Here is a 55,728-nt window from a genome sequence, read left to right on the forward strand (position 1 = left end):
ATTCCCGTCAAGTCGTTACTATAAACGGGGGTAGTCACCATGGGTTAGCCAGGACATTCGACGCCAACCAACGAAAAATCCCACCAACGTGGAATCTATTCGTAGCGCACGTCACCACGTGCAACGTCCTTGCGCCCATGAACAATGAAGTAGACCACAGAAGCAACCAGCATCAAAGCCGCCAGCATCCAATACATGGCGGAATATCCCGTCGCGGAGATAATCTGCCCCAGCAGAATCGGACCGAAGCCGATGCCTAGATCCAGCAGCAAGAAGAAGGTCGAGATGCCCGCACCCATCTCGTGCATCGGCACCAGGCGCACAGCGATAGCCTGACCCGCCGGCAGGATCGAGCCATATCCGATACCCACCAAGACCCCCGCAGCAACAATCTGCCAATCAGCACCAGCCGAAGCCAGGACAGCCAGACCAGCAATAAAGAAGACGAGCGAGGAGTAGATGATGATGTTGTCACCGCGACGATCCTGCAGCTTGCCCAGCACGAAACGCAGGATGAGGCTCACTACCGCATAGGCCAAGAAGAAATAGCTAGCCCCCTTCTCCAGACCGGCGTGAGAGGAGTAACCATTCAGGAAGGTAATGATGCCTGTATAAGCAACACCGACCAAAAGGATGAAAACTCCAAATGGCGCCACCGACGGGTGCACAATATTCCCCAAGGAGAAGGTCACACTGCGACGCTCCTCCGCCGGTGCCTTGACGACGAGCCCCAAGCCCATGGCCACTACCGTCAGCGTCAGCGCCACCAGAAACACGGTGTTATAGCCAGCATTGTGGACAATCGCAAGACCTGCCGCCGGACCAAAAGCGGTAGCCAGCGTCGTCCCCAAGGCGAAGTAGCCGGTTCCCTCAGCGCGGCGATGGTCAGGAATCACCGATTGCGCCACGGCCATCACAGCCGTCGAGGCAACCGCATAACCAAAGCCATGCAAGATACGGACAGCGAACAACAGTGGCAGAGACTGAGCTGGGAAATACAGCGCCATCGCCACAGTGACCACGATGAGGGAGACAACCAGCGAGCGCTTCCGCCCAACAGCATCCACGATGTAGCCCGAAAAGAGGCGAGCAATCGTCGCCCCCACCACGAAGGCACTTGAGGCAAACCCGCCCGCCGTGTCCGAAGCTTGGAACTGCTCGACGGCATAGAGCGCCATGATGGTCACAAGCAGATAGAAGACCGTAAATTGGGCGAAATTCACCAACCACGCAAACACGAATGTCGGCGTAATGAGGGACTGGGATTCAGAGGACGTTTGAGACACCTTCTTCAGCAGTGTTATGGAATTAAGACTTCCACAAGCTACCAAAGATCAGAGATACTTTCGAATCCTACTTTCGTAATGTGCTGCGCTTGACGACGCCCCTATCCGAACAGTTTCCGCAGGTAGGACGAACCGAATTTCCACTCCGGATCCATCTTTTCGCGCAGCTCGCAGAACTCATCAAATCTTGTATAAAGTTGAGCAAAGTCGTTCCGGGACAGGGAGTTCATCTTGCCCCAGTGCGGGCGCCCACCCGCTGCCCGAAGAATGGGCTCGAGCTTCGGCATATAATCCTGCGGGTTGAGCGCACGTGGAATGTGGAAGGCAATGTACATCGATTCGCGGCCCGATGCTGTCGACAGCGCAACGTCATCCGCGGCCGTCGTGCGCAGCTCCATCGGAAACCCGATGCGCCAATCCTGCTCGTCGATGAAGCGGCGGATCTCGCGGACGGTGGCGGGGCCGTCGGCAAGCGGCACCGCATACTCCATCTCGTGGAAGCGAACCCGGCGTGGGCTGACGAACACGTCGTGGGCGGCGGAACGGTAGCGGTTATGAGAGATAACCGAGGTGGCGAACTTGTTGAGCGTCGGAATCGTCCCCGGAATAAGACGCCCTAGAGCCAGGGCTGCGGCGAAGGCGCCATTGCCGATGAGCTCATCGTCGATAAGCGCCTTAAGGCGTGAGCGGCGCTCCCCGTTCGGTTCGAGGCGCGTGTTGGCCTTGACCATCGCGCGGTCAGTGTGCGGGAACCAGTAGGACTCGAAGTGGTCGACGCCCCGAGAGAGCTCCTCCCAATTATCCATCAACTCATCGAAGGCAATGCCAGATTCTTCCGCCAGCAGGTCGAAGGCATCCACGCACTGCATTTCGACTTCGACAACCACACCGAGCGCACCGACGCTGACGACCACGAGACGAAGGAGTTCTGGGTCTTCGTCGATGGAATAGGTGCGGGTGTTGCCGTCGGCGTCGATAAGCGTCAGCCCAGTGACCGTGCCCGCAAAGCCCGTGTAATTGATGCCGGTGCCGTGAGTCGATGTCGAAATTGCGCCCGCCAGCGATTGTGGGTCCACATCACCCTGGTTAGCCAGGGCAAGCCCGAAGGGGCGCAGAAGGGCTGGGACATCACGTAACCGAGTGCCCGCCAGGAAACGGACGCGCTTGCGCTGCTTATCGACGCTCACCAGCCCACTCACGTGATCGAGATTGAGCATCGTCTCCTCCCCCGCCGCAATGGGAGTGAAAGAGTGACCAGCGCCCACAGCACGCACGCTGCGAGAGCGGCTAATAATTCCAGGGATCTCGTCTATGCGGGAGGGCTGTACAAACTCCTGCGGTTTCGTGGTGACCGATCCTGCCCAATTGCTAAATGTGGTTGTCATCGGAGTGTCCATCCTTGTCCTCTATAGGTATCCCATACATCAACGCCGTCTTCTCCAACGGCCACTAGGCGGTCGACGTTTTCTGTCATTTCGCCGGCCTTGGCGTGACGGAACCACACCAAGTCCTCGACATTCATATCCATGCCTCGGAGAGGCGTCTGCACCTCACCGGCACCCTCCGTGCTGGAATAGCTCAGCCCTGCCGGCCACACCGGAACCGGAACGCGATCCTTCGCGGGTGGTCCGGAGGCAATCCAGCCTCCGGAGTTGACCGTGGCCCAGCCCGGCGCGGGAACGCGGGAGACCTGACAAACGAAGAACGCTGCTGCCTTGTGGTTGATGCCGGTGAAGTCATCAAAAATCGCCGGCGTGTAGAAACCGGAGCCAGCGGCCAGCTCGGTCAAGGTTCCTTCGGCCGCGGATTCTTGGAGACTGCCCGTGCCCCCGCCGTTGACGAATTCGATGTCCGCTATCTCCCGCGCGGCCTCCACACAAGCACGGCGCCGCGGGGCCAGGTCCGCCATGGACTTGGTGCGCAGCCAGCGCTTGACTGCCCCCACCGGCCCCGGCAGGCCATCCGCGACGGATGCCACTTGACCCTCATAGGCCATAAGTCCGACAAGCCGGTGCCCGCGCCGAAGAATCTCGCGCGCCAATACTGACACCTGTTCCGGCGTGCGCACAGGTGAGCGCCGCGGGCCGATGACCGCCCCCGGCACGTGGAGGGTGCAGTCAATATCGATGGCCACGCGCAGAGATCCCTCAAGCAGGCCTAAGAGCTCGACACTATCCACCATGACGGTGATGGACTCGCGCGCGGTGTCAGACGCTGCGAGCTCACGCAGGGCCTTACGGTTGACGCTCGGATAAGCCACCACGATGTCGCGGAAGCCCTCTCCCACCAGATGGAGCGCTTCTGGAACGGAATAGGCGAGGATGCCACGGTAGCCCCCGTGCTCGAGGGCACGACGAAGTGCTGCCACGCTGCGGATCGACTTCGAGGCCACGCGGATGGGTAGTCCCCCGGCACGAGTCGGCATCTGTGCAGCGTTGTAGTCGAACGCGGCGAGGTCAATAACGCCTACGGGCGCTGGGCTTTCTCCAGATCTGACGAGCGGCTCAACGGCCGCGCGGACCTGGGCCTGTGGAGTAGTCGCGAGGATTGGCATAGCGTCATCCTAACCACGATTAATTTAGTTTGTGAGACAAATCTCGAAAAATCTATAGCGCCATCGCATATTTTTGGGACAATAGACCGCATGAAGACGTTCACTCAGACCCGTCTGCCCCAGCGAGTGCTCAATTTCTTAGACACGGACCCCGCCCGCGATGTTCGCGGCACGGGTGAGCAGCACCAGGCTCACGCGCCTTTTAGCGGTGAGGATCTCTTTAGCTTCCCCGTCGCCACCGCCGGGGACGTCGAGAAGGCCGTCAACTATGCGCGCGCCGGCGTTGGCCAAGGTGACCGCGCCGCCATCCTGCTACGCCTGCACGACCTCGTTCAGGAGAACGAGGAGCTCATCCTCGACCTCATCCAGGCAGAAAACGGCAAGTCCCGCTCCCATGCCTATGACGAGCTGATGGATCTGTATAACTGCGCGCGCTTCTACGCCGTGAACATCCGCAAAGCTTTCGGCGCTGACCGCCACCCCGGCGCGCTTCCCGTGCTGACTAAGACCCGCACCCAGCATTACCCGCTGGGCGTGGTGGGGCTTATCTCTCCGTGGAACTATCCCCTGTCCCTCGGTGTAGGCGATGTTCTGGCAGCCCTCTCGGCTGGTAATGCCGTGGTGCACAAACCGGATTCTCAGACCACGCTGACGGCGATTCTGCTGCGACGCCTAGCCATCGAGGCGGGCCTGCCGGAGGCGGCCTGGCAGCTGGTTCCCGGCCGCGGTGCGGAGGTGGGCGATGCCCTCGTGCCGCTGGTGGATGGCCTCTCCTTTACCGGTTCCACCAAGGCCGGCAAGTCCATCGCTACCCAGGCAGCCGGACGCCTCATCCCCACCATGCTGGAGCTGGGTGGAAAGAACCCGATGCTGGTGCTTGACGACGCCCCTCTTAAGTCCACCGCCCAAGGTGCGGTGCGCACTGCATTTTCTTCCTCCGGCCAGCTGTGCATGTCCGCCGAGCGCGCCTATGTGCACGAGAGCGTCTTTGAGGAGTTCCTCGTCGAACTCGCGAACGCCCTAGACCAGCAGGTTTTGGGCGCGGCTTTCTCCGATGCCGCCACCATCGGCTCGCTGACCTCGCAACGCCAGCTCGATGCCGTTAAAGCCCACGTGGAGGATGCCGTGTCCAAGGGCGCCACCGTGGTCTACGGCGGAAAGGCCCGGCCGGACCTTGGGCCCTACTTCTATGAACCCACCGTGTTGACTGGTGTGACCCCAGAGATGGATCTCTATGCCACCGAAACCTTCGGCCCAGTGCTCGCGGTGTATGCGGTGAGTTCCGACGCCGAGGCCATTCAGCTCGCCAACGACACCACCTACGGCCTATCCGCATCGGTGTGGTCCGGGAATTCCCGCCGCGCATGGAAGGTGGCCTCCCAGCTGGAAGCCGGCATGGTCAACATCAACGAAGGCTTCGCCGCCGCGTATGGTTCCATCGCCGCACCCGGTGGCGGCGTCAAGGAGTCTGGCCTCAATCACCGCCACGGCATTACCGGCATGCGCCTGTGGGCCAATGAGCGCACCGTGGCCGAGCAACGCCTACACCCGCTTGCGCCCTCGGAGTACATCTCCCCGGAGCGCTTCCGTCAGCTGGTGTCCACCGGCATGCAGCTGATGAAGACCTTCCGACTCTAACCTAAACAGCCATGAAGGAACTTACCCGCGATGAGCTTCTCGCTCGTCGGCTCATTGCTCAAGGCCTTGCACCATCGGCGGCGCGGCCGACTCTGGCGTCGGCCCTCGATGTTGCCGAGCATCTGCTCGCCCTCCAGGGCCAGACCTACGATGCCGGTATCAGAGCACTTGCTCTTCGCGCCGGCTGCGATGAGCAAAAGGTACTCGAAGACGTAGCACGCTTTCGCGTGGTGCGCTGTTGGCCGCAGCGCGGCACGCTGCACTTCATGCCGGCTGCCGACGTCCGCTGGATGTCCCGCCTCCTCTATCCACGAATGGCTTCCAGCCAGAAATCTCGGCGGCCGAGTTTGGGGCTGAGCGAAGACATGGTGGCAGCTGCCTCGGAAGCGCTTCACAGCGCTGCGACCGAACCCCTGAGCCGCACGGAAGTCTACGAGATTTTCGCTGAAGCTGGTGTTGATCCCACTGAAGGCAGGGGCTCCCACCTACTCCGCGCCTTTGGTGGTGCCGGTGACCTCGTGCAGGGCCCGAAAGCTGGCAACCAAGAGACTTTCCTCCACGTAGACGCGCTACCTACCGTCCAGCGCGAGCCGGAGGAACCGCTTGCTGAGCTGGCCCAGCGCTATGTCGAAGGGCACGGGCCAGTATCCGCAGCCGACCTCCAAGCATGGTCCAAGCTCAGTAAATCTCAGGCCACCAAGGCCCTGACATCGACGGTTGCTCAACCTGTGTGCCACGAAGGTCAGGACTTCTGGATGGCCACTTGGCAGGAGGATGTCACGTCTAGCGAGATCGAGAAGGCCCTAAAAATTCGCCTCGAGCTCCCCGCCTTTGATGAGTACCTTCTGGGGTATGCACACAAGGAATGGATCGTTCCCGATGAGATCCGCAATGATGTCCTGACCAGGAACGGCCTCAGCTGGCCGTGGGTCATGGAGGGCGGACGCGGCGTGGCCAGCTTGCGTTAGCTGCAAGCGTTACGGCATTCGCAAAATGCGGCGATGAACCGTGCCGGCAGGTTCAACGTGGATGAATACCTCGGCGCCAGGGAAAAGCTCGTCAATGGCGTCTTCGATGCGGTCGGCGATGGTGTGCGAGTGCAGCACCGTCCACTCGCCGGGTACGTCCATGGTGAGATAGACAAGGCGCTGGCGACCCGCTGCCACTGTGCGGCGCGAGGTAAAGGAGACCTGGTGGTGGTCCTCCAGCTCATTGAGAAGCGCATCCAGCTGCCCGTGTTCTTTCTTCGGCAAGGACTCCGACAACAGGGAGCTCAACGATTCTTTGAGCAACTTGTAGCCAGTCCACAAAATATTGAGGCCCACGGCAAACGCGATGATGGGGTCCAGCCACAGCCAGCCTGTCAACGTCACTGCCCCAATACCGACGATGACGCCGACGGAGGTCCAGACGTCGGTAAGCAAGTGCTTTCCATCCGCCTGCAAGGTGGCCGAACGGTGTTGTTTACCCGCGCGCACAAGCAGAAAACCGACGCCCAGGTTCAGCAGGGATGCCACGAGCGATAGTAAGAGTCCGAGCCCTGGCTGCTCCAGTGGCTGCGGATCCAGAAGCCGGCGAATGGCCGTGTAGATAATCATCGCCGCAGCGACGAAGATCATTGCACCCTCCACCAGCGCGGAAACATATTCGGCCTTGCCGTGGCCGAACTGGTGGTTTGCGTCCGCTGGCTTTGCCGCAATCTTAATAGCCACAAAACCTACAACGGCGGCGACGAGGTTCACACCAGATTCGAGGGCGTCAGAAAGAAAGCCCACCGATCCCGTCACCGCAGCAGCGACAATCTTGAGCGCGATCGTGGCCACTGCAGTAGCGATGGAGAGCTTCATAAAGCGTTCGAGCAGCAACTGCTCGGTGGGAAGAGACATAATGTCGGCCTTCGAGAAGAGATTTCTACAGCCCCTTAGACTACCAAAGCCGGATGTGCACGCACTGTTCACTGAATGTTTACCGCGTGCGGTCGCGAAGTACATAAACCGCCGTTAGTTTGTACTTTATGTCCACAGACATAACTCGCCCAGTCCTTCTCTTCGATTTTGATGGGACCGTCAGCCTTGGCCACGGCCCCGTTCTGGCCTATGCGCGCCTCATTGCAGAGAAAGCCGGGCACCCATCCATTGCTCAAGACGCCGAAGCGCTGCTGAACTCCGATAACGTCGGCTCAGCACGCGACGGCTACCACCTCGTCCGCACTCTCGCCGCCGAACTCGACGTGCCGGAAGAGACCTGCCAGGAGGCATATATGGCTTCCCGGGAGAACCTCGCCGACACCGGCATCACCGCCCCTGAGGGGCTTGCCGAATTCCTTGCCTCCTACCCCGGCAGCGCCATTCTGGCGACGAACTCTCCAGAGATTGGTCTTAGCGCTGCCCTTCACACACTGGGCCTCGACAGGTCCTTCGACACCGTCTACACCAGGGTGGGCAAACCCGAAGGACTGACCCGCATCCTGAACACCGATCTCGCCGACACGGATCCGACTCACCTCATCGCCTTCGGCGATATTTGGGAGTTCGACCTCGCACCCGTGGCCGCCGTAGGCGGACGCACCGTGCTCGTTGACTCCCCCTTCGCAACCTCCCCTGAGGCTGACCCGACGTGGCGCGTCACCCGCGTCACCGACATCTTTCCCGAACTGACCTCCGCTCTTTAACCCACACGCACAGAAAGACATTCATTATGCGCCGTTTCACCGCTCTTGCCGCCACCGCACTTACCTTGTCCCTCTCCCTCACCGCCTGCTCTTCCGACTCCGATAACGGTTCCGATTCTGCCAAGGGATCCGATGACAAGCTCACCCTCGCGCTCATCCCAAACGAGAAGGTCAACGATCTCGTCACCACCGCCAAGCCGCTGACCGATTACCTCTCTGAGGAGCTCGGCGTGGAGGTTGAGGGTGTCGTGACCAAGGATTACCAGGCCGCCGTCGAGGCCATCGGCTCCGGCCAGGCTGACATCGCCATCGCCTCCGCCGCACAGCTGGCCTCCGCTGAAGACATGTACGACGCCCACGCTGTGCTGCAGGACGAGCGCTTCGGCGCGGATTCCTACGCCGGCCAGTTCGTCACCAACAACCCCGACAAGTACTGCGAAGACGAGCCAGTCAAGTCCACCTACGCTGCCAGCGGCGCCGAGTACCTCTACTGCAACGGCACCGCCACCGCAGACGAGAACAAGGGCCAGGGCCCGAAAGGCCTCGAGGCGCTGAAGAAGATCGATGGTAAGACCACTGTCGCTATGCTCGGTGCTACCTCCCCGGCCGGCTACCAGCTGCCCGTCATGGCGATGGAGTCCCAGGGTATCGACGTCGATAGCCTCAAGAAGGTCCCGGTAACCTCCAACGATGCTTCCATCATGGCCGTCTACAACGGCGACGCTGAGGTGGGCTTTAGCTTCTGGGACGCACGCTCCACCATCGACTCGTCCGAGGCTCCTGACTTGGCTGAGAAGCTCGTCGTCTTCGGGTACACCGAGATGTACCCCAACGGCGGCGTCGTCATTTCGGACGATGTCCCAGAAGAGCGCCGCAAGGAAATCACCGACCTCATGGATGGCTTCTCCGAGGTTGACCCGGACACCATGTCCGCCATCTTCGACATCACCGACTGGGTTCCGGCTAAGAAGGAATCCATTGACATGGCGCGCAAGGTCAACGAGCGCTTCGCACAGTAGGTCCGCGCTCCTCCACTGCCCAGTTCCCACTCAGAAAGGTTCCCCATGACGGAGGAGAAAGCGTGGGGCATTCGGTTCGAGAATGTCTCGGTGCGCTACCCCAACGGAACGCTGGCGCTTGACGACGTCTCCGTGGACATCGCTCCCGGCGAATTCGTCGCCATCGTCGGCCTGTCCGGCTCTGGCAAATCCACGTTCATCCGCAGCATCAACGGCCTCGTGCAACCGACATCCGGCAAGATTTTCGTCGGCGACCACGAGATTTCTGCGGCGAAGGGAGCGCAGCTGCGGAAGCTGCGCGGCCGCATCGGCATGATCTTCCAGGAGTTCAACCTGGCGGACCGCGCGAGCGTCTTCTCCAATGTCCTCGTCGGGCGCTTTTCTCACAATCCCAGCTGGCGCACCCTGTTGGGAATCTCTACCGCCGAGGACAAAGCAATCATCGCCGAGGCCCTCGACTCCGTAGGGATCCTCGACAAGGCGTGGAATAAGGCCGGCGCCTTATCGGGCGGCCAGAAGCAGCGCGTGGCCATCGCTCGCGCCCTGTCCCAGAAGCCGGCGATCATGCTGGCCGATGAACCCGTCGCCTCCCTCGACCCGCCCACTGCCCACTCCGTGATGAAGGATCTGCGCCGCATCAATACCGAGCGGGACCTGACCACCCTGGTGAACTTGCACCTGGTGGATCTGGCGCAAGACTACGCCACACGCATCATCGGCATTCGCCACGGCAAGATAGTTTTCGATGGGCCCGCCGCAGGCTCCACCGTGGAGGATTTCGAAGCCATCTACGGCCGGCGCATCCGCGAGGAAGACCAGCTGGGAAGTCAGGAGAGCCGGGCATGACGGCGGTACTTCCCCCACGGCAGCGCAACTGGCCCGGCATCCTTGGCGGGCTGGCTGCTTTTCTCGCGCTCACCATCGCCACCTGCGTCCCCGCCTGGGGCGGAATCGAGATCGACTTTGGGCAGATCGCTCGCAACTGGCGCAACGGCGCCGACCGCTTGGCCCTGATGTTCAGCCCCGACTGGTCCATCCTCCCGCGCACGTGGGAGCCGATGCTTGAAACCCTCGCCATGGCCGTCGTCGGTGCCGCCATCTCTGCGGTCATCGCTCTGCCCCTATCCCTGTGGGCGGCGCGGCCCACCAACCCATCGACACCGTGGCGCTCGCTAGTGCGCGGCATCGTCAACGTTGTCCGCGCGGTGCCCGACTTGGTCTACGCCACCATCCTCGTGGCCATGCTCGGCGTCGGTGCCCTGCCCGGCATCATCACGCTGGTGCTCTTCGACGTCGGCATCGTGGTCAAGCTCGTCTCCGAAGCCATCGACTCCGCGGATGATTCTTACATGGAGGCCGGCCGCGCCGCCGGCGGCACGCAAACCCAGATCAACCGGGTTACTGCCCTGCCGCAGACCTGGCCGGTCTTTGCCAGCCAGGTGATCTACTCCCTCGAGCTCAACGTCCGCATCTCCGCGGTCCTCGGCCTCGTGGGCGCTGGTGGCATTGGCCTGCTTATCGACGAAGTCCGTGGTTTCTACCGCTATGACGCGCTCTCCGCCATCGTGCTCGAGCTGCTCGTCGTGGTCATCGCTCTGGAGATCGTGTCCGTCAACCTGCGAAAGAGGCTGCGATGAGCACTGCACATGTACTTCCCTCCCGCTCCCGCAGCTGGGGAGTCTTCGCTGCGTGGGCCGGAATCCTTATGATCTTGGCGCTGTCCTTTGGCTACATTCGCGTTGATCTGACGGCTCTTAAAGATTTGCCCTCGAACATCTGGCACTACCTCGTGCTCATGTTCTCCAACCCGGACTGGTCCAAGCTGGGTGAGGCCCTCCTGCAGACCTGGCGCTCCGTGGCCATGGCCTGGATCGGCGCGCTGCTCGGCGTGTTCCTCTCCACCATCCTCGGTGTCCTGGCTGCCAATACGGTCTCCCCGGGCTGGGTGTGTCTGCCACTGCGTGCGCTCTTTGCCATCATCCGCGCGGTACCGGAGATCATCATCGCCATCATTATCCTCACCGTCACCGGGTTGACCCCGTTTACGGGCGCGCTGGCTCTGGCCATCGGCGGCATCGGTACGCATGCGAAGTGGACCTATGAGGCCATTGAAACCGCGCCGACTGGCCCAGCCGAAGCAGTCAAGGCAGCCGGCGGCAGCCTGGCAGAAATGGTGCGCTGGGGAACCTGGCCCATTGTCCAACCGGAGCTGGCTTCGCTCGCGCTCTACCGTTTTGAGATCAACGTGCGCACCTCCGCGGTCCTCGGCCTCATCGGCGTGGGAGGCATCGGTGACATGCTCACCGGCTATACGCAGTACCGCCAGTGGGACGTCGTCGGCGTCCTGCTCATCGTGGTCATCGTCATCACCATGTCCATCGACGCCATCTCCGGCGCTATCCGCCGCCGCATCGTGGCTGCCAAATTCACCTGATAGTTAGCCCTATGACTGATTCCGCCCCACTCTCCGCGCACATCACCACGCGCATGCCGAGCCTGCAGCCCATCGAACAACGCGTGGCCCAGGCAATCCTCGAAGACATGGACTTCGTCCTGCACGCCACTGCGGACCAGCTGGCGGCCAAGGTAGGCACGTCCCGTACCTCCGTCATCCGCACCGCGAAAGCGCTGGGCTACGACGGGTACCAGCAGTTGCGTGTGGCGCTCACGCAGGAGATTGCGCAGCGCCCCACCCCGCCGGCGGGTGCCGATTCCACCCACGTCGGCCGCATGAGTGCCGAGATTGCCTCCTTCAGCAACTACCTGCATGGGCTTACTGTCCTGCTCAACGAGGATGAGCTAGCCGCGACAGTGGAGGCAGTAGCGCAGGCCAAGCGTGTTCTCCTCGTGGGCAATGGCCTCTCTGCTCCCTTGGCGCAGACCATGGCGCTGCGCCTCACAAGCATCGGGCGCCCAGCCGAGTTCGTGGCGGAGGCCATGGGCCAGCACATCGCGGCGACGCAACTAGACGCAGAGTGCGTGTGCCTCGTCGTTTCCGGTTCAGGGTCGACCACGCTCACGCTCAAAGCCGCGACAGCAGCCTTCGAGGCGGGCGCGAAGCTCATCGCGCTGACCTCGTTTACCTCCTCGCCCTTGGCGGAGCTCGCCTCCTACACACTGGTCATCCCCTCCCCGGATGGGACATTTCGTGCAGAGCTGCAGGATGCCTCGCGCGTTGCTTTTCTGCTGGTGCTTGAAGCACTCGTGACGCTGGTGGATTCCCACCTCGATGATTCCGCGGCACGGCGCACGGTGCTCTCTGTGCTGCAATCGGCGATGGAAGATTAATTTTCCAGGTAGGCGTAGGCCGCGGCGATGAGAGCCTGCGTCGCCGTGGTAAGAGTCGGCTGCAGCTCCGGAGCAAAGCGCGGGTTGTGGTTGGGGATTGACGCACCGTCGGTACGCCCGCCGAAGCCCCAGAAACAATAGGGAGCGCCGAAGGCATCGGGGATACGAGAGAAATCCTCCGAGGCGGTCCACGGCTCCATGTCGAGGACGTTGTCGCTACCAAGGACGTCGATAAGCTGCGCGCGCACCTTGTCGGTCACGTCGTCATCGTTGACGGTGAGGGGGTAATTATCACTCTGCACAAACTCCGGCTCGCGCGGGGACATCGCTGCCCAGCACTCCGCCTTAACAATGCGGTGAATCGCCTCGACGATCTGAGCCCGGACGTCTTCGTCATAGGCACGGATGTTGATGCGTAAGGTCGCCGAATCCGGAATGATATTGGCCTTCGAACCCGCCTGCAGTGCGCCAACGGTCAATACGGCGAAGTGGTGCGGATCGACTTCACGGGAGACAACTGTTTGCAGCCGCAGCACGATGGAGCTGGCGAGCACCACCGGATCAACGCTGAGGTGCGGCATCGAGCCATGAGAACCGTGACCATAGACGGTGACGGTGAGTGAGGTCGCCGTGGACAAGACCGGGCCGGGCGCGATGAGTACGCTGCCAGCGGGGGCATCCTTATCAATGAAGATGTGCTGGCCAAAGGCCACATCAGGCGTGGGGACTTTTTCGGTGAGTCCCGCGTCCACCATGGACTGCGCGCCCTCGGCGGTTTCCTCGCCCGGCTGGAAAAGGGCGATGAAGGTACCGGACCACGAATCGGTTGCCTTGGCCAGTGCCTCAGTGGCGCCGAGCAACCCGGTCACGTGGGCATCGTGCCCACAGGCGTGCATTGCCTCACCCGTAGCGGAGTAGTCCAGGCCGGTGTCCTCTGTAATGGGCAGGCCGTCGAAATCGGCGCGCTCCAAGACGGTCGAGCCTTCGCCGTTGCGAAGGATGCCGACGACTCCCCCGCCGAATTCCAGCACCTCAACTCCTGGAAATTCCTGGAGCTTATCCGCGATAACACCGCGGGTGCGCTCCTCCTCCATGCTGAGCTCAGGATGCTGGTGCAGATCCTTGTAAAGGGACTCCTGCCACTGCGTGGCCTCTGCTGCGCGTTCGAGGATGTGGGCGATACTCATGCCCACAGCCTACGCGCTATGAGCGCACGAGTTAGCCGCCGATCTTGAAATCGCAGACGTCGCCGTCCTGCATGATGTACTCCTTGCCCTCCTGGCGCACCTTGCCAGCATTGCGGGCTTCCGCCATGGAGCCAGCGGCGTCCAGGTCATCGAAGGAGACGATCTCGGCCTTGATGAACTTCTTCTCAAAGTCGGTGTGAATTACACCCGCGGCCTGCGGTGCTGCGGAGCCCTGCTTGATGGTCCACGCGCGAGCTTCCTTCGGGCCTGCGGTCAGGTAGGTCTGCAGGCCGAGGGTGGCGAAGCCGGCCTTGGCCAACGTCGCCAAGCCGGGTTCTTCCTGGCCCACCGACTCGAGCAATTCGAGTGCCTCCGCCTCATCGAGCTCAAGGAGGTCGGTTTCGGTCTGGGCATCGAGGAAGACGCATTCCGCAGGGGCGACGAGCTGGCGCAGCTCCTCCTTCTTGGCGTCATCGGTAAGCACGGCCTCATCCGAGTTGAAGACATAAAGGAAGGGCTTCGCGGTCATGAGGTGCAGCTCGCGCAGGAGGGAGAGGTCGATCTCGTTGCTCTTGGAAGCGGCGAAGAGGGTGCGGTCATCTTCCAAGATGGCCTGGGCCTTCTTGGTCTCTTCCACGGTCTCTGCCAGGTCCTTGTTCTTGCGGGCTTCCTTTTCCAGACGAGGCAGGGCCTTCTCAATGGTTTGGAGGTCCGCGAGGATGAGCTCGGTATTAATAACGGAGATGTCGTGCGCCGGGTTGACCTCACCGTCAACGTGGATCACGTTCTCATCGGCGAAGGCTCGCACCACCTGGCAGATGGCGTCAGCTTCACGGATGTTGGCGAGGAAGGCGTTGCCCATGCCTTCACCCTTGGAAGCGCCTTCGACAATGCCGGCGATGTCCACGAAGGACACGGTGGCCGGGAGGATGCGCTCGGAGCTGAAGATTTCCGCTAGGCGGTTCAGGCGGGAATCGGGGAGCTCAACGAGGCCGACATTCGGCTCAATGGTGGCAAACGGGTAGTTCGCCGCCAAGATGTCGGAACGGGTCAGGGCATTAAACAAAGTGGACTTGCCCACGTTGGGCAGGCCGACGATTCCAAGTGTAAGACTCACGGGGCCAATCCTAACGCACCCCGGATCTTTTAAGGCAAGATGGTGGGGTGAGTTCTGATCAGCCATCCCCCACTGCATCCTCGCCTGAGCTTGCCGCAGCAGAGGCAGCACTTGGCGGGCGCTTCGATGACTCCGTCGATGCTGCCTCGCTGAACGCTGTCTCCGCACACCCGCCAGGCAACCAAGTGGATCGCTCCGTGGTGGTCGGCGAGGTCATCAAGTCCGCATCACTGTGGGCACTGCGCCTGACCATCATTGGCGTCTTTCTTTATGCCTCCTTCCGCATGCTGGGCAACTTCTGGCGCGGCATCCTGCCCGTCCTCATCGCGCTGATTATTTGCACCGTGCTGGCCCCCATTGCGAGCGCCATGCGGCGCAAGGGACTGCCGTCAGCCCTCGCTGCCGCGGTGACCATTCTGGTGTCTTTTACTGCGGTGGGCACCCTCTTCATGTTCATTGCACCGGACTTCGCACGGCAGTCCCAAACTCTGTATCTGCAGACTGTCGAGGGAATTCAACGCTTACAGCTATGGGCACAGGGCCCGCCGCTCAACCTCGACGCGAATGAGATCGGCGGCTACATCGATGAAATCGCCCTGTGGTTGCAGCGCCAGGCGGGTTCCATTGCGGGCTCCGTGTTCACCGGAATCGGCACGGCCACCTCCATCGTGGTCACGCTCTTCATCATCGTGGTGCTGACCTTCTTCTTCCTCAAGGACGGACACAACTTCCTGCCGTGGCTGCGCCAAGCGACGGGCCGCCGCACCGGCTGGCACTTGACTGAGCTGCTAACCCGTGTGTGGACCACGCTGGGTGGTTTCGTGCGTGCACAGGCTGTTGTCTCGCTTGTCGACGCCGTCTTTATCGGCCTCGGCCTCGCCCTCATCGGTGTGCCTTTGGCCATGGCCCTCGCCATCATCACGTTCATCGCCGGCTTCATCCCCTTTGTCGGCGCAATTGTGGCCGGCGCACTGTCCGTGACCATCGCGCTGGTGTCTTTGGGCTTCACCAAGGCGCTTCTGGTGCTTGGCTTGGTCCTGATGGTCCAGCAGCTCGAGGGCAACGTGCTCTCCCCGTGGCTGCAGTCGAAGGCGATGAACCTGCACCCGGTTATCGTGCTGATTTCCGTGACCGTCGGCTCCGCGCTCTTTGGCCTCATCGGCGGTTTCCTCGCCGTGCCGGTTGCCGCCACCATCGCGGTGGTCTACCGCTACTTCCAAGACATGGTGATGCTCCAATCCGGCGAGAGAACCGCCGAGGAGTTGGAGTTTTCTACCGTGGCAGGCTTCCTCATCGGGCGCTATACCCAACAGCAGGGTGACCACAAACGCGAGCAATGGCTGTCCGTCCCGGACCACGCTGCACCGGAAGGCGCGGCGGAAGACGTCGCCAGCGATGGCACGAGCCCGCTGGACCGCAAGGTCGATGTTGACGCGGAACTCAGCGAGCGCGATAGCGGCGCCCGCGCGGGAATCAAGCGCGCCATCGGCGCTCTCGAACAGATGTTGCAGTCGAAGGACAAGAACTAGCGGGGCGTGTCCGGGGCGCATGTCATGATGACAGGCATGACGTCTACCCTTCCCGTGTTGCTCCTCTTCCTCGGCCTCATCATTGGCGCCGCCCTCGGTTGGCTGGCCCGCGCCTATTCCGCGCAGTCTTCCCAGCCCTCCGAAGAACACCGCGCGCTGCAAGAATCCCAACGCCGCCAAGCCGAGCTTGCCCCGCTGGAAAAGGCCATGGACCGCTTGGGCCTGCAATTGCAGGAAATTGAGGAGGATCGCGCGACATCGCTCGCCGCGCTCAGCAGCCAAGTTCAAGCGGTAACGCGCACCTCGACTCGGCTCTCCGATCGCACCGACAAGTTGGTCGGCGCGCTGCGCTCGCCAAACGTCCGCGGGCGCTGGGGTGAGGTACAGCTGGAACGCGTGGTCGAGCTCGGCGGCATGCGCAAACATGTGGACTTCGACTCCCAAGTCAGCGCTCGCATCAACGGTTCGGTAGTCCGCCCTGACCTCGTCGTTCACCTGGCGGGTGGGCGCAGCATTGTGGTCGACGCCAAGGTTCCACTCAGCGCCTACCTCGACGCCATGGAGACTGAGGATCCGGAAGAAAGGGCAGGGTATCTCCGGCGCCACGCGCACCTGATGCGCTCACATGTCCAAGCACTGGCTTCTAAGGACTATATCGAGGCTTTCTCCCCCACGCCGCAGTTTGTGATCCTCTTCGTTCCCGCGGATACCTTCGTCGACGCCGCGCTCTCCATCGATGCCGAGCTGCTCGAGTTCGCATTCGAGCGCAACATCGTCATCGCCACGCCGAGCACCCTCTTCGCCCTCCTGCGCACGGTGGCGGTGAGCTGGCAGCACGAAGAAATCTCCGACAAAGCCCGCGAGGTACAGCGCTTGGGACGTGAGCTCTACACGCGCCTTAATACCCTCAACGAGCACTATGACAAGGTCGGCCGCGGCCTCGAGCGCGCGGTTGAGGCTTATAACGCGAGTTTGGCCAGCTTGGACTCCCGCGTCGGGGTCACCGCGCGGCGGCTCAAGGAACTAGATGTGCCCGCCCGCGTTGACCGCCTACCGGTGGAGCCGCGCAGTGTCGGTTCTTGGCCGCGGCGCGCCCACGATGAATAACGTTTTGGTCACCAATCCCGGTAAGCTCTCTGGTCGTGTCTGTTGCCAAAAATCGTCGCCGCCCTCCCCGCCGTGGGATGCCGCTTACCCGAGCGCTCCTCGTCGCGCTCGTCGTGACGCTTGTGGCCTTGGCAGTCTCAGGTGTGCTCGGCAAGGTTGCCCTGCCGTTCGCCCTGATCTTTGGACTTGGCTCGCTCGCTCTCACCTGGTTGGTGGAGATCCGCGGGCTCTACTTGTTGGTGATTACCCTGCCGCTGCTCTACGCGCTAGGAACCGTAGGCGGCGGGTTCATTAACTCGACGGCTGCCTTGCCAGAAGGCGCCTCTCCGTTTTCCAAGACCGCGCTTCTCACCACGGCCTTCCCACTGATACAGCACTTCCCGGTGCTCATCGTCACGGTCTTGGCGTGTGCGCTGCTCGCGGTCATGCGTATATGGAGCAGCAACAACCACGCGAAGAGCCGAGAAGCGGAAGCACAAAAGAAGCGCCGCGCCGACGCTGCCTCCGACCGCCGCAACCGCTCTGAGCGGCTCTCCGTGGCAGAGCTCATTGCCCGGGAGAACACGAGTTCTGGACGGGTCCGAGAGCGCAACCGTGAGGAACGCCGCCGCCTGCAGGCCGAAGAGCGCGCCCAGCTCCGCCAAGCGTCCCCCGAGACCGACGTGCAGGAGGATTTCCGCCGCGCCGCCGCTGAAGCAGCGGAGAATGCGCGGCGCCCCCAGCGGTCCCCCCAGCCGCTCGAGGAAAACCTCTACGACGAGGACTAGCGCGCAGTACGTGCCGGGCGCAGATCGCGCGGCAGCGAGAACGTGATGGTCTCCGTGGAGGTGGTCACCTGCTCAACGTCGCTGTAGCCGCGCTCATCCAGGTATTCGAGCACTTCACGCACCAGCAGCTCAGGCACGGAGGCACCACACGTGACGCCAACGGTGTTCACGCCTTCAAGCCAGGCCTCATCGATCTCTGAGGCGAAATCCACCAGATAAGAAGTCTTCGAACCTGCCTCCAGGGCAACCTCGACCAGGCGCTTGGAGTTGGAGGAGTTCTGGGAGCCGACAACGATCATGAGATCGCACTTCGGGGCGATGGCCTTGACCGACTCCTGGCGGTTCTGTGTGGCGTAGCAAATATCGTCTGACGGCGGGTTTTCCAAGTGCGGGAAGCGCTCGCGCAGCTTGTTGACGATCTGGATGGTCTCATCCACCGACAACGTGGTCTGGGACAGCCAGATGAGTTTTTCCTCGTGTAGAAAGTCCGGCAGCTTGTCGACGCCCTCCAAACCATCCACCAGGTGGGTGACGTCTGGGGCCTCGCCGGCAGTACCTTCGACCTCTTCGTGGCCTTCGTGGCCGATCAGCAGAATCTGGTAGCCGTCGCGCTCAAAACGCTGGGCTTCCTTGTGCACCTTGGTCACCAGCGGGCACGTGGCGTCTAGCGTTAGCTGCTTGCGCTCTTCGGCCTCTTTGCGCACGCTCGGCGCGATGCCGTGCGCAGAAAATACCAGGTGAGCACCTTCGGGGGCCTCGGAGGCCTCTTCCACAAAGATGACGCCACGCTTGGCCAGGGATTCAACGACGAAGCGGTTGTGCACGATTTGCTTGCGCACGTAGATGGGAGCGCCGTACTTTTCCAGCGCCTTTTCCACTGTCTCAACAGCGCGGTCCACGCCGGCGCAGTAGCCGCGGGGAGCCGCGAGGAGCACCTTCTTTGCAGTTTCAGTCATGCCAACCAGAGTATCTAAAGTTGCCCACATACTGTAGTTCCCGCCGATTCCCGCCCGCCGCAGGTGACCGGTGAGCCCCGATGTCCGGCGCGCCCCATACACTAGACGGAGCACGCCCCGAAGCACAGACCACTCAAGAGAAAGGACTGCGCGTGAACCAACCGGCCAATTCCGCGGAGACACCGTGGCCCGTCGGCAAGGTCAATGACCAAGTCAAAGGCTGGATCGAGCGCCTCGGCTTCCTCTGGGTGGAGGGCCAGATCACCCAGCTGAACATGAAGCCGACGTGGAAACTGTCCTATATCACCCTGCGTGACGTGGAACAGGAGAAATCTGTCCAGCTGACCTGCAACACGTCGCTCATCCGGAATGCTCCCTCGCCGCTCAAGGACGGCGACCGCGTCGTGGTCTACGGCAAGCCCGCCTTCTACGCTGGGCGCGGTAGCTTCTCCCTGTGGGTTACTGAGATTCGTCACGTCGGCATCGGCGATCTCCTCGCCCGAGTAGAGATGCTGCGCCAGCGCCTACGCCAGGAGGGCCTGTGCGATCCATCTCGGAAACTGCCGCTTCCCTACCTGCCAAAGAAAATCGGACTCATCACCGGCCGTGGCTCCCACGCTGAGCGCGATGTCCTCTCGGTGGCACAAGACCGCTGGCCGGCAGTCCAGTTCGAGGTCATCAATACAGCGGTGCAGGGAGCCACGGCAGTTACCCAGGTCATCGACGCGCTGCAGACCCTTGACGCAGACCCGGAGGTCGATGTCATTATCATCGCCCGCGGCGGCGGGTCGGTGGAAGATCTGCTCCCCTTCTCCGAGGAGGCTCTCCAGCGCGCAGTAGCCGCCGCCCGCACCCCGGTTGTCTCCGCCATCGGCCACGAGCCGGACCATCCGGTGCTTGACGACGTCGCCGATCTCCGCGCCGCCACCCCCACCGATGCGGCCAAGCGCGTCGTGCCCTCCGCTGCCGAGGAATACGCAGTGATTTCCGAAGCACGTTCCCGCATGGCGGCGGCGCTGCGCGGCTGGGTGGAACGAGAGCGCCGCGGGCTCGAGAGCATCCGCTCCCGCCCCGTCCTCGCGGACCCCATGGTGCCGATCACCGCGTGCCGCGAGGAACTCGAACGTCACGTTGCGTCGATCCGGCGAGTCATTACTCATCAGCTGGACCGCGAAAACAACCAGGTAACCTCGTTGCGTGCGCGGGTCTCCGCCTTGGGCCCCTCGGCCACTCTCGAGCGCGGTTATGCCATTGTGCAGGTCCTTCCGCGCGATGGCAGCGGGCCGGAAGTCGTCACGAGCTACACGCAATCGCCCCCGGGTTCGCAACTGCGCATCCGCGTGGGTGATGGCTCGATTACCGCCGCCGCCATGGCCTCCCAGGCTGCGGATTAAACAGACCACGTTATACAGAACCAGAAAGAAAGAAGCACTATCCTCATGACTGACACGATTGGCGCCGGCCAGCCCGGCCAGGACGCATTCCCGCCCGTCGAAGAGCTGAGCTATGAGCAGGCCCGCGACGAACTTATCGAAACCGTGAAGATCCTCGAGCTCGGACAGATGGGCTTGGATGAGTCCCTGAAATATTGGGAGCGCGGCGAGGCACTAGCCAAGGCCTGCGAGGCACACCTCGACGGCGCTTCCAAGCGCGTAGAGGAAGCCCTCCGCAAGAATGCGGACAGCCCGGACAACGCAGAAGCACAAACGGAATCAGGAGAGGTTTAAATGAAGATTTACGGCTACCCGGGAGATCGCGTCGACTTCGTCTCCAAGTCCGGCGGAGCAGGGGCCATGGTCTTTGGTGATCCGCGCCAGCTCGCCGAGGAATTCTTCGGCACCCCGCACACCGACAACGGCGAAGAAATCAGCTACTTTTCCGGCTCCATTGTCTTGCGCTTCACCGAAGGGAAACTCAGCGAGGTCTCTTTATTCCCCGGCAAGTCCAAGCACGAAAAGGTGGATATCTACCTTGCTAAGACCCGCTTGAGCGGGCTCGACCCCGAGACCCTGCGCAGCGCTGCTGGCGACGCGGTCGAGGTGGAATGGGACGGCGCGCTGCAGAGCGTGACGTTTCGCTGACTAGTTACTCGCTGACGACGCTGCCGTCCTCAGCGATCTGGAGCGGCTCGGCCTCGACGAATGCGGTCAGAGCCGCCTCATAATCCGCGTCGGAGGCAGAGCCGGTAAGGATGAGGCGGGCATCGCCCAAGTCCGTGATCCACAGGGGGCGAACATCTTTGTCGTCGCTGCTCAGGATTTCCACGTCCTGACCCGCTACCTCACGCCGCTCGGAGTTGGCTCGATAGTTGGAATCGTAAGCGGTGGGGACATCCTCAAGCGCTAGCTGGGTCTGTGCCGACTCAACGTATCCTTCATTCGCGGTCAGCCAGCTCACCACGGCACCGGACTCGCTGCCCACTTGCTTGCGCCGCGCGGCCGTCGGCTGCCAGCCGTCCGGCATGACAGGCTCACGAATGACCGCCCCGCTACCGCGCGCTTCCATCTCCAGGAAGGTAGCGGCATCCACATTCTGCACAGGCCCGGACTTTTCCGGGTTTATCGAGCACAGTCCCGTTGCTCCGACGGCCAGGAACATCATGATGAGGATGATGCCCACCGTCAGGGTGATATCACGCGCGTCCTCGAAAATCTTTGGTTTATCTTCAGATGCCACCCGCCCAGTATGGCACGACGCCTCCGACACACGCGACAGCGCCCTCTCACCTGCCTTTTCGGCAGGTGGTGCACCCCCGCCCCTCTTCTGGGGGAGGCATTCGGGCTTGAGCGGACAGGAAAAGTGGAAGAATGGAATTTGTATTCCGGGTTGTCCCCCACCCCGGGCCGAGCCACCTGAAAAGAAAGGGACTAATCACACATGTCTGATAACACGTCTTATATCCCCGACCGCAACCTAGCCATGGAGCTGGTGCGCGTCACCGAGGCAGCAGCGCTCGCCTCGGGTCGCTGGGTTGGCCGTGGACAGAAGAATGAAGGTGACGGCGCCGCGGTGGATGCTATGCGCAAGCTCATCAACTCCGTCGAGATGAACGGCGTCGTCGTCATCGGCGAAGGCGAGAAGGATGAGGCCCCGATGCTCTTCAACGGCGAGAAGGTCGGCACCGGCCAGGGCGCCGAGATGGACATCGCCGTCGACCCGGTTGACGGCACCCGCCTCATGGCTGAGGGCCGCCCGAACGCTATTTCCGTCATTGCTGCTGCCGAGCGCGGCACCATGTATGACCCGTCCGCTGTTTTCTACATGAAGAAAATTGCTGTTGGCCCCGACGCGGTCGGCGCCATCGATCTCAATGAGTCGGTGGCATGGAACGTGAAGTCCGTGGCCAAGGCCAAGGGCATCAAGCCGGCTGACCTGACCGTCGTCGTGCTCGACCGCCCCCGCCACGATGACCTCATCCGCGAGATCCGTGAAGCTGGCGCCAAGGTTCGCCTCATCATGGACGGTGACGTTGCCGGCGCTATCGCCACCTGCCAGGACAGCAACTCCATCGACCTCATGATGGGCATTGGCGGCACCCCGGAGGGCATCATTACCGCCTGCGCCATGAAGTGCATGGGCGGTGAAATCCAGGGCAAGCTGTGGCCCAAGGATGAGGAGGAAGCAGAGAAGGCCCGCAAGGCTGGCCACGACCTCGACCGCGTCCTCACCACCAACGATCTGGTTTCTTCCGAGAACTGCTACTTCGCCGCTACCGGCGTGACCAACGGCGATATGCTCCGTGGTGTCTCCTACCGACCGAACGGCGCCACCACCCGCTCTCTGGTCATGCGCTCCAAGTCCGGCACCATCCGCTACGTCGACTCCATCCATAAGCTGGCTAAGCTGCAGGAATATTCCGTGGTGGACTACACCAACCCCCACGATCAGGAAAGCTAGTCCACTTTCCCAGGAAGAGTGCTACGGTGGCCATGAATGCCGTGCCACGGCACACATAAAGAACCCAACAAAACTCATTTCACAGAAAAGGTGAATTCATGACTGAATACCGCATTGAACACGACACCATGGGCGAGGTAAAGGTTCCGGTCGACGCCCTGTGGCGTGCCCAGACCCAGCGCGCCGTGGAGAACTTCCCGATCTCCGGCCGCGGCCTCGAAGATGCTCAGATCCGCGCACTCGGCCTCCTCAAGGCTGCCTGCGCCCAGGTAAACAAGGACTCCGGCAAGCTGGATGCGGAGAAGGCTGACGCCATCATCGCCGCTGCCACCGAGATCGCAGAGGGCAAGCACAACGATGCCTTCCCGATCGATGTCTTCCAGACCGGCTCTGGTACCTCTTCCAACATGAACACCAACGAGGTCATCGCCTCCATCGCCCACAACAATGGCGTGGAGATCCACCCGAATGACCACGTGAACATGGGCCAGTCCTCCAACGACACCTTCCCCACCGCAACCCACGTTGCGGCAACTGAGGCTGCCGTCAATGACCTCATCCCGGGCCTCAAGGTGCTCCACGACTCTCTTCTGGCCAAGGCCAAGGAATTCGCTGACGTGGTCAAGTCCGGCCGTACCCACCTGATGGACGCCACCCCGATCACCCTGGGCCAGGAGTTCGGCGGCTACGCTCGCCAGATCGAGCTCGGCATCGAGCGCGTTGAGGCCACCCTGCCACGCTTGGGTGAACTGGCTATCGGCGGCACCGCTACCGGTACCGGCCTGAACACCGACGCTGAGTTTGGCGGCAAGGTCACCGAGGAGCTCAAGAAGCTCACCGGCATTGACCAGCTCTCCGAGGCCAAGAACCACTTCGAGGCCCAGGCTGCCCGCGATGCCCTCGTCGAGTTCTCCGGCGCCATGCGCACCGTGGCTATCTCCCTCAACAAGATTGCCAACGACATTCGTATGATGGGCTCCGGCCCGCTGACCGGTCTGGCAGAAATCCACCTCCCGGACCTGCAGCCGGGTTCCTCCATCATGCCGGGCAAGGTCAACCCGGTCCTGAGCGAGGCCGCCACCATGGTGGTCAGCCAGGTCATCGGTAACGACGCCGCTGTTGCTTTCGGCGGCTCCAACGGCCACTTCGAGCTCAACGTCTACATCCCGATGATGGCCCGCAACGTCCTCGAGTCCTCCCGCCTGCTGGCAAATGTCTCCCGCGTCTTCGCCGAGAAGTGCATCGACGGCATCGAGGCCAACGAGGAGCGCATGAAGAAGTTTGCGGAGTCCTCCACCTCCATCGTCACCCCGCTGAACTCCAAGATCGGCTACGAGAACGCCGCCAAGGCAGCTAAGCACGCGCTGAACGAGAAGATCACCGTCCGCGAGGCAGTCATCGACCTCGGCTTCGTTGACGGCGAGAACCTCACCGAGGAAGAGCTCGATGAGCGCCTCAACGTTCTCACCATGACCAACCGCGACCGCGACAACTTCTAAGCTCGCTTTCGCCCACGCCGCCGCTCTCCTTCGGGAGGGCGGCTTCGCCGTTTTCCCATCCACCCCGCTGGGCCAACAGCAGGGTCGGGGTAGCCAAACTGCCCGTCCTGCCAAAGTTATAGCCTCCGCCTCAAGATCTGGCAATAACTTCGTCAACTAGGGCAGTTTTAGGCTTGAGAGTTTCTTTCCTAGCCATCACTTCGCGCCCTTCGCGCTCACGGCGAGCCTTAACCAGCCACAGCCCACGCTGCCGGTGGACGCGAAGGATGGGGTTGCTGTTCTTATCTCCTTTCCTGTGCGCTGCGCCATAAAGATCGTCCCGCCATCATGAGAATCACCAGCATTGCACTTGGTGCAAACTTGCACCGAGTGTAGGATTGCACTCTGTGCAAGAAGAATTGTCATTACGCGAGCAAAAACGCCTAAAAACTCGCCTACGTATAGAGGATGCTGCCACCCTCTTGGTAGACGAGCACGGCTTTGCTGCAGTCACGGTGGAGGAGATTTGTGAGAAGGCCGGTATTTCCCGGCGTACTTTCTTTAATTATTTCGATTCCAAGGACTCAGCTGTTCTGGGCAACCCCAGCCAAGAATTTTCCCAGGAGCAGAAGAGCTATTTGCTCGAAACCCCCACGGAGAACCTCTTCAAGCTGGCCGTAGACCTCATCAAGGAACACCTCATTGGACAGCACGCCAACAGGGAGATTGCTGAGCGACGCCGCCGTATCTCCCGCGATGCGGACGCAGCGGCGGCGTCCTTAAGTAGAAAGCGTGCCAAGTCCAACGAAGTCCTTGAGCTACTCACCCAGCGGCTGGAGAAGGAGCCAGCGTTAAAGACCATGCCGGATGTCTCCCCGCACACGGAGGCACTCCTCATTGCTGTCACCATCCGTGAGGCTTTCTGGTTGGCCACCACCTCCCCAGACTTCAGCTGCGACATCCCCTTTGAGCAGCGCTTTGATTCCGCACTCATGCTCATCAACAACTATTCGAAAGGACTTTCATGGTAGCTACCGCGAAACCGTCGGCGTCCCACGCTGACAACGGCAAGCCGGAAAACAACCTTGCCCTCGTCTTCTCTGCCCTCGTGCTCACCATGTTGATGAGCTCCCTGGGGCAGATGATCTTCGCTTCCGCCCTGCCCACCATCGTCGGCGAGCTCGGCGGCGTCGACCACATGAGCTGGGTTATCTCCGCCTTCTTGGTCACCATGACCATCGCTATGCCCATCTCCGGCAAGCTCGGTGACATGATGGGCCGCAAGTGGCTCTACATCGGCGGAATTGCCACCTTCGTCATCGGGTCCGCCGTGGGCGGCTTCGCCAATTCGATGAATCTGCTCATTATTGGCCGTGCCATTCAGGGCTTCGGCGCTGGATTCATGATGATCTCCTCCCAGTCCATCATCGCGGAGGTCACCACGGCACGTGAGCGCGGTAAGTTCATGGGCATCATGGGCGGCGTTTTCGGCCTGTCCTCCGTCCTCGGCCCAGTCCTTGGCGGCTGGTTCACTGATGGACCCGGCTGGCGCTGGGGTCTGTGGATGAATATTCCCCTTGGTCTGCTCGCCATGACCGTGTGCGCGCTCGTTCTGCACCTGCGCGTCGGCGATACTGATCTGCGTAAGTTTGATGCCTTGGGTGCCACCTTCATCGCCATCACGACCGCCTCGCTCATCCTTATGACCACGTGGGGTGGCACTCAGTATGAGTGGTCGGATCCCATCATTCTCACCTTGGCCGTCATCGTTGTGATTGGTGCTGTTATCACGGTCTTCGTCGAGAAGCGGGCCAAGGAGCCTCTAATCCCAGTTCTGCTGTTTAAGAACCGCAACATGGTGCTCACGACGGCCGCCGGCATGGTGCTGGGCCTGGCTATGTTCGGTGTGCTGGGCTACATGCCGACCTACCTGCAGATGGTGCATACCCTGACGCCAACCAAGGCGGGACTCATGATGATCCCGATGATGCTCGGCATGATCGGCACTTCTACCACAGTGGGATTCATCATCGCCCGAACCGGCCACTACAAGCGCTACCCCATCATCGGTCTCGCCATTACGGCAGGCGCTCTGTTCTGGATGTCGAAGCTGACTGTGGACACCTCCCTGACTCAGCTTGGCGCTGAATTCCTCGTCTTCGGCATCGGTCTCGGCTTCGTTATGCAGGTGCTCGTTCTCATCGTTCAGAACTCCTTCCCCGTGGCGCTGGTGGGCACCGCAACGGCGGCCAACAACTTCTTCCGCCAGATCGGTTCAGCTATGGGTGCTTCCTTGGTGGGTTCACTGTTCATCCACAACATGAAGGATGAGTTGGCCGCCAACATGCCTGCCGCCATTGCTTCCATGGGCAAGGCTGGCGCGCCCTTTGCGGAAAAGTTCAGCGCTGAGGGCGGCGGTTCCTCCAACCTGACCCCGTCGATGGTGGCACAGCTTCCGGACCCCATCCGCGACGTCATCCTCAACGCCTACAATGACGGCCTCACCCCGGTCATCCTGCTCATGGTCCCGATGGCGATCATCGCTCTCCTGCTCATCCTGCCGGTGCGGGAGGAGCACCTCAAGGAGACCATCGACTAGGCGGTCGGTCCCCGCTATACAACAAAAATCCTCGCTACGACCATTCACGTAGGGAGGATTTTTCATACCCAAGTACTTAGCGCAGAATTCCCAACTGGCGTGCCACCTGGGCAGCGATTCCGATGAGAGCGAGCACGCCGGCAATGATGCCCACGATGGTTCCAGCATCCGCACCACCGGAGCTTAGGTTTCCAGCAAGAGACTTCTTGGTCACCTGCACGATCTTGGTGACTTGGTTGTCCGACAACTGGGGCTGACCATTGCGCACCACATAGGTGTTAAAGGTGACGGTCACGGTTCCCTCCGACTTAGCCTCGTAGGTACCGTCCTCGTTGACTTTAAGAACCTCAGGATCGCTTGAGCTTGGCGACGCCACCGGCACCCCTAGCTTCGCTCCCCAGAATCCATCGATGCTCAAGCCCAGGCTGCCTTGGCTTCCCACCGAGGTGCCTCCAGTCGTCATCAGTTCGGCATCATTGACTGCACTTTCCGGCACAGCGATGGGGAATGCGTGGCGGCCGGTGATGCGAGCGGGTTCACCCGGCATATCGCGATTGGAGAAGAAGCCTGCGGTGACCTTTCCTACCTGTGCCTGAGCAAAAGTTACGTGAACGGGATCAATGATCGAGTAGAAGTGGCCATTCTGTGGATTCCTTTGTCCGTTTGCACGAACAAGCTGTTCCCACTCACTGGAGCCTTGGTTGCTATCCGTCGACCACGATGCAATAGCGCCCGGCATGTCTGCCGTGGTGAGATTTTCTCCGGCCAACAGATTATCGATGACCCCAAAGGCCCCTACCCCAGGGAGCCGCTCGTGGTTGAAATCCAAATTCTCCTCCGCAGCGCGCTGCAAAACCGCGTGCTCAAGGCCACGATCCCAAGAAATCGCATTCATATACTCTTCACGGGTGTGATAGCCCGCAGCGGCAGCTGCCTGCTGCAGCGTTGCACCGTCGAAGGGAAGATTCGCATCCCAAGCCTTGCCGCGCAGCTGACGAACTTGGCGGGTAACCAAGTCAATGTCGGATTGCATGACCGGCTCGGCAAAGACATATGCCAGAGCGCCATCGGGATAGTTAACGTTGAGCTCTGCTACAGGAACGGAGCCAGCAGGTGGAAACTCAGCAGCCGTGGCAACGGGCGCTACAAAAGCACCGGTCGACACGGCTACGGCGGTAGAAAGGGCAAGCACAGAGGTGCGGAAAGACATGATTCGCCTTCGATAGAGAGTGGATGAGAACAGGTTCTATTCTATCCCCACTCCTGCCCTGATATTAGAAAAGTGAGATAATTACTTCCTCTTCTCGTTGGCTGCTGCCTTCTTTTCCTCCGGCTTAGGCAGAAGCAACTCGTATACATCGGTATCGCGCCACTGGCCGGCGAGCTCGCCGTAGGTCATCTTTGCCATGTGGGAGTAGGTGCCCACCTTGACGAAGCCGCGGGACTTGTGCAGCCCGGCAGAACCTTCGTTCTCCGGGAAGATCCATGAGTGGATGGCCCACTTGTGCAGGTCACGGCATACCTCGATGAGCTGATCCAACAAGGCGCCGCCAATACCGCGGCCCTGGGCCTCTTTGCTCAGGTAAATGGAATCCTCCACCACGCCGTGGAACACGGTGCGGGTAGACGCTTGCGCAGCGCAGACCCAGCCGAGAACCTTCGAGTCATCGTCCGCCTCCACCGCAACGAAGACTGACGACATGATCTTGACGTTCTTAAACTCCTCGAAGGTCAGCGACCGGGTCTCGTAGGTAGCGTGGCCGGTGTTGAGGCCCTGCTCGTAGATTTCGCGCATTTGCGGGTAGTCCGCCGCAGTGAATGGACGGATGCGGAAATCCTTCTTCTTGTCTTTCGCGTTGTCGCTCATAGGACAATTATTACTGAGCACGCACGACCAATGCCAAGCAGACCCCTACAAGATCGCCATTCGCGAACGAGTTAGTTCTCACCTTCCAGCAAATCGGTGACAAGTTCCGCAATGGCAGAGCGCTCAGAGCGCTGCAACGTGATGTGAGCGAAGAGCTCATGCCCTTTGAGCTTTTCAATGACTGCCTGCACACCGTCATGCCGGCCCACGCGCAGGTTATCTCGCTGCGCCACGTCATGGGTCAGCACCACGCGCGATCCGCGCCCCAAGCGAGACAAGACAGTCAGCAACACGTTGCGCTCCAACGACTGGGCCTCATCGACGATGACGAAGGAATCGTGCAGGCTGCGGCCGCGGATATGGGTCAGTGGGAGAACTTCCAAGAGGCCTCGGTCTTGGACTTCATCCATGACGTTTTCCGATACGAGACCCTCCAACGTGTCGTAGACCGCCTGCGCCCACGGGTTCATCTTCTCACTCTCGGAGCCAGGCAGGTATCCCAGGGACTGCCCACCCACCGCATACATCGGGCGGAAAACCACGATGCGGCGGTGTTCCCCACGCTCCAGCACAGCTTCTAGACCGGCGCACAAGGCCAACGCAGACTTACCGGTACCTGCACGGCCTCCAATGGACATGATGCCCACGGAAGGATCCAGCAGCAGATCCAAAGCTACCCGCTGCTCAGCCGAGCGCCCCTGGAGACCAAAGACATTCGCATCACCGCGTACCAAGCGCACTGCGCCCTCGGCCGTCATGCGGCCCAGCGCTGATTGCCCGCCTGCCTGCAGCGTCACGCCACAGTGCACCGGAAGGTCCTCGACGCGGGTGCCGGCGGTGGTCACTGATCCGTCGATAAGCACCTCGCCTTCCCCATAGAGCTCATCGATGACCTCCGCGGTGGTCTGCACCGTAGCCATACCGGTGTATCCCGTGAGCACAACGTCCTGCGCGTGGTACTCATCTGCCTGCAGGCCCACGGCGCCCGCCTTAACGCGCAGCGGAACATCCTTGGTCACCAGGACGGTGTCCTTGCCCTCGTGCTGCAGGTTGAGCGCGCAGGCCAGGATTCGGTGGTCTCCCTCCGGCCCACGGAAGGCCGCTGGCAGCAAGGACTGATCCTGGTGATTCAGCTCCACGCGCAGCGTTCCGCCCGCGGCGTTGACGGGAAGAGGCTGATCCAGCGCCTCATAGGTAGCGCGGAGGTCCTCCAAAAAGCGAAGAGCTTGGCGGGCGAACCAGCCAAGCTCCGGGTGATGACGTTTTCCTTCCAACTCAGAGATAACGACGATGGGCAGCACCACATCGTGCTCTGCGAATTTACGCAACGCCCAAGGGTCGGAGAGAAGGACGGAGGTATCGATGACATAGGTCTTGGTAACCACAGCGGCCTCGTGCGGCTGCTCGGTCAGGACGGAAGGATTGGTCATAGCGGCAGGGTTCTCCCTTGTTATGCCCGCCCCAACTCAACGACCTGGGTGGGCATGGTGAAGCTGGTGGTTTTTCGAACTGTCCGGACGTCCCTGTGAACCTCCGGACACCGTCCACGCTAGAGAGCAAAGGTTGAAATTACATGGGTGCAAGATGAACAGTATTAAAACGACAATCCCCAGAGCCACACCATCCCCACCAGTCGGCTCGCTCCCTCACAAACCACAAAGAAATGCTCCGCACTGGTTTTACAGTGCGGAGCATTTCTTAGAAAGCTGGCTCTATTGTGAGCCCTCTTAGTTAATGGTGGCCTCGTACTCGCCGGACTCACCCTGCATCCAGGAAATGGTGCCGTTGGCGAATTCCTGTACCCAGCCGTTGCCCTCAGCCTTCTCCGGGGCGGTCGGCAGACCAACCTTGCTGTCCAAGCCGCCTTCCTCGGTCCAAGTCTCAGCGATCTTGCCGATGATCGGCTGGGAGCCATCTCCCTCGCTGAATGCCAGCAGCTTGTCCTTGGCGAAGGTAGCAACGCTACCGGCATCGGTGGACTCGATGGACTCCGGATCGCCCCACTCGGCGGCCTTGTCCTTGATGGCCTGCGCAAAGTCGGCAGGGACCTCTACATCACCGTTAGCGGTGGAGACGCTCTCCTTATCACCCTCGGCACCCTCAGAATCAGCGGAACCCGAATCGGAAGACTCCGCCTCAGAGGAGTCAGCGCCCTCGGAATCGGAAGCCTCAGCGGACTCGGAGTCCTTCATGGAGTCCTTAGCCTCATTAGCAGCGGAACCGGCAGCATCGGTAGCATCGGACGCGGCGGACTGTGCAGCGTCGCCAGCATCCTTAGCGGCGTCCTCAGCATCGGAGCAGGCAACGACACCCAGGGAAAGGGTCGCAGCGGCGATACCAGCAGCGAAACGACGAGTCATCTTCTTCATTATCTAAACCTTTCTCTTTTGTTGAGCACTGTTCTAAGTACTTTTGTTGAGAACAAAGTCCACCGTAGGCTCGGCCGCGGCCGCCCCGCCACCGATGCACCTATGATTTGACAACAAAGAGCCTTCCTTATCTACGTTTCCGCTGCTGAGACCCCCTATATCTTTTCGATAACGGTTTGGAAATCGAGCCCTTGTGAGACTTTCCTTGCGACTTTCTGCGTGCTTGTTTAGCCTTTGCTTTGTCACGGGCACTGCGCTTCTCAGCAACATTGCGGGAAGAATTCCGCGTCCTTCCCTTCGCCACGCCGACGAAATCCTGAATCTCGTCACCATCGTCTGCTCGGCGCCACACCAAAGCGATCTCCGTGCGCGCAACAGTGGGATCCTCCAAGCCCAGTGCCACGACTTGCTTCTTGCTGAGCACCTTCAGCAGCGGTCGAGGTGCGATGGCCACGCCCACGTTGGCTGCCACAACTTGGAGAGCGGTACGCAGGGCAGGGACGTCGACGCTGCCATCCTGCGCAATCCGGTAATTCACGATCTCTTCGGCGACATCCTCCGGTGTAATGTCCTCCCCTACCTCGGCGTACACGGAATCCTTCGGAACTGCGATCCCAGGCGCTTCCTCGTACAGCCGAACCACATGGAAGCTGTCATCGACCCGTAGATCTGGCAGGCGGGTCAGAGCAAGGTCAGCTTCCTGGGCAAGAAGAGCCGCCATCGCATCATCGGCGTCGGCGGTCACCAGGGACTCGAGAGAATGCGAGTCACGGTAGCGGCGAAACCATTTACCGGGTTCTGTACCAGTGCAAAAGACAAGGCGGAGCATGCACCTCATACTACGGTGCTGCTAGCGTGGTGAGCGTGACTGATACCCCGAATAATGAAACCCCAGCCAACGAAACCCAGCAGCCTTCCGGTACCGCCATGCGCGCGCAAACCGCAGCTAAAAAGCTGGGCATCTACCTGCCGGCCGCCCCGGAGGAGTTTCAAGCCAATGCAGTAACGCACGCGCAATTGCGCGACTTGCAGGAGAACCCGCCGGAATGGCTGGCCACCCTGCGCCGCGAGGGCCCGCACCCGCGCCCGGTGGTGGCACAAAAGCTGGGAATCTCCGTGACCGCGTTGAAGAAGAACGAGATGGACCGCCCTCTCACCACCGCGGAAATTAAAGAGCTCCTCAGCGCGATGCCCGAGTGGCTCGAAGCCGCCCGGAAAGCCCACGCTGAAGAGCGCAAGGAAGCTTAGACCAGCTTCCAGTCCTCAAGGCCGTCGTAGAGCGGGAAGTCCGCGGCGACCTTCTCAACGCGGGCGCGCAGCTTAGCGACGTCCGCGTTCTTGCCGTTTGCCAGTGCAGTACCGATAACGTCGGCAACCTCGGTGAAGGCCGCCGTGTCGAGGCCGCGGGTAGCCAGGGCCGGGGTACCAATGCGCAGGCCGGAGGTGACCATCGGCGGGCGCGGATCGTTCGGCACCGCATTGCGGTTCACGGTGATGCCGACCTCGTGGAGGAGGTCCTCCGCCTGCTGGCCATCGAGCTCGGAGTTGCGCAGGTCCGCTAGGACAAGATGCACGTCGGTGCCGCCAGTGAGGACGTCGACGCCCGCCTTGGTGCAATCCTCGGCGGTCAGGCGCTCAGCCAGAATGCGAGCACCTTCCAGGGTTCGCTCCTGGCGCTCCTTGAACTCCTCGGTGGCCGCGATCTTCAGCGCGATAGCCTTCGCCGCGATGACGTGCATGAGCGGCCCGCCCTGCTGCCCCGGGAAGACGTTGGAGTTGATCTTCTTGGCAAAATCCTGCTTGGCCAGGATGAGACCGGAACGAGGGCCGCCCAGCGTCTTGTGCACGGTGGAAGACACGACATCGGAGTGCGGCACCGGGGAGGGGTGCAGACCGGCGGCCACGAGGCCAGCGAAGTGCGCCATATCCGTCCACAGGTACGCGCCGACCTCATCCGCGATGGAGCGGAAAGCCTCGAAATCAATGGTGCGCGGGTAAGCGGACCAACCAGCGATGATCACCTGGGGCTTTTCTGCCAGCGCCTGCTCGCGCACCTTATCCATGTCAAGGCGCATGGTCTCCGGGTCAACCTCGTACGCGGCAACGTCGTAAAGCTTGCCGGAGAAGTTGAGCTTCATGCCGTGGGTCAGGTGCCCACCATGAGCCAAGGACAGGCCCATGATCTTGTCACCCGGCTGGATCAGCGACGCCAGCACAGCGGCATTGGCCTGGGCGCCGGAGTGGGGCTGGACGTTGGCAAAATCAGCGCCGAAAAGCGCCTTGGCACGATCACGAGCCAGATCTTCTACGATGTCAACGTGCTCGCAGCCGCCGTAGTAGCGGCGCCCCGGGTAGCCCTCGGCATACTTGTTGGTCAGAACAGAGCCCTGCGCCTGCAGCACCGCGCGGGGGACGAAGTTTTCCGACGCGATCATCTCGAGGGTATCGCGCTGACGAGCAATCTCACCGTTAATAGCAGCAAAGACCTCGGGGTCGAGATCGCGCATCTCCTGGTAGCGCACGTCTGAATTGTTCGTAGTGGTCATGAAAGCGTGATGTCCCTTCGTAGAGATGGTCAATAAAGCCCGCGGCGCCAGCCCGCGGCACGACACCACCGGCTCTGCAATCGCCGAAGCTAGTTCTACATCCTAACGCCCGCATCCCCCGCGTGGGGGCCTCCGAGAATCTTTTCATTCGGGGCGATTGCCACAGGCGCCCAGCCGAGTGGAACAATAGTCGGCATGGCGCGAATGACCGATGCGAGCCCGTACCTCGATTTTGACCGCGATACGTGGCGTGCCCTGCGTAAATCCATGCCACAGGTGCTAACGGCGACCGAGGTGGAAAAACTTCGTGGCATCGGTGACCGCATCGACCTCACTGAGGTGGCTGAGGTCTATCTGCCGTTATCCCGTCTTATTCACATGCAGGTTGAGGCCCGCCAGAAACTCACCGCCGCCACCGAGGCCTTTTTGGGTAACCCACCGACGCACGTGCCTTTCGTCATCGGCGTCGCCGGCTCCGTCGCCGTGGGTAAATCGACGACGGCGCGCTTGCTCCAAGTGCTCTTGGAACGCTGGGATTCCCACCCGAAGGTCGACCTCGTCACCACCGATGGTTTCCTCTACCCCACCGCCTACCTCAAAGAGCACGGGCTAATGCAGCGCAAGGGCTATCCGGAGTCTTATGACCGCCGCGCGCTCATGCGATTTGTTACCGACGTTAAATCCGGCAAACCACTGGTTACCGCACCGCTGTATTCACACGTGTCCTATGACATCGTCCCCGATGAATTCCAAGAGGTCCGGCAACCGGACATCCTCATCCTGGAAGGCCTCAACGTCCTGCAGACCGGGCCAACCCTCATGGTGTCAGATCTCTTTGACTTCTCTGTCTACGTCGATGCCCGCGTGGACGACATTGAGAAGTGGTACATCGACCGCTTCCTCAAGCTCCGGCACACTGCCTTCCGCGAGCCGGGCGCGCACTTCGCTTCCTTCGCGGACATGACGGATGAGGAAGCCTACGCACAGGCACGCGAAATCTGGCAGTCCATCAACCTGCCCAACCTCATTGAGAATATTCTGCCCACCCGGGTGCGCGCTTCCCTGGTCCTGCGCAAAGGCTCACACCATTTGGTGGAACAGGTCAGGATGCGCAAGCTCTAGGCAGCGTATCCCGGTTAGCGCCCAAAGCGGCGCGAGCGCTGAGAATAGTCGCGCAAGGCACGCAGGAAATCCACCCGGCGAAATGCTGGCCAGTAGGTATCCGTGAACCAAATCTCGGAATAGGCTGCCTGCCACAGAAGGAACCCGGACAGCCGCTGCTCACCGGAGGTACGGATGACGAGGTCGGGATCCGGCAACCCTTTGGTGTAGAGGTTGCCCGTGATGGCCTCTGCAGTCACGTTCTCCGCGATCTCCTCAGCGCTCAGCCCCTTGCGTGCTTCACTACGGATCAAGTTCTGTACGGCATCCACAATTTCTTGGCGCCCGCCGTAGCCCACCGCAATATTGACGATGACACCTTGGTGATCCTCGGTAGCCTCAGCCGCACTCTGCATCTTGGCTGTGACCTGTTCGGGGAGCAGATCTAAGTGCCCGACCAGGCGGATCTGACAATCCAAGTCACCCTGGGAGAGGTGCGTGACGACATCCGAAATGATGTCGAAGAGCAATTGCACTTCTTGCTCGCTGCGCTTCAAGTTTTCCGTCGACAGCAAGTAGATAGTGACGACTTCGATGTCGGTGCCTTGGCACCACGAAATCATCTCACTGATCTTCCGCGCGCCTTGCCGGTGGCCGTGGCTGATATCCGTAAAGCCCGCCTCGCGCGCCCAGCGGCGATTGCCATCCGCCATGATTGCCACGTGGCGTGGTTGCGGTTTGTTTTTAATCTCACGCGTTAGGCGCGCCTCATACAGGGGGTATAGGAGCTGGCTTAGGAACTTCACGGTGGAGAAACGTCCTCTGCGTTAAAAGATGGACTTCTTGCTGTTATCGAGGATGCCGGCTTCCTTCATTGCCGCATCGACCGCCTCATCATCAAAAGGATCGATGCCATGATCCTGCGCGAACATGGTGCGGCGGCGGAAGCGCGAATAGCGGCGGTGAAAGTTCCAGCCTGCAAAAAGGACGGCCACTCCCATGAGAACGAGGATCAGCAAACCAATGGGCGAGGCCTTACCGAACTCCGGTCCCACCGGGCCGCTTTGGCTCCCTTGGGCGAGCAGGGCGACGTCATGCGCCGCGAAGTACAAAGCGTTCATACTTTAAGATTCCCCTACTTCCGGGATTCCCGCAAATAGGTCGTCCTCTGGCAGTGAGGACGAGACACGGGTCTTGGCCAACTCGAACTCCTCCGTTGGCCAATGCTCCTGCTGCACGGCGACGGGCGTAGCGAGGAAAGCACCAGCCGGATCGATTTGGGTGGCGTGCGCGCGCAGGGCGTCCTCCCGGTTTTGGAAGTAATCCGCGCACTCTACCTGCGTGGTCACGCGCGCCATGATGTCACCAAAAGCGGTGTCCCAGCGCGCCAGCATCGGCTCATAGGGGCTAATCTTTCCCTCTTCTACTAGGAGGTCGTGAAAGATCTTCATCCTCTGGTACACGAAACCGTGCGTGTAGTAGAGCTTCTGCGGCTCCCACGGCTCTCCCAATTCTGGGTGGTAGGCGGCATCGCCCGCCTTCTCCCACGCCAACATAGAAGCACGGTAGACCATGAGGTGATCCGGGTGCGGGTAGCCGCCGTTTTCGTCATAAGTAATGATGACTTGGGGGCGGAACTCCCGAATGATCTCCACGAGTTCTTGGGCCACATCATCATCTTCTTTGAGAGCAAAGCAGCCCTCAGGCAGCAGGTCCTTGATATTGGGGGCCAGCGGATTACCCGGAAGGCCCGAGTCCACGTGCCCGAGCCACCGGTGCTGTACTCCCAAGGCGGCGGCGGCCTTCGCCATTTCTTCACGACGAATACTGCCCATGTTCTCGAGGACGCCGGGACGGTCCATGGCTGGGTTGATGATATCCCCCCGCTCACCGCCGGTGCAGGTCACGACGAGGACTTCCGCTCCCTCCGCGGCATACTTCGCGGTCGTCGCAGCACCCTTCGAGGATTCATCGTCAGGGTGCGCGTGAATAGCCAAAAGGCGCTTTGTGCTCACTGGGTGATACATCTCCCTACATCGCTTCTTTAAACAGAGGCCCAGTCTAGTGGATAGTAACTTCGTAGCGACCGTTGGATAGAATCAGACTCATGTCTGACGCCCAACCTGCTTCTCGCTCCGCACGCGCACGGTCTCGCTACGGTTCCTCGTCCTCCTCTGCTCGCACGGGGAAATCCTGGACCAATCGGGCCCTAGTCCTGATTTTCCTGGGCATGCTGGTGGCGGCCGTCGTCTTTGGCGTGCAGTACGTGCGCAGCCAACAGAAAATTAACGCGGACATCTCCTATGTCACCCACGAGATTCTTTCCGACGATACCGCCCGCGTGTGGGTAGACATCACCCGCAACCGCGTGGAGGAGCCTGCCTATTGCATCGTGCAGGCTTTTGACTATTCCAAGGCAGAGGTGGGCCGCCGCGAAATTGCCGTGCCGGCTGGCGGCGAAGCCGCCCAGCGCGTCGCCGTGGACATCCCTACCAATCACCCTGCCGTCGCCGGTGGCGTCTACGGCTGCTCCGGAAATATCCCCTCCTACCTCGATATCAGCACCATGGATTCTGCGGGTGAGGCAAACGCCGAGTAAAAGCCCAGCTATGCTAGTATGTTGAGCGTTCTGAATGGGCCGCGCCACCTGCGCTTTTAGGCCCAGTCTTTAAGAAATAAAACCGTTCATCAGGAACCGTCAACGGAAGGTTGCACTATGGCTGAGCAGCAGAAGCAGTACATCACCCCGGAAACCAAGGCCAAGCTCGAGGCCGAGCTGCAGGCCCTCATCGACCACCGCCCGGTCGTCGCCGCCGAGATTAATGAGCGCCGCGAGGAAGGTGACTTGAAGGAGAACGCGGGTTACGACGCCGCCCGCGAAATGCAGGACCAGGAAGAGGCCCGCATCAAGCAGATCTCCGAGGTTCTGGCTAACTCCACCACCGAGCGCACCGCCGTCCAGGAAGGCGTTGCCCACATCGGTTCTGTCGTCCATGTCTACTACAACGGTGACAAGGAAGACCGCGAGACCTTCCTTATCGGTACCCGCGCTGCGGCATCGGATAACAAGGATCTGGAGACCTACTCCGAGCAGTCCCCGCTGGGTGCTGCCCTCCTGGGTGCTGCTGAGGGCGAAACCCGCGAGTACACCGCGCCGAACGGCAAGACCTTGTCGGTGACCGTGGTCTCCGCGGCACCTTATGATTCCGCAAAGGCCGCAACTCCGCGCAAGTCCTAATTTATACTGCTCTTAGGTCATCGTTTTTCTGAGAAAGAGTTTTATCACATGAAGAAGTTCACTCGTTTCGCTGCCGCTGGTCTGGTTGTCTCCGCTGGACTCACCCTGGCTGCTTGCCACCCGCCGAGCGAGCAGGATTCCACTGAGAAGGTCGACACCGGTGCCACCTTCACCGGTGAGGCGCCGGGTGCTGGTGCATCCGAGTCCACCGCAGCAACGGCTGAGACTGAAGCCACGGCTGAGACCGAGGTTGCTCCGGCCGAGTACACCACCGCTCCGGTTCAGCAGTAGACTCACCGTCAGCTTAGAGCGAAAGCGGCGTCCCGATATTCGGGCGCCGCTTTCAGCGTTATGAGGTTATGAGAAAATCCCTCACCCCCAGTCCCCTAGTTTTCTTCCCGGGCCCACTCGCCGATGACCCCGGGCAGCACCGCGGGCGCTTCACCGAGGAGATCTCGGCGGTTCGGATCGCGCTCAACCTGCGTTGTGACGGATTTGATCCTCTTTTCGCTTTCACCGCCGCGGGCTGCGCCGCCCATCATGGGCATCATCCGCATCCCCGCGCCGCGGGTTTGTCCGCCGCCAGCCTTCGCGGCGCCCGCTCCCCCAGCGGCACCTACGACACTGTTTGTACCGCCAGCGTTACCGACACCACCGGCGCTGCCGGCGCCGACGCCGCCAACACCACCAGTGCCGCCGATCACTCCGCCTCCGGCCATACTGCCTCCGCTTAGCGACGCCCTTCCGTCCCTCTGCAGTCCACTCCCCGCTACGGCCCCGGGGAGCCCACCGACAACCGGATGCGTACCCGTCTGCGGTCCGCTGGGCGCAGTACCGAAGCCGCCCAGCCCCGCCGCTGCAGTCGTCGGATTCGCCGACATCTCCGGTAATCGGCCCAGCCCTCGGCCGCCGAGTCCAGCAACGCCCCCAGGCAGCGCGTTGCCGCGGGCATTCGCCAAGCCAACGGCGCCAAGCCCCTGCCCACCGACACCGCTGCCCAGACCTCCTAGCCCGCTCAAACCAGCACCAATGTTCGGCGCGCCAATCTGAGTTGCCGACGTCCCCGGAATACCAGCATGAGACGGGTTCAGTGTTCCTACGCCTGCGCTCGCGGCCGACGTGTTCACGTCCGCCGCACTAACGGGTGCCAACGAATCTCCGAAACCCAACTCGCTGAGGATCGTGCGTCCACGATCATGCAATGCGCTATGAAACTTCGCGATGTCACCAGCATCCATTCCAACGCTTTCAAGCCCCTGGATTTCACCGTCTGCAACGCCGAAGGAACCTGGCCCGACGGCGCCGCTTTCCATCGCCTCAGCAATCTGCTGCGGCCAGGCAACGCCTTCCGTAGTGTAGCGGGATCCATCACCTGCGACCGCGCCGAATTGGGTACTGACATCCCCACCACCGCTGGGTGGTGCCGCATCCATGAGCGCGTGCTGATAGGGCATGGCGGCAATAACCTGCTGTTGAAGCACGCCCTGCATATATCCCAACGCTGCCTGTTCTGCGGCCTCGCGTGCAACGGGATCTGGAATTGCTGCTACCTCGAAGGCCAAGGCGATTGCCTCTGGCTGCACATTCATCAGCTGCGCTTGGAAGCCGAACAGCTTTTGTTGCATCACGTCCGCATTGGCAATGAAGTGTGTGCCCGCCTTCGCAACTTCACGAATCTTCTGGGCCGCTCGCGTGGTGGCTTCGCTATCATTCTCCGCCTCCAAGGACGCGGCCGAGTTCTCCAGCCCCGCAACGATATCGGCGACTTCTCCGCTCAAGGCTCCCCACCGCGCATTCGCTTCCGAGACATCCCAGAAACGGGTGCTGAACAAGTTGGATGCCAGGCCCATGATTGATGCACCGGTGTCAACGATCGGAACCGTAAACCCAAATGGGCTGTATCCCGGATCTGGTTGCGACACGATCGGCATCGCCTCCGCCGCGCCCCCGCCACCGGCGTCTGCGACATCCAGCCCTCTGCTGTTGAGCTCATCCTGTGATTCGAAGCCGGCAAGCTCGGTCTGGAGCGCCTCCCCGAGCCAAGAAACCTGTCCCCTAAACCCCTCCAAGGAATTACGCGCCGACCCCGGGTCGGTTGCCAGCACGCGTTGGTGGATTGCGCCGACTTCGCTTAAGCCAGTAACTGGAGAGAATCCTCCGTCAAGGGGGCTATGTGCCCGCTCCTTAGCAAGAGACAGATTTCGATCAAAGTTATGGATTGCTTCAACTTGTTGATTTAAATTTCCTTGATTAATAATCATCATTCACCCCCGAGCCCCCATCTAATTAGATGACGGCGCGTATTACCCTTTCAACGTTTTTACAGTTGCCCTTTATCGAATTAGCGCTAGACAAATTAGTCCAAGATAATGAGATTGAACCTTCGACTGTCTCCACATACCCCGTACACGTTGCATTCGCGATAAGCGATTCTTCAACCAAGTAGATTGCTTCTCCGCCTCCTAGCTCAGCCTCGGTTCCATTAGGAAAAGCGGATCGAATCTCAGTAACCGAGTAATCCCTAGATTCTATGCTCACACTGGCTTTGCTTCCATCACGTTCCAGGGCCTCAAAACGACAAGATCGAAAACCAGTCTCCCGATTGATTTCACCCGTGAAAAGTAGTCCCAAATTTCTAAAAGCAGATTGAGCCTCCGCGGTACATGGATCAAACACCTGGAAGCCAGGCTCCGTACGATCAAATTCACCAAGTGGCGGTAGTACCCCACCGCCCGCACGAGACTCACTGCTTGAAGCTTGAGACTCTCGCACCTTCGTGGCGGTGGCTTCAGCGACCCCCGAGTCCACTGAGCCACCGCCGGACATGTCGCCAGAAAAGTTGCTAAAGCCCCCCGAGTTATTACCATTGTCGCGAGCACTAAGGCCCAGCGGAGCTGCGCAGTTTGAAAGCACCCCTATACAAACCGCCACCAACGCAAGGCCCCCGATTCGCTTCATGGTTTCCCTTCAACCAACTTTTCTGACTATCAGAAGCCTCTCGCCAGAGCCAAGCTCAGCGAACGGCTTCTGCGACCAGAATGCACGAGAATGCGCAATATGTCGCGCCAACCCCACATAGTCCATTTTCAATGGGTTGCAAATAATGATGTATTAGATGCGAGTAATAAAAGGTTCATAAATAGGTGCTGGTCGTCGCCTGTAAAAATTGTGAGTGCGCGCCGTGAGACTCTTGTGCCTGCGCTGCCGATTATGACCATGCAGGTGCCCCCTAATTACAACACTGTTAACATTCGATTGTCGTTTTTCACCCTGCAGGCACGACCCCATCACGCGTTTCGGAAGTAAGTACCAGATTCATCCACGCAAGTGTCCATAAAACCACCTATGACCTTGTATAACTTCCATGGAGAAGGGTGGCAACCAGTCGTAGAAAGTGAATCCAGGCCACACGCCGTACTGCTGCCAAAGTTCACTCCGGAACACCGTGGACGGGATTCTCCATCCGTTTTTCCGACTTGGGTGATCGAACATTTCTCCCAAGACAACGGCATCTTCTCGCCGATTTGCACTTTTTGCAAGGCTTGTTTCTTTCTCTTCGCGCCCCGCCTGGCAAGGTGAGAAATTGCCAATTGAGGCACACAAATAATCGCAAGACCCCTGGCACACGTGTACTAACAATGGGGAAGGCACTCTTCTCATGCCTAGGACATCGCCACCTATCGCGCAGCACTGAGCGCCTTGCTTCCCCACGGGGGTTGTAGTTGCAAGCGAACTGGACATAGAAAACCGGCGGCCGGCACCCAGAAGTCGTTGTGGGTGCCGGCCGCCGGTTCTTAAAGGCGGTGCCGAGGCTAGTCCCTGAAGTAGCTCAGCAGACGGAGAATCTCGGTGTAGAGCCAGACCAGGGTCACAGCCAAGCCGAGAGCGATGCCCCAAGCATACTGAGCCGGAGCGCCCTGGCGGATGAGACGGTCAGCCTGATCGAAGTCCGTCATGAAGGACAGGGAGGCCAGAACGATACAGACCAAGGAGAAGATGATGGCAAGCATGCCGCCATCACGCAGCGGGTTAAAGCCGAAGAAGATAGCTCCCAGTAAGTTGCCCAGCGCCATCACAGCCACGCCGGCGATGAGGCCGAACATGATCTTGTTGAACTTCGGGGTGACCTTGACTGCACCGGTCTTGTAGACCATCAGCATGCCGATAAATACGCCAACGGTGCCCATGATGGCCTGGCCGATAAGCGCCATACCATCGGAGTTACCGAAGGATACGCCGGCAAACATGAGCGAGAATCCGCCCACGAAAAGGCCTTCAAACACTGCGTAGATTAACGTCACCGCAGCAGATCCGAACTTCTTACCAAACGTTGAGACCAGAACAGTAACGAAACCGCCCAGCGCACCAACCAAGGTAAGAATCATTGAGATGCCCGGGTTGATCAACTCACCAATAGCGAAGTTGAGTACGGCCATAACGATAATGACGCCCAAGGTGATGCCAGTCTTGGTCACGACATCATCAACCGTCAGCGGACGATCAGCGCTGCGGTTTTCTTGGCTGAATGGATTGTCACTCTGCCCGTAGGGATTACCCTGGGTCTGGCTTTGGCTGGACGAGAGGGAACTCATCACGGGGTTACTAGAACGCACGCGAATCCCGATTCCTTTCACAGTCTTTCTCTAAAAGCAGCCCCGGAGGGGGTGCCGTGTTTGTCATTTCACTGGGATCAACGTGCCCCATTGCTAGGAAGTTCCCAAAAATCCCAAAATTCGCAAAATTGTCCACACGTGCCAACGAAACGTCGGGAAGCACCGCTGCACTGCGGTAGCACACTGTGTCCTTGGCTAAGGACTGTGAGGTCTTCTCCCCGCTCCTCGTCCAAGGACGCTACGAAGAGGCTAGGGTTCTTTTCATTCACTATCACTTCAATGGAAGGCGGCAAGCAGCATGAAGAAATTTAGCCTTGCGGTTGCTGCTATTGCTTTTGCCCTCGGCAGTTGCAGCACCGGGCCCGCACCTGAACCAAGCCCAACGAGTACTAGCAACAACGAAACTGGGCCCGACGAGGCGCCACCAAGCACAAGCCCGTCCAGTACCTCCCCCGCAGACGCCTCCACATCCACGGAACCAGAGTCCCACGTGGAAGAGGCACAACCTGACCCAGAACTTCCCGCATCCGACGCTCCTGTAGCAGTAGAACAAGTACCCGCGGAACCCACCGTCGTGGAATGCCTTGAGGGCACCCCTGGCCCAGCACGATGGTCAGATGGCACAGTCTCTTACTCTCAATGGTGTTTCGACACCCGAGGCGGCGAGCAGTACCTCGAAAATGAGGGCCAGGCCGGACTAGAAGAAACTGAGGAATGCGTCGGCCCGGCGGCAACATGTGGATACGGCACTGCAGATAATGGCGCCCGTAACCCAACCTCGGGCGAAATCCAGACTTACCACGGCTGCCAAGACGGATACATTGATGACCCAGACCTGTGCTCCGCAGTAGAAGATATAGTCCGAGCTGCCGACCCAGACGGCTCCATCTATCAGTAGACAAACCCCGCATCACAACAACCGATCCCGACGCTGAAAGCACGGCCCGAATGCAGGGGCGGTACCGCTAGGGGCTTGTGAGTCAGAGACACAGTTCCAGCAAAACTGTGTTGTCTAGCGATTTTTTAGAGGGTTTTTAGAGGGTTTTCACTTTTTGCTCCAATTTTTCCAGCATTTCCGCTGGTCATGGTGCCCCCAGTGGGACTCGAACCCACACTGAATCGATTTTAAGTCGACTGCCTCTGCCGATTGGGCTATGGGGGCCAAACCGTGCCCACTTATCTTAGGGCACGGGTGGACACATGCCGAAAATAGGGTCGGCAACCGTAGAACTGTGCCGGTCCGCGGGACGGTACCGGCCTAGTTCGCTTAGTTTGCGACAAGGCCGCTAATGATGCCATCGAGGATGTCCTTCTCACTGATGAAGAAGGAACGAGCATCACTGTTGCGCTCAATCATCGTCATGATGCCCTCCACGGCCACGCAGCCGCCGCCGATGACATCGGCGCGGCCCGGGTGGATGACGGGGTTGAGGGCCCTCACGTCCGAGGACAAACCGATCATCTGCCGGGTGAGTACCCGCAGAGCGTCGAAGCGCAGCTCGGATCCGTGGATGGAGTCAGCATCGTAGCGTTCCATGCCCTGAGCCAGCGCCGAGAGCGTCGTGAAGGTACCGGCGCAGCCGACAAAGGTTTGGGCTTTGTCGATGGGCACGATCTTTTCCACTTCAGCCATGCGTTCAGCGACGTAATCAGTAGCGATCTCTATTTCTGCTTCGGTAGGCGGATCGTTGCGCATCATGCGCTCAGTGAGTCGCACGCACCCCATCTGCGCAGAGTGGGAGCCGAGAATCTCGCCGTCGATTGTCCCAACGACGAACTCCGTCGAACCGCCGCCCAAGTCGATGACACAGTAGGGCCCCTTCTCAGAGCGCAGGTCCCCCACCGCACCGGTGAAGGACAGCAGTGCTTCCTCCTCCCCGGAAATGATCTCCGCGCGGGCACCCGGCTGGACCTGACTAAGAAGCTCCTCGGTCATATCGAAGAACTCGCGGTGGTTTTTGGCATCACGCGTTGCCGAGGTTGCCACCATCCGCACGCGCTCAACCTTCTCAAACTTCATCTGCTTGACGTATTCTTCGAGGGCCGCACGAGTCCGTGCGAGTGCTTCCGGCTCGAATTCACCGGTGGCGTCGACGCCCTGTCCGAGGCGGACGATCTCCATCGTGCGGGAGATATCCCGAATCTTGCCATCCTCTTGGATCTCACTGATGAGCAGGCGGATGGAGTTGGTTCCGCAGTCGACAGCAGCGACGCGAGTCATAAGGCTAGCCTTTCTCTTAACCGGCGTTAGAAAAATCAAACTGGGTCATATCAATGCCCAGGTCCCCCACGGTGGGCCAATCCTCCGGGATGGCGCTTCCCCGGAGTTTACCGTGTTCTGCAGCCATCGCGACGGCCTCGGTGCCAAAGCGCACCCGGCCCGGGCCTTCTGCCAAGGCATAAGCAATAAGCACGTGGAGGCACTTAACGCGCTCAGGCATGCCGCCACCGGAAAAATCAGTGCCCAAGTCCTCCATGGCATTGCGGGTTTCCAGGTAGTGTTCGTGCGCTGCCTGGTAGTCCTTCTGCAAGTCCTCATCCGCCGCGAGACGCTGCTCCATCCATTTCATGACGTGGGCAACTTCAAGGCGCGATGCCTCGGCGGTCAGGCGCGGATCAGTGAGGTAATAGAGGGTAGGAAACGGAGTGCCGTCGGGAAGCTTAGGCGCCGTCTTAATCACGGCAGGAGCTCCGTCGGGGGTGCGGTAAGCAATGTCCACGACGCCGCGCGGAGTGCGGCCCAATTGTTCGCGGACGACTTCAAGATCAGCATCGGTCACGGTCATAGGAACCATTGTGACACGGAGGCGCGGGTGCGTCCTATTCAGCAGGAGCTTCGACTAAGTCTTCCGGCGGGTTCTCCGCTTCCGGTGGGGTTTCAGTGTTCGGTGGGGTCTCAGCATCCTGTGACACCGAATCCCACAGCACCGTGTACCACGCGCGCTCGTCGACGTCCTCGCGGCGTTCCGAGGTCACCGTATCGCCTGAGTCCATCCGCGGATCCATGATGCGGAACGCGGTTTCTCCTTCATCCATCACACCGAAGCGACGACGTGCTTCTTGTTTGACGTATTCCTCGGATCGATACTTATCAATCTCGGTGAGGAGGTTTTCCTTTTGCTCCTGCTTGGCGGCAATAGAGCTTTCCAGGCGCGCTATCTCCGACTGGCCATGGTAGTAATTGCGCAGCGGAACGGCAATGGATAAGAGGACTATGAGCACGACGGCGATAATGACGCCCACTCCCAGAATGTCGAGCCCCTTAGGCTGGGCCGGGCTCTTCTTCGGCTTGGTGCGCTGCGCGTCGCGGGCACGCGTGTGGACCGGAACGGTGTTCCGGCGCTTCGTGCGGGAAGAAGTAGTGCGTGCCATCGGGAAGTCATTGTATCCCGCTACAGCCCAGGTGGTGCGCGGCGCGCGTCGTGTCTCAGAAATAACATGCGTCACAGCGCTATGGAGGCCACCCCGACGAAAAAAGGTGCCACAGTTTCCTGTGACACCTTTCGCTTAGACGCTATCTCAGCGAGTGGCCGGTTCCCGGCTACTCCTAGAAACTAGCCCTGGAAGCGCGGGAATGCGGAGCGGCCGGCGTAGACGGCTGCGTCGCTGAGCTCCTGCTCGATGCGCAGCAGCTGGTTGTACTTGGCCACGCGCTCAGAACGTGCCGGGGCACCGGTCTTGATCTGGCCGCAGTTGAGGGCAACCGCGAGGTCAGCAATGGTGGTGTCCTCGGTCTCGCCGGAACGGTGGGACATCATGGTGCGGTAGCCGTTGCGGTGAGCCAGCTCGACGGCGTCGAAGGTCTCGGTCAGGGTGCCGATCTGGTTAACCTTCACCAGCAGTGCGTTGGCTGCCTTCTTCTCGATGCCCTCCTGGAGGCGGGCCGGGTTGGTGACGAAGAAGTCATCGCCCACGATCTGGACCTTGTCACCGATGGCTGCGGTGAGCTTGGTGTAGCCCTCCCAGTCATCTTCCTGCAGCGGGTCCTCGATGGAGACGATCGGGTAGTTGGCAACGAGATCCTCGTAGACCTTGGCCATCTCCTCAGCGGTGTGCTCGCCGCCCTCGAAGTGGTACTTGCCATCCTTAAAGAACTCGGAGGAAGCAACGTCGAGTGCCAGAGCAATGTCCTCGCCCGGCTTCAGACCGGCCTTCTTGATTGCGTCAACGATGAGGTCGAGTGCAGCCTTGGTGGACTCGACGGACGGAGCGAAGCCGCCCTCGTCGCCCAGACCGGTGGACAGTCCCTTGTCCTTGATGACGTTCTTGAGGGCGTGGTAGACCTCAGTACCCTGGCGCAGCGCCTCGGAGAAGGACTCCGCGCCGATCGGAGCAATCATGAACTCCTGGACATCCACGCCGGAGTCAGCGTGGGAGCCACCGTTGAGAATGTTCATCATCGGAACGGGCAGGACGTGAGCGTTCGGGCCACCGACGTAGCGGTAGAGCGGCAGGCCAGCAGACTCGGCAGCAGCCTTGGCAGCGGCAATGGAGACGCCCAGGATGGCGTTGGCGCCGAGGCGGGACTTGTTATCAGTGCCGTCCAACTTGATGAGGGCCTGGTCGATCAGGCGCTGGTCATCGGCCTCAAAGCCGGCAAGCTCATCAGCGATTTCTTCGTTGACGTTCTCAACTGCCTTGAGAACACCCTTGCCCAAGTAGCGGTCACCACCGTCACGCAACTCGTGAGCCTCGTGAACACCGGTGGAAGCGCCAGACGGAACGCCGGCAACACCGCGTGCTCCATCGTCGAGGAATACTTCAGCCTCAACGGTGGGGTTACCGCGGGAATCAAGAATTTCGCGTGCCATTACGTGGATGATGTCAGCCATGCTGCTTTCACTCCTATAGAGCCAAATTGATCTTGGGTTCGTGTTCTGGGAGGGGCTCCCAAACCACCTGCAGCCAATTGTTCCAGAAAACTTCGGAACGTGTCGGGCGGAAACGGACAACGTGATAAAGATCTAGAAAGGCGCTAGGACGTCGCAGGCTGTTCGATGGCATAGGAATTCGCCGCAGCGGCCACTTTACGCAGGTAATCCTCGGATTGGTTGTAATTGAGGATGGCTGAGCGCCAGCCTTCCGGCGTCGAAAGGTCTCTATCGCCGAAACACAACAAGGCGGCAGCGCCCAGCGCGGCATCATCGATTTGATTTGGATCGGCTACGCCATCACCGTTGGCGTCGCGACCAAAATGCTCCCACGAAGACGGGATGAATTGCATGGGGCCTACCGCCCGATCAAACTCAGTATCGCCATCAAACACGCCGCCATCGCTGTCCGGAACGTGGGTGGTGTTGTTCGTACCGTCGAGAGGGATGCCCACGATGGGCGGCTCGGGGTGACCGTTCTCATCGAGTGAAGAACGGTGGAAGATGTTGCCGTTATAGGTCCCGTGACGGGTTTCCACCCAGCCAATCCCGGCGAGGGTATTCCAGCGCAGATTGCAGTTCGGCCACGACTGCCGCGCGATCAATTCGGCGTTGCCATAGGCCCGCAAAGCTTGGGCGGGGATGCTGGTGGCGTCGGCAAGCTGATCAGACCACCACGTCAATTTGTCCGCGGTGCGCCCTGGCGCTTCGACGTCAATATTGGGCACTTCTGCCCCACCGACGGGTGGAAGATCCTCCGGAACGGGGGACAGCTGCCGGAACGGGGAAGGCTTATCAAGGAAGGAAAGACTCCACGCCACCAGGGAAATGATCAGAATGATGGCCAAGACAATGCCGAGGCCACAGCCCCCAATCCTCCGTAGCCCCTGTGTCATAAAGGTGAATACTACAGACGGTTTCACGTGTGGGTTAGACCGACACAGAGGGCGCCGCTTGGCGACGAAAGGAACCTAGCTAAGCAAAAATATTTTGGATAATTATGTCAAACTATTCCCATGCGTAACATTGTGCGCTACACTGCACCGATGAACGGTCCGCCGCGCCTACGCCGGTCCTGCACGTTCTTTCAACGCCCTTTCTTCAATCTCAAGGAGTTCCATGTTCATCCGTCGTATCGCTGCCACCGCTGCCGCTGTTGTCACCCTGGGTGCTGTCGTGCCCGCCACCGCGTCCGCCGCGTCCCTCGAAGAGTTGGGCGGCTTCCTTTCCCAGGGCATCCAGAATGCTGACTGCAACACCCTCCGCAGCACCCTGATGCTGATCGATCAGACGACCGAGGGCGAGCTGCTCGGCCCGGACACCACCCGCAACCAGCTGTCGAAGAACCTCATGGCTCTGGGCAACTCCGAGGACCTCGGCGCGCTGGCCCTCGCCGCTGTGAAGTACTCCGGCCAGACCGCTGACCGCGCCCTCGAGTGCAAGATCGTTAAGGAAGACACCATCGTCACCGGCGGCACTGGCCTGTCCTCCACGCTCACCGACTACGCTCCTCTGCTGTCCTCCATCATCCAGAAGGGCTAGTCCTTTTCTCGGGCCTTACCTTCGGCCCACAGGCGCTCCTGCTCCTCTACCTCCACGACGTCCTCCGTGCCGTCAAAAAGGTAGGGCGCGCGGGAGCGCATTTTGTTGACGAAGGACATGGCGACGTCATCGAGGCTAAAAGCTCCGCGGCGCGCCGCTATCTCGGCATGGAAAAGGACTTGTAAGAAAACATCACCGAGTTCCTTGAGCAGCTCGGCCTCAGAGGCGCGCTCCCGCACCGCCTCGGCGAACTCCGCGGACTCTTCCTCCAGATACGGCAGCAAGCTCTCATGGGTTTGATCGCGCTCCCACTCCCCGATGCGCCGGGCCCGCGTCATCACCTCGCGCGCCTGCCACATCGGCTCCTCCAGGGAGGGGGCAAGGATGAGCTCCGCGTGGGCGTCGATAAGCGCGCGCACCTGCGGGTGGGACGGATCTGTGCTCACCACAACACCGTGGCCTGCCGGATCCTCACCGCACAGGAGCTGGTCGAAATTCCACCGCACCTTCACCGGTACTTCATCGGTAAAAACAACAGGTCCCTGCAGTTTTCCAACGGCCTCCAGAGGGATTAGGGTGGGCCAGCGCGGATCTAACAACAGGACAGTCATAAGCAACGAGTATAGGTCCCGGGTTCCATGAGCTTTCGCTGCAGTTGCACAAAAGCCCGCCTTAAGGGGTATTTTTAACCAATGACCACTTCCAATCTCACCGAATCGCCGCGCACGCACTCCGTGACGCTGTGGACGCTTGTCGCGCTCATCATCGGTTCCACGGTGGGCGCGGGTATCTTCTCTCTCCCGCAAAATATCGCCTCCGTCGCCGGCCCGGGCGCCATGCTCATCGGCTGGCTCATCGCCGGCGTGGGCATGCTCTCCGTCGCCTTCGTCTTCCAAATCCTGGCGCACCGCAAGCCGCACCTCGACTCCGGTGTGTACTCCTATGTCCGCGCCGGCTTAGGTGATTTCATCGGCTTCACCTCCGGTTGGGGCTACTGGCTGGGCTCCGTGATGGCCCAGGTGGGCTACGCCACCTTGTTCTTCAACACCATCGGCCACTACGTCCCCCTCTTTGACGCCGACCACCGCTGGGTTTCCGCCATTGCGGTGTCTTTGCTGTCGTGGGGTATTTTTGCGGTGCTGGCCCGCGGTATTAAGCAGGCGGCCATCATGAACATGGTCACCTCCGTGGCCAAGATCGTGCCCATCCTGGCCTTCATCGTCATCCTCGCTTTCGTGGGATTTAGCTGGGACAAGTTCACCCTGGATATCTGGGGCAAGGCTTCTGATAAGTCCCTCTTTGAGCAGGTGCAGGGAATCATGCTCTTCACCGTGTGGGTCTTCATCGGCGTGGAGGGCGCTTCGGTCTACTCCAAGCAGGCTCGCACGCGTGCCGACGTCGGCCGCGCCACCGTCATCGGCTTCATCAGCGTCTTGGCACTGCTGGTCTCCGTGTCCACGCTGAGCTTCGGCGTCCTTACCCAGGAAGAGCTCGCAGCGCTTCCGGATAACTCGATGGCCTCCGTGCTCACCGCAGCGGTCGGTGAATGGGGCGGCGCGCTCATCTCCCTCGGCCTGTGCCTTTCCGTGCTTGGTGCCTATGTGTCTTGGCAGATGCTGTGCGCGGAGCCTATCGTCATGATGGCTGTCGATGGTCTTCTCCCCCGCAAGATCGGCACCGTGAACATCGCCGGCGCGCCCTGGGTTGCGCAGCTGATTTCTACGCTGACGATTCAGCTCTTCGTCATCGTCTTCTTCCTCAACGAGACGTCCTATAACGCAATGGTGCAGCTGGCCACCATCATGTACCTGCTGCCTTACATCTTCTCCTCGCTGTACCTGGTGCTCTTGGCGGTGCGCGGCAAGGGGCTAACCCACCCGCATGCCGGGGTGCGCTTCGACTTGTCTGGCCCGGAGGTGAGCCGCCGTGAGAACCGCCGCCACCTCTACATCGGCCTCGTCGCCTTCATTTATTCCGTCTGGCTCATTTACGCCGCCGACCCGGTCTACGTGCTGCTTGGCGCGCTGGCTGTGGTCCCGAGCATGATCCCTTACGTGGCCACACGCTTGCACAAGAAGGAGCGCGTGTTTAACACCTTCGAATGGTGCGTTGTGGCGCTGGTGATCGTCGGCGCTGTCGCCGCGGTGTGGGGCTTGGGCACTGGGCGTCTCGTTCTCTAGAACACCTCAGGTGCTGAGCGGTGCGAGAGCACCGCGTACGTGATGCAGCTTGCGAGCCACATCACGTGGCCGATGCCGCTGATAACGAGGAGGATGCCGCCGGTGATTGTGGCCGCTTCCTCGTTGCCAAACCACCACGTCGGTACGGTGGCCGGTCCGATATCTCCAAAATCCGGCAGGTTGGCGTTGCCCAGGATGAAGCCGATGAACACCAGGGCCATGGACACCCACGCCCACTCCAGCTTGCTCTCGTAATCACTGCGGATAAAGAGCGGCAGCAGCCCAAGCAACACCCAGACACCAACCAGGATTACCCCAAACATCATCAACATGAAGGTGAGCCAACCACCGTTCTCGCCGCTGAACTTTATGACCAGCGAGACGGGGATGCTGATCAACGCCGCGAACATCCACACCGCCACCATGACGATCCGTTGATTCGCCCGAGGATAGCCAAGGCGGTTGTTCGCGGCGTCCATTACTTCTCTCCTACGCTAATGACGTTTTTCTTAGTCTTAGCACCACTGACGTCAACGTGCTCGAGTTCAAACATCGACGCTAGGAAATCCGCCACCCATTGCAGCAGCTCAATGTCACGCAGCTTGGGGTCTGTGACATTCCGTCCTGCCTTGGGGAAGCTGAGCTGGATTGCTTTAGCCGCCGCACGGTAGTTGGAGCCCGGGTAGAGGCGCTTGAGGCGTACCTGTTTCGAATCCGCCAGCTCCACCGGGTGGACCTTGATGCGCGTGCCCTGCACCGTGATGTCGCTGACCCCAGCCCGGCGGGCCTGGTGGCGCAGGCGGGCCACGGCGAGAAGGCGTTCCACCGGCTCCGGAACGGGGCCGTAGCGGTCCTGCATTTCCTCCACCACGTGTGCCAGGTCCGCGTTGTCTTTGGAGGCTGCGAGCTTGCGGTAAACCTCTAGGCGCAGGCGCTCGGAGTTGATATAGGACTCCGGGATGTGGGCGTCCACCGGCAGGTCGATGCGGATTTCCTTCGGCCCTTCGTCCGTGACCACGGGGGTCTCCCCACGCGCGAGCGCCTTGAAGGTCTCCACCGCCTCACCGACAAGGCGCACGTAGAGGTCGAAGCCCACGCCGGCGATGTGGCCGGACTGCTCCGCGCCCAGCACGTTGCCGGCACCGCGCATCTCAAGGTCCTTCATGGCCACGGCCATGCCCGCGCCCAGATCGTTGTTCTGGGCGATGGTGGCCAGACGGTCATAGGAGGTCTCCGTCAGCGTGGCGCCCTTCGGGTAGAGGAAGTAGGCATAGCCGCGCTCGCGGGAGCGGCCCACGCGCCCGCGCAGCTGGTGGAGCTGGGATAGACCCATGTGGTGGGCGTTTTCCACGATGAGGGTATTCGCATTAGCGATATCCAGACCGGTCTCCACGATGGTGGTACATACCAGCACGTCGAACTCGCGGTCCCAGAAACCTTGGACGGTGCGTTCAAGCACGTCCTCGTTCATCTGGCCGTGTGCGACGACGATGCGCGCCTCCGGCACCAGGTCCCGCAGTTCGCGGGCCTTCTTTTCGATGTCGGCGACTTTGTTGTGGATGAAGAAAACTTGGCCGTCGCGCAGCAGCTCGCGGCGGATGGCCGCTGCCACCTGCTTATCCTCATACGCGCCCACATAGGTCAGGACCGGGTGACGGTCCTCCGGAGGCGTCAAAATCGTAGACATTTCACGGATGCCCGCCATGGACATCTCCAAGGTGCGTGGAATCGGTGTCGCGGACATGGTGAGCACATCCACGCTGGCTTTGAGCGCCTTGATGTGCTCCTTGTGCTCCACGCCGAAGCGCTGCTCCTCATCCACCACGATGAGGCCCAAGTTCTTCCACTGCACGCCCGTTTGCAGCAGGCGGTGGGTGCCGATGACGATGTCCACGGAACCATCCGCCAAGCCGGCGAGAATCTCCTTGGACTCCTTGGCCGAGGTAAAGCGCGAGAGGACCTCAATATCCACCGGAAAGCCCTGCATGCGCTCGCGGAAGGTATCGGCGTGCTGTTGCGCCAGCAGAGTCGTGGGCACGAGGACCGCCACCTGCTTACCGTCCTGCACGGCCTTGAAGGCCGCGCGCACCGCAACCTCGGTCTTGCCATAGCCCACATCGCCGACGACCACGCGGTCCATCGGCACCGTGGATTCCATATCCTGCTTGACGGCATCGATGGCCAGCATTTGGTCTTCAGTCTCGACGAAGGGGAAATTATCCTCCATCTCCGCCTGCCACGGCGTATCGGGCCCAAACTGGTGGCCAGGGGCTGCCTGGCGCTTGGCATAAAGCTCCACCAGCTCACCGGCGATCTCACGCACCGCGGCACGCGCCTTCTTCTTGGTGTTCTTCCAATCCGAGCCGCCCATCTTGGACAGCGTCGGCGCCTCACCGCCGGTGTATTTGCTCAACAGATCCAACGAATCCATGGGCACCCACAGCTGGTCGGCCGGCTGACCGCGCTTGGACGCCGCATACTCCAGCACGATGTACTCGCGGCGCGACGTCTCATCACCGGACTGTACGGTGCGCTCGGCCATCTTGAGGAACTTGCCGATGCCATGGGTCTCATGCACCACGTAATCCCCCTGCTTCAGGGCGAGGGGATCCACGCGGTTGCGGCGCTTTGCTGGGCGACGCTTCGCACCCGCAATATCACCGACGCGGTTACCCGTCAGATCAGTTTCCGTAATAACCACGAGCGGCAGCGCTTCAGCATCCTTCAGCTTGCGCACCTTTGGGAAAACCAGACCCGCATGGGACAAGGCCTGATAGAGGGTGACCTCGCCGGGGCTCGGCTCCCACCCAGGCGTGGCCACCTTGGTGGGAATCCCCTTCTCCGCGAAACGCTCCACCATGCGCTTGATCGCACCCTGGGCAGGAGCAATAAACGCAGCCCGCCCACCAGCGGTGGTGTGCGCTAGAAGCTGCGCCATCATCGCATCAATCTCTGAGATATCACCGCGTGGGGTAGGTCCGGGCTCAAAATCCAGCGGCAGAGTCTCCGATTCAGCGGCGGCGAACATCCCCGGCGGGGCAAAAGTCCACAGCGGGGCCTCGATATTCCGGCACGTCGCCTCAAGCGACTCATAGGAGCGGTAACTCGACGCCGAGGTATCCAAGCCCTCGGCAGCCAGCGGACCATCCGCGCCCATCGCGGCGGCCTCCCAGCCAGCAGCCAAGAACTCCGCATCGGTGGATTCCAGGTCCGCAATGCGCGTGCGGATCTTTTCCGGTGCCACGAGCACCACGTGCGTGCCCGCCGTGAGGAGTTCGGGGAGGGTGACAAAGGGGTCGTCGGCTAGCACGGCAAGCAACGCCTCCATACCGTCGGCAGGGATGTGCTCGCCTACCTTGGTCAGCAGTTCTGCCAGAGCCGCATTCCCGCCAAACTTCTGAGCCAGCTCACGGGCGCGTGCGGCAACCTCATTAGTAATCGGCAGCTCGCGAGCGGGATAGATGGCGACCTCGCCGACCTCAATCTCCGGGATGGCGCGCTGATCCGCCACGGAGAACTGGCGGATATCGGTAATCTCATCGCCCCAGAACTCCACACGCACCGGGTAGTCCGAGGTGGTGGGGAAAACATCGAGGATGCCGCCGCGCGTGGCGTACTCGCCGCGCTTGGCCACCATATCCACGTGCTTGTAGGCGCGAAACTCCAACTCCGAAAGGATATGTGAGAGCTCGTGCTCAGCTTCTTCCTTCAGGAAGATGGGCTCGCGGCCTTCCACTTTGCTCAGGATAGGCTGGCAATACCCGCGGGCAGAGGTCACCACCACTTGGGCTTTGCCCGCCCCCACTAGGTCGAGCACACGCGCGCGCTTGCCGACGATATCCGGGGCCGGCGACAGCCGCTCATGCGGCAACGTCTCCCACGCGGGAAAGTAGGCGACCTTATCCCCCAGCATGGCTGCCAGCTCCGCGGTGAGGTCCTCCGCCTCACGCCCGGAGGCAGTCACCACCAGCACCGGCGCGTGGTGCGCCAGCGTTCCAATGGCCCAGGGGCGGGCCTGGTCGATGCCCGTGATGTGCAGCGACGGTGTGCCCACTTGAGTAGCGAGACCTTTGAGTTTCGGATCTGAGGCGGCTACTTTGAGCAGCCCGCCCAGCATCGGCGTTGCCACCTACTTGGCTCCCTTCAACTTCGGTGCTGCTTCCATGCCGGAAAGACCATTCCAGCACAAATTGACGATGTGCGCTGCGACTGTCTCGCGCGAAGGCTCGCGTTCATCTAGCCACCACTGGGCCGTGGTGGCCACCATGCCGACGAGCGCTTGGCCGTAGAGCACCGACAGCTCGGGGT

Annotated in this window: 55 protein-coding genes and 1 tRNA gene (1 of these 56 only partly in view); 26 read left to right on the plus strand and 30 right to left on the minus strand. The window is 60.8% G+C overall.

The window, feature by feature from the left end:
* Nucleotides 1–95: 95 nt before the first annotated feature.
* The 3 genes from HMPREF2932_RS00180 to HMPREF2932_RS00190 all read right to left on the minus strand — a co-directional run bounded on the left by HMPREF2932_RS00180 (nt 96) and on the right by HMPREF2932_RS00190 (nt 3,840).
* Nucleotides 96–1,286: an MFS transporter gene (locus HMPREF2932_RS00180; RefSeq protein ID WP_071409356.1), complete on the minus strand. Its 1,191-nt coding sequence runs from the start codon at nt 1,284–1,286 to the stop codon at nt 96–98.
* A 101-nt stretch (nt 1,287–1,387) separates the two neighbouring features.
* On the minus strand, nt 1,388–2,671 hold the full coding sequence (locus tag HMPREF2932_RS00185) for a D-arabinono-1,4-lactone oxidase (protein WP_070546533.1): 1,284 nt from the start codon (nt 2,669–2,671) through the stop codon (nt 1,388–1,390).
* Nucleotides 2,668–3,840 carry a type III PLP-dependent enzyme domain-containing protein gene (locus tag HMPREF2932_RS00190; RefSeq protein ID WP_070546535.1) on the minus strand — a complete coding sequence of 391 codons (1,173 nt, stop codon included), beginning with the start codon at nt 3,838–3,840 and terminating at the stop codon, nt 2,668–2,670. The genes HMPREF2932_RS00185 and HMPREF2932_RS00190 overlap by 4 nt, the downstream gene beginning before the upstream one ends.
* A 90-nt stretch (nt 3,841–3,930) precedes the next feature.
* Between HMPREF2932_RS00190 and HMPREF2932_RS00195 the strand changes: the two genes are divergently transcribed.
* Both HMPREF2932_RS00195 and HMPREF2932_RS00200 read left to right on the plus strand, forming a co-directional pair.
* The gene (locus HMPREF2932_RS00195) at nt 3,931–5,478 is read left to right on the plus strand and encodes a succinic semialdehyde dehydrogenase (protein WP_071409357.1); all 1,548 of its coding nucleotides are present in this window, start codon (nt 3,931–3,933) and stop codon (nt 5,476–5,478) included.
* Nucleotides 5,479–5,489: 11 nt separating this feature from the next.
* Complete coding sequence (locus HMPREF2932_RS00200) at nt 5,490–6,446, plus strand: winged helix DNA-binding domain-containing protein (protein ID WP_071409358.1); 957 nt, start codon at nt 5,490–5,492, stop codon at nt 6,444–6,446.
* Nucleotides 6,447–6,455: 9 nt separating this feature from the next.
* Here HMPREF2932_RS00200 and HMPREF2932_RS00205 read toward each other — a convergent pair whose 3' ends face one another.
* Entirely contained in the window at nt 6,456–7,364 is a 909-nt protein-coding gene (locus HMPREF2932_RS00205; protein ID WP_232751602.1) for a cation diffusion facilitator family transporter, read from the minus strand.
* Between the two features lie 128 nt (nt 7,365–7,492).
* Between HMPREF2932_RS00205 and HMPREF2932_RS00210 the strand changes: the two genes are divergently transcribed.
* The 6 genes from HMPREF2932_RS00210 to HMPREF2932_RS00235 are packed head-to-tail and all read left to right on the plus strand — an operon-like array spanning nt 7,493 to nt 12,456.
* Nucleotides 7,493–8,149 (plus strand): HAD family hydrolase, encoded by a 657-nt coding sequence (locus HMPREF2932_RS00210; protein ID WP_070510242.1) that lies wholly within the window; start codon nt 7,493–7,495, stop codon nt 8,147–8,149.
* Between the two features lie 26 nt (nt 8,150–8,175).
* Nucleotides 8,176–9,168 carry a phosphate/phosphite/phosphonate ABC transporter substrate-binding protein gene (locus HMPREF2932_RS00215; protein ID WP_070510246.1) on the plus strand — a complete coding sequence of 331 codons (993 nt, stop codon included), beginning with the start codon at nt 8,176–8,178 and terminating at the stop codon, nt 9,166–9,168.
* Nucleotides 9,169–9,213: 45 nt separating this feature from the next.
* Nucleotides 9,214–10,014 (plus strand): phosphonate ABC transporter ATP-binding protein, encoded by an 801-nt coding sequence (gene phnC / locus HMPREF2932_RS00220; protein ID WP_049155476.1) that lies wholly within the window; start codon nt 9,214–9,216, stop codon nt 10,012–10,014.
* The gene (phnE, locus tag HMPREF2932_RS00225) at nt 10,011–10,805 is read left to right on the plus strand and encodes a phosphonate ABC transporter, permease protein PhnE (protein WP_046649249.1); all 795 of its coding nucleotides are present in this window, start codon (nt 10,011–10,013) and stop codon (nt 10,803–10,805) included. The genes phnC and phnE (HMPREF2932_RS00225) overlap by 4 nt, the downstream gene beginning before the upstream one ends.
* Entirely contained in the window at nt 10,802–11,602 is an 801-nt protein-coding gene (gene phnE, locus HMPREF2932_RS00230) for a phosphonate ABC transporter, permease protein PhnE (protein ID WP_046649250.1), read from the plus strand. The genes phnE (HMPREF2932_RS00225) and phnE (HMPREF2932_RS00230) overlap by 4 nt, the downstream gene beginning before the upstream one ends.
* Before the next feature lie 11 nt (nt 11,603–11,613).
* A complete protein-coding gene (locus HMPREF2932_RS00235; RefSeq protein WP_049155479.1) occupies nt 11,614–12,456 on the plus strand; it encodes a MurR/RpiR family transcriptional regulator in 843 nt (280 codons plus the stop codon).
* On the opposite strand, the gene HMPREF2932_RS00240 is transcribed toward HMPREF2932_RS00235, so the two are convergent.
* On the minus strand, nt 12,453–13,643 hold the full coding sequence (locus tag HMPREF2932_RS00240) for an amidohydrolase (protein ID WP_070754978.1): 1,191 nt from the start codon (nt 13,641–13,643) through the stop codon (nt 12,453–12,455). The two genes, HMPREF2932_RS00235 and HMPREF2932_RS00240, sit on opposite strands and share 4 nt — an antisense overlap.
* 31 nt (nt 13,644–13,674) lie before the next feature.
* Nucleotides 13,675–14,760 carry a redox-regulated ATPase YchF gene (gene ychF / locus HMPREF2932_RS00245; RefSeq protein ID WP_070546558.1) on the minus strand — a complete coding sequence of 362 codons (1,086 nt, stop codon included), beginning with the start codon at nt 14,758–14,760 and terminating at the stop codon, nt 13,675–13,677.
* Between the two features lie 47 nt (nt 14,761–14,807).
* On the opposite strand from ychF, the gene HMPREF2932_RS00250 reads away from it, so the two are divergent.
* The 3 genes from HMPREF2932_RS00250 to HMPREF2932_RS00260 are packed head-to-tail and all read left to right on the plus strand — an operon-like array spanning nt 14,808 to nt 18,163.
* Nucleotides 14,808–16,289 (plus strand): AI-2E family transporter, encoded by a 1,482-nt coding sequence (locus tag HMPREF2932_RS00250; RefSeq protein ID WP_071409359.1) that lies wholly within the window; start codon nt 14,808–14,810, stop codon nt 16,287–16,289.
* 36 nt (nt 16,290–16,325) lie between these two features.
* A complete protein-coding gene (locus HMPREF2932_RS00255) occupies nt 16,326–17,396 on the plus strand; it encodes a DNA recombination protein RmuC (RefSeq protein ID WP_070510515.1) in 1,071 nt (356 codons plus the stop codon).
* 35 nt (nt 17,397–17,431) lie between these two features.
* Nucleotides 17,432–18,163 (plus strand): DUF6542 domain-containing protein, encoded by a 732-nt coding sequence (locus HMPREF2932_RS00260; protein WP_246818591.1) that lies wholly within the window; start codon nt 17,432–17,434, stop codon nt 18,161–18,163.
* Here the strand turns inward: HMPREF2932_RS00260 and HMPREF2932_RS00265 are convergent.
* Nucleotides 18,160–19,119: a 4-hydroxy-3-methylbut-2-enyl diphosphate reductase gene (locus HMPREF2932_RS00265; protein ID WP_070754977.1), complete on the minus strand. Its 960-nt coding sequence runs from the start codon at nt 19,117–19,119 to the stop codon at nt 18,160–18,162. The genes HMPREF2932_RS00260 and HMPREF2932_RS00265 overlap by 4 nt on opposite strands.
* A gap of 152 nt (nt 19,120–19,271) precedes the next feature.
* Between HMPREF2932_RS00265 and xseA the strand changes: the two genes are divergently transcribed.
* Genes xseA through HMPREF2932_RS00280 form a run of 3 tightly spaced genes read left to right on the plus strand, consistent with a single transcriptional unit; the run spans nt 19,272 to nt 21,200 of the window.
* A complete protein-coding gene (gene xseA / locus HMPREF2932_RS00270; RefSeq protein ID WP_071409360.1) occupies nt 19,272–20,513 on the plus strand; it encodes an exodeoxyribonuclease VII large subunit in 1,242 nt (413 codons plus the stop codon).
* A 45-nt stretch (nt 20,514–20,558) separates the two neighbouring features.
* Nucleotides 20,559–20,846 (plus strand): exodeoxyribonuclease VII small subunit, encoded by a 288-nt coding sequence (locus HMPREF2932_RS00275; RefSeq protein WP_070546567.1) that lies wholly within the window; start codon nt 20,559–20,561, stop codon nt 20,844–20,846.
* Nucleotides 20,847–21,200, plus strand: a complete 354-nt coding sequence (locus tag HMPREF2932_RS00280) for a hypothetical protein (protein WP_046648342.1) — start codon at nt 20,847–20,849, stop codon at nt 21,198–21,200. It begins immediately after the preceding gene.
* Nucleotides 21,201–21,204: 4 nt separating this feature from the next.
* On the opposite strand, the gene HMPREF2932_RS00285 is transcribed toward HMPREF2932_RS00280, so the two are convergent.
* Nucleotides 21,205–21,795: a DUF4245 domain-containing protein gene (locus HMPREF2932_RS00285; protein ID WP_071409361.1), complete on the minus strand. Its 591-nt coding sequence runs from the start codon at nt 21,793–21,795 to the stop codon at nt 21,205–21,207.
* 201 nt (nt 21,796–21,996) lie between these two features.
* Here HMPREF2932_RS00285 and glpX point away from each other — a divergent pair, with 201 nt between their 5' ends.
* The 4 genes from glpX (at nt 21,997) to HMPREF2932_RS00305 (ending at nt 27,093) form a co-directional block, all read left to right on the plus strand.
* Entirely contained in the window at nt 21,997–23,016 is a 1,020-nt protein-coding gene (gene glpX, locus HMPREF2932_RS00290; RefSeq protein ID WP_070517591.1) for a class II fructose-bisphosphatase, read from the plus strand.
* A gap of 98 nt (nt 23,017–23,114) precedes the next feature.
* Entirely contained in the window at nt 23,115–24,515 is a 1,401-nt protein-coding gene (locus HMPREF2932_RS00295) for a class II fumarate hydratase (protein ID WP_046648340.1), read from the plus strand.
* Nucleotides 24,516–24,901: 386 nt separating this feature from the next.
* Nucleotides 24,902–25,525, plus strand: a complete 624-nt coding sequence (locus HMPREF2932_RS00300; protein WP_070701636.1) for a TetR/AcrR family transcriptional regulator — start codon at nt 24,902–24,904, stop codon at nt 25,523–25,525.
* Nucleotides 25,519–27,093, plus strand: coding sequence for an MDR family MFS transporter (locus tag HMPREF2932_RS00305; protein WP_071409362.1), 1,575 nt, complete (start codon nt 25,519–25,521; stop codon nt 27,091–27,093). Before HMPREF2932_RS00300 ends, HMPREF2932_RS00305 begins: the two co-directional genes overlap by 7 nt.
* Nucleotides 27,094–27,169: 76 nt before the next feature.
* Here HMPREF2932_RS00305 and HMPREF2932_RS00310 read toward each other — a convergent pair whose 3' ends face one another.
* From HMPREF2932_RS00310 to HMPREF2932_RS00330, 5 genes are all read right to left on the minus strand, one after another.
* Nucleotides 27,170–28,303, minus strand: a complete 1,134-nt coding sequence (locus tag HMPREF2932_RS00310; RefSeq protein WP_071409363.1) for a hypothetical protein — start codon at nt 28,301–28,303, stop codon at nt 27,170–27,172.
* An 81-nt stretch (nt 28,304–28,384) separates the two neighbouring features.
* Entirely contained in the window at nt 28,385–28,960 is a 576-nt protein-coding gene (locus HMPREF2932_RS00315; protein WP_046648337.1) for a GNAT family N-acetyltransferase, read from the minus strand.
* Between the two features lie 71 nt (nt 28,961–29,031).
* Entirely contained in the window at nt 29,032–30,390 is a 1,359-nt protein-coding gene (locus HMPREF2932_RS00320) for a PhoH family protein (protein WP_046648336.1), read from the minus strand.
* A 297-nt stretch (nt 30,391–30,687) separates the two neighbouring features.
* Nucleotides 30,688–31,329 carry an LGFP repeat-containing protein gene (locus HMPREF2932_RS00325; RefSeq protein ID WP_046648335.1) on the minus strand — a complete coding sequence of 214 codons (642 nt, stop codon included), beginning with the start codon at nt 31,327–31,329 and terminating at the stop codon, nt 30,688–30,690.
* Between the two features lie 127 nt (nt 31,330–31,456).
* Nucleotides 31,457–32,158 carry a LysR family transcriptional regulator substrate-binding protein gene (locus HMPREF2932_RS00330; protein WP_049155514.1) on the minus strand — a complete coding sequence of 234 codons (702 nt, stop codon included), beginning with the start codon at nt 32,156–32,158 and terminating at the stop codon, nt 31,457–31,459.
* A 98-nt stretch (nt 32,159–32,256) separates the two neighbouring features.
* Between HMPREF2932_RS00330 and HMPREF2932_RS00335 the strand changes: the two genes are divergently transcribed.
* Nucleotides 32,257–32,577, plus strand: coding sequence for a DUF5997 family protein (locus HMPREF2932_RS00335; RefSeq protein WP_083299207.1), 321 nt, complete (start codon nt 32,257–32,259; stop codon nt 32,575–32,577).
* Here the strand turns inward: HMPREF2932_RS00335 and glyA are convergent.
* Nucleotides 32,574–33,875 (minus strand): serine hydroxymethyltransferase, encoded by a 1,302-nt coding sequence (glyA, locus tag HMPREF2932_RS00340; protein ID WP_070523952.1) that lies wholly within the window; start codon nt 33,873–33,875, stop codon nt 32,574–32,576. The genes HMPREF2932_RS00335 and glyA overlap by 4 nt on opposite strands.
* Before the next feature lie 195 nt (nt 33,876–34,070).
* On the opposite strand from glyA, the gene coaA reads away from it, so the two are divergent.
* Nucleotides 34,071–34,997: a type I pantothenate kinase gene (coaA, locus tag HMPREF2932_RS00345; protein ID WP_046648333.1), complete on the plus strand. Its 927-nt coding sequence runs from the start codon at nt 34,071–34,073 to the stop codon at nt 34,995–34,997.
* Nucleotides 34,998–35,011: 14 nt separating this feature from the next.
* On the opposite strand, the gene HMPREF2932_RS00350 is transcribed toward coaA, so the two are convergent.
* The 3 genes from HMPREF2932_RS00350 to mca are packed head-to-tail and all read right to left on the minus strand — an operon-like array spanning nt 35,012 to nt 36,991.
* Nucleotides 35,012–35,782: an isoprenyl transferase gene (locus HMPREF2932_RS00350; protein ID WP_046648332.1), complete on the minus strand. Its 771-nt coding sequence runs from the start codon at nt 35,780–35,782 to the stop codon at nt 35,012–35,014.
* A gap of 21 nt (nt 35,783–35,803) precedes the next feature.
* Entirely contained in the window at nt 35,804–36,097 is a 294-nt protein-coding gene (locus tag HMPREF2932_RS00355) for a hypothetical protein (RefSeq protein WP_046648331.1), read from the minus strand.
* A 3-nt stretch (nt 36,098–36,100) separates the two neighbouring features.
* On the minus strand, nt 36,101–36,991 hold the full coding sequence (gene mca / locus HMPREF2932_RS00360; RefSeq protein WP_046648345.1) for a mycothiol conjugate amidase Mca: 891 nt from the start codon (nt 36,989–36,991) through the stop codon (nt 36,101–36,103).
* Between the two features lie 92 nt (nt 36,992–37,083).
* Here mca and HMPREF2932_RS00365 point away from each other — a divergent pair, with 92 nt between their 5' ends.
* From HMPREF2932_RS00365 to HMPREF2932_RS00375, 3 genes are all read left to right on the plus strand, one after another.
* Complete coding sequence (locus HMPREF2932_RS00365) at nt 37,084–37,575, plus strand: DUF4307 domain-containing protein (protein WP_046648330.1); 492 nt, start codon at nt 37,084–37,086, stop codon at nt 37,573–37,575.
* A gap of 117 nt (nt 37,576–37,692) precedes the next feature.
* Nucleotides 37,693–38,214, plus strand: coding sequence for a transcription elongation factor GreA (gene greA / locus HMPREF2932_RS00370; protein WP_046648329.1), 522 nt, complete (start codon nt 37,693–37,695; stop codon nt 38,212–38,214).
* A gap of 48 nt (nt 38,215–38,262) precedes the next feature.
* Complete coding sequence (locus HMPREF2932_RS00375) at nt 38,263–38,505, plus strand: hypothetical protein (protein ID WP_046648328.1); 243 nt, start codon at nt 38,263–38,265, stop codon at nt 38,503–38,505.
* 95 nt (nt 38,506–38,600) lie between these two features.
* Here HMPREF2932_RS00375 and HMPREF2932_RS00380 read toward each other — a convergent pair whose 3' ends face one another.
* The 3 genes from HMPREF2932_RS00380 to HMPREF2932_RS00385 all read right to left on the minus strand — a co-directional run bounded on the left by HMPREF2932_RS00380 (nt 38,601) and on the right by HMPREF2932_RS00385 (nt 42,827).
* Nucleotides 38,601–40,319 (minus strand): hypothetical protein, encoded by a 1,719-nt coding sequence (locus HMPREF2932_RS00380; RefSeq protein WP_246818592.1) that lies wholly within the window; start codon nt 40,317–40,319, stop codon nt 38,601–38,603.
* 181 nt (nt 40,320–40,500) lie between these two features.
* On the minus strand, nt 40,501–41,172 hold the full coding sequence (locus HMPREF2932_RS13975; protein WP_084738929.1) for a DUF3558 family protein: 672 nt from the start codon (nt 41,170–41,172) through the stop codon (nt 40,501–40,503).
* A gap of 854 nt (nt 41,173–42,026) precedes the next feature.
* Nucleotides 42,027–42,827: a Bax inhibitor-1/YccA family protein gene (locus tag HMPREF2932_RS00385; RefSeq protein WP_046648326.1), complete on the minus strand. Its 801-nt coding sequence runs from the start codon at nt 42,825–42,827 to the stop codon at nt 42,027–42,029.
* Between the two features lie 490 nt (nt 42,828–43,317).
* Between HMPREF2932_RS00385 and HMPREF2932_RS13335 the strand changes: the two genes are divergently transcribed.
* Nucleotides 43,318–43,725: a hypothetical protein gene (locus HMPREF2932_RS13335; protein ID WP_141756271.1), complete on the plus strand. Its 408-nt coding sequence runs from the start codon at nt 43,318–43,320 to the stop codon at nt 43,723–43,725.
* A 187-nt stretch (nt 43,726–43,912) separates the two neighbouring features.
* Here the strand turns inward: HMPREF2932_RS13335 and HMPREF2932_RS00390 are convergent.
* The 6 genes from HMPREF2932_RS00390 to HMPREF2932_RS00415 all read right to left on the minus strand — a co-directional run bounded on the left by HMPREF2932_RS00390 (nt 43,913) and on the right by HMPREF2932_RS00415 (nt 48,594).
* Nucleotides 43,913–43,989, minus strand: a tRNA-Leu gene (locus HMPREF2932_RS00390).
* A gap of 105 nt (nt 43,990–44,094) precedes the next feature.
* Entirely contained in the window at nt 44,095–45,048 is a 954-nt protein-coding gene (locus tag HMPREF2932_RS00395; RefSeq protein WP_046648325.1) for a Ppx/GppA phosphatase family protein, read from the minus strand.
* 16 nt (nt 45,049–45,064) lie between these two features.
* Entirely contained in the window at nt 45,065–45,613 is a 549-nt protein-coding gene (locus tag HMPREF2932_RS00400) for a DUF501 domain-containing protein (RefSeq protein WP_046648324.1), read from the minus strand.
* A 34-nt stretch (nt 45,614–45,647) separates the two neighbouring features.
* On the minus strand, nt 45,648–46,199 hold the full coding sequence (locus tag HMPREF2932_RS00405) for a septum formation initiator family protein (RefSeq protein WP_070701630.1): 552 nt from the start codon (nt 46,197–46,199) through the stop codon (nt 45,648–45,650).
* 182 nt (nt 46,200–46,381) lie between these two features.
* Nucleotides 46,382–47,659 (minus strand): phosphopyruvate hydratase, encoded by a 1,278-nt coding sequence (gene eno, locus HMPREF2932_RS00410; protein WP_049155525.1) that lies wholly within the window; start codon nt 47,657–47,659, stop codon nt 46,382–46,384.
* Between the two features lie 143 nt (nt 47,660–47,802).
* Nucleotides 47,803–48,594, minus strand: coding sequence for a lytic transglycosylase domain-containing protein (locus HMPREF2932_RS00415; protein ID WP_049155526.1), 792 nt, complete (start codon nt 48,592–48,594; stop codon nt 47,803–47,805).
* Nucleotides 48,595–48,817: 223 nt separating this feature from the next.
* Between HMPREF2932_RS00415 and HMPREF2932_RS00420 the strand changes: the two genes are divergently transcribed.
* On the plus strand, nt 48,818–49,240 hold the full coding sequence (locus HMPREF2932_RS00420; protein ID WP_070701628.1) for a hypothetical protein: 423 nt from the start codon (nt 48,818–48,820) through the stop codon (nt 49,238–49,240).
* Here the strand turns inward: HMPREF2932_RS00420 and HMPREF2932_RS00425 are convergent.
* Nucleotides 49,237–49,851: a MazG nucleotide pyrophosphohydrolase domain-containing protein gene (locus HMPREF2932_RS00425; protein ID WP_046648321.1), complete on the minus strand. Its 615-nt coding sequence runs from the start codon at nt 49,849–49,851 to the stop codon at nt 49,237–49,239. The two genes, HMPREF2932_RS00420 and HMPREF2932_RS00425, sit on opposite strands and share 4 nt — an antisense overlap.
* Nucleotides 49,852–49,932: 81 nt before the next feature.
* Here HMPREF2932_RS00425 and HMPREF2932_RS00430 point away from each other — a divergent pair, with 81 nt between their 5' ends.
* A complete protein-coding gene (locus tag HMPREF2932_RS00430; RefSeq protein ID WP_049155530.1) occupies nt 49,933–51,420 on the plus strand; it encodes an amino acid permease in 1,488 nt (495 codons plus the stop codon).
* Here HMPREF2932_RS00430 and HMPREF2932_RS00435 read toward each other — a convergent pair.
* The 3 genes in view from HMPREF2932_RS00435 to HMPREF2932_RS00445 are tightly spaced (at most 12 nt apart) and all read right to left on the minus strand, a layout consistent with a single transcriptional unit that may run on beyond the window.
* Nucleotides 51,417–51,899 carry a hypothetical protein gene (locus tag HMPREF2932_RS00435; protein ID WP_046648319.1) on the minus strand — a complete coding sequence of 161 codons (483 nt, stop codon included), beginning with the start codon at nt 51,897–51,899 and terminating at the stop codon, nt 51,417–51,419. The genes HMPREF2932_RS00430 and HMPREF2932_RS00435 overlap by 4 nt on opposite strands.
* Complete coding sequence (gene mfd / locus HMPREF2932_RS00440; protein ID WP_070510324.1) at nt 51,899–55,537, minus strand: transcription-repair coupling factor; 3,639 nt, start codon at nt 55,535–55,537, stop codon at nt 51,899–51,901. Before mfd ends, HMPREF2932_RS00435 begins: the two co-directional genes overlap by 1 nt.
* 12 nt (nt 55,538–55,549) lie before the next feature.
* On the minus strand, nt 55,550–55,728 hold the end of the coding sequence (locus HMPREF2932_RS00445; protein WP_046648318.1) for a TetR/AcrR family transcriptional regulator. It continues 430 nt past the right edge of the window; the window shows 179 of its 609 coding nt (coding positions 431–609); its start codon lies beyond the right edge, outside the window; its stop codon occupies nt 55,550–55,552.

The organism is Corynebacterium sp. HMSC074H12, from assembly GCF_001813755.1.
Taxonomy (GTDB): Bacteria; Actinomycetota; Actinomycetes; order Mycobacteriales; family Mycobacteriaceae; genus Corynebacterium; species Corynebacterium hiratae.

Excerpts from the sequence above, each read along its gene's own strand:
- HMPREF2932_RS00240 (WP_070754978.1), bottom strand. The coding sequence starts at position 13,643 with ATGAGTATCGCCCACATCCTCGAACGCGCAGCAGAGGCCACGCAGTGG.
- HMPREF2932_RS00335 (WP_083299207.1), top strand. The coding sequence starts at position 32,257 with ATGCGCGCGCAAACCGCAGCTAAAAAGCTGGGCATCTACCTGCCGGCC.
- HMPREF2932_RS00190 (WP_070546535.1), bottom strand. The coding sequence starts at position 3,840 with ATGCCAATCCTCGCGACTACTCCACAGGCCCAGGTCCGCGCGGCCGTT.
- HMPREF2932_RS00255 (WP_070510515.1), top strand. The coding sequence starts at position 16,326 with ATGACGTCTACCCTTCCCGTGTTGCTCCTCTTCCTCGGCCTCATCATT.
- HMPREF2932_RS00415 (WP_049155526.1), bottom strand. The coding sequence starts at position 48,594 with ATGACACAGGGGCTACGGAGGATTGGGGGCTGTGGCCTCGGCATTGTC.
- HMPREF2932_RS00365 (WP_046648330.1), top strand. The coding sequence starts at position 37,084 with ATGTCTGACGCCCAACCTGCTTCTCGCTCCGCACGCGCACGGTCTCGC.
- HMPREF2932_RS00405 (WP_070701630.1), bottom strand. The coding sequence starts at position 46,199 with ATGGCACGCACTACTTCTTCCCGCACGAAGCGCCGGAACACCGTTCCG.
- eno (WP_049155525.1), bottom strand. The coding sequence starts at position 47,659 with ATGGCTGACATCATCCACGTAATGGCACGCGAAATTCTTGATTCCCGC.
- HMPREF2932_RS00435 (WP_046648319.1), bottom strand. The coding sequence starts at position 51,899 with ATGGACGCCGCGAACAACCGCCTTGGCTATCCTCGGGCGAATCAACGG.
- HMPREF2932_RS00355 (WP_046648331.1), bottom strand. The coding sequence starts at position 36,097 with ATGAACGCTTTGTACTTCGCGGCGCATGACGTCGCCCTGCTCGCCCAA.
- glyA (WP_070523952.1), bottom strand. The coding sequence starts at position 33,875 with ATGACCACTACGAACAATTCAGACGTGCGCTACCAGGAGATGCGCGAT.
- HMPREF2932_RS13975 (WP_084738929.1), bottom strand. The coding sequence starts at position 41,172 with ATGAAGCGAATCGGGGGCCTTGCGTTGGTGGCGGTTTGTATAGGGGTG.
- HMPREF2932_RS00200 (WP_071409358.1), top strand. The coding sequence starts at position 5,490 with ATGAAGGAACTTACCCGCGATGAGCTTCTCGCTCGTCGGCTCATTGCT.
- HMPREF2932_RS00275 (WP_070546567.1), top strand. The coding sequence starts at position 20,559 with ATGACTGACACGATTGGCGCCGGCCAGCCCGGCCAGGACGCATTCCCG.
- coaA (WP_046648333.1), top strand. The coding sequence starts at position 34,071 with ATGGCGCGAATGACCGATGCGAGCCCGTACCTCGATTTTGACCGCGAT.
- HMPREF2932_RS00185 (WP_070546533.1), bottom strand. The coding sequence starts at position 2,671 with ATGACAACCACATTTAGCAATTGGGCAGGATCGGTCACCACGAAACCG.
- glpX (WP_070517591.1), top strand. The coding sequence starts at position 21,997 with ATGTCTGATAACACGTCTTATATCCCCGACCGCAACCTAGCCATGGAG.
- HMPREF2932_RS00375 (WP_046648328.1), top strand. The coding sequence starts at position 38,263 with ATGAAGAAGTTCACTCGTTTCGCTGCCGCTGGTCTGGTTGTCTCCGCT.
- HMPREF2932_RS00205 (WP_232751602.1), bottom strand. The coding sequence starts at position 7,364 with ATGTCTCTTCCCACCGAGCAGTTGCTGCTCGAACGCTTTATGAAGCTC.
- HMPREF2932_RS00395 (WP_046648325.1), bottom strand. The coding sequence starts at position 45,048 with ATGACTCGCGTCGCTGCTGTCGACTGCGGAACCAACTCCATCCGCCTG.
- HMPREF2932_RS00235 (WP_049155479.1), top strand. The coding sequence starts at position 11,614 with ATGACTGATTCCGCCCCACTCTCCGCGCACATCACCACGCGCATGCCG.
- HMPREF2932_RS00425 (WP_046648321.1), bottom strand. The coding sequence starts at position 49,851 with ATGACTGTCCTGTTGTTAGATCCGCGCTGGCCCACCCTAATCCCTCTG.
- phnE (WP_046649250.1), top strand. The coding sequence starts at position 10,802 with ATGAGCACTGCACATGTACTTCCCTCCCGCTCCCGCAGCTGGGGAGTC.
- HMPREF2932_RS00195 (WP_071409357.1), top strand. The coding sequence starts at position 3,931 with ATGAAGACGTTCACTCAGACCCGTCTGCCCCAGCGAGTGCTCAATTTC.
- HMPREF2932_RS00320 (WP_046648336.1), bottom strand. The coding sequence starts at position 30,390 with ATGACCAATCCTTCCGTCCTGACCGAGCAGCCGCACGAGGCCGCTGTG.
- HMPREF2932_RS00265 (WP_070754977.1), bottom strand. The coding sequence starts at position 19,119 with ATGACTGAAACTGCAAAGAAGGTGCTCCTCGCGGCTCCCCGCGGCTAC.
- greA (WP_046648329.1), top strand. The coding sequence starts at position 37,693 with ATGGCTGAGCAGCAGAAGCAGTACATCACCCCGGAAACCAAGGCCAAG.
- HMPREF2932_RS00310 (WP_071409363.1), bottom strand. The coding sequence starts at position 28,303 with ATGTCTTTCCGCACCTCTGTGCTTGCCCTTTCTACCGCCGTAGCCGTG.
- HMPREF2932_RS00315 (WP_046648337.1), bottom strand. The coding sequence starts at position 28,960 with ATGAGCGACAACGCGAAAGACAAGAAGAAGGATTTCCGCATCCGTCCA.
- HMPREF2932_RS00210 (WP_070510242.1), top strand. The coding sequence starts at position 7,493 with ATGTCCACAGACATAACTCGCCCAGTCCTTCTCTTCGATTTTGATGGG.
- HMPREF2932_RS00280 (WP_046648342.1), top strand. The coding sequence starts at position 20,847 with ATGAAGATTTACGGCTACCCGGGAGATCGCGTCGACTTCGTCTCCAAG.
- HMPREF2932_RS00295 (WP_046648340.1), top strand. The coding sequence starts at position 23,115 with ATGACTGAATACCGCATTGAACACGACACCATGGGCGAGGTAAAGGTT.
- HMPREF2932_RS00325 (WP_046648335.1), bottom strand. The coding sequence starts at position 31,329 with ATGAAGAAGATGACTCGTCGTTTCGCTGCTGGTATCGCCGCTGCGACC.
- HMPREF2932_RS00305 (WP_071409362.1), top strand. The coding sequence starts at position 25,519 with ATGGTAGCTACCGCGAAACCGTCGGCGTCCCACGCTGACAACGGCAAG.
- mfd (WP_070510324.1), bottom strand. The coding sequence starts at position 55,537 with ATGCTGGGCGGGCTGCTCAAAGTAGCCGCCTCAGATCCGAAACTCAAA.
- HMPREF2932_RS00430 (WP_049155530.1), top strand. The coding sequence starts at position 49,933 with ATGACCACTTCCAATCTCACCGAATCGCCGCGCACGCACTCCGTGACG.
- HMPREF2932_RS00400 (WP_046648324.1), bottom strand. The coding sequence starts at position 45,613 with ATGACCGTGACCGATGCTGATCTTGAAGTCGTCCGCGAACAATTGGGC.
- HMPREF2932_RS00420 (WP_070701628.1), top strand. The coding sequence starts at position 48,818 with ATGTTCATCCGTCGTATCGCTGCCACCGCTGCCGCTGTTGTCACCCTG.
- HMPREF2932_RS00330 (WP_049155514.1), bottom strand. The coding sequence starts at position 32,158 with ATGCTCCGCCTTGTCTTTTGCACTGGTACAGAACCCGGTAAATGGTTT.
- HMPREF2932_RS00215 (WP_070510246.1), top strand. The coding sequence starts at position 8,176 with ATGCGCCGTTTCACCGCTCTTGCCGCCACCGCACTTACCTTGTCCCTC.
- phnE (WP_046649249.1), top strand. The coding sequence starts at position 10,011 with ATGACGGCGGTACTTCCCCCACGGCAGCGCAACTGGCCCGGCATCCTT.
- phnC (WP_049155476.1), top strand. The coding sequence starts at position 9,214 with ATGACGGAGGAGAAAGCGTGGGGCATTCGGTTCGAGAATGTCTCGGTG.